Origin of the sequence: Synechococcus sp. Nb3U1, assembly GCF_021533835.1 — a bacterium.
GTDB lineage: Bacteria > Cyanobacteriota > Cyanobacteriia > Thermostichales > Thermostichaceae > Thermostichus.
The window spans coordinates 571,248-627,824 of record NZ_JAKFYQ010000002.1; the positions used below are offsets into that span (position 1 = coordinate 571,248).

57 protein-coding genes and 1 tRNA gene (1 of these 58 cut by a window edge) are annotated in these 56,577 nt (G+C 55.7%); 30 read left to right on the forward strand and 28 right to left on the reverse strand.

The genetic code is table 11. The features are described from left to right. From L1047_RS13235 to L1047_RS13245, 3 genes are all read right to left on the reverse strand, one after another. Positions 1–816, reverse strand: partial view of a competence/damage-inducible protein A gene (locus L1047_RS13235; RefSeq protein WP_235279435.1) — the 5' portion only. The gene continues 462 nt to the left of window position 1, outside the view; 816 of the gene's 1,278 nt are visible here — the first part of the coding sequence; it begins with the start codon at positions 814–816; its stop codon lies beyond the left edge, outside the window. A 480-nt stretch (positions 817–1,296) separates the two neighbouring features. Then, entirely contained in the window at positions 1,297–1,944 is a 648-nt protein-coding gene (locus tag L1047_RS13240) for a TetR/AcrR family transcriptional regulator (RefSeq protein ID WP_235279436.1), read from the reverse strand. A gap of 209 nt (positions 1,945–2,153) precedes the next feature. Further along, a complete protein-coding gene (locus tag L1047_RS13245; RefSeq protein ID WP_235279437.1) occupies positions 2,154–2,360 on the reverse strand; it encodes a hypothetical protein in 207 nt (68 codons plus the stop codon). Between the two features lie 599 nt (positions 2,361–2,959). On the opposite strand from L1047_RS13245, the gene L1047_RS16810 reads away from it, so the two are divergent. From L1047_RS16810 to L1047_RS13275, 7 genes are all read left to right on the forward strand, one after another. After that, complete coding sequence (locus L1047_RS16810; protein WP_443081730.1) at positions 2,960–3,136, forward strand: DUF2834 domain-containing protein; 177 nt, start codon at positions 2,960–2,962, stop codon at positions 3,134–3,136. A 22-nt stretch (positions 3,137–3,158) separates the two neighbouring features. Further along, positions 3,159–3,359 carry a hypothetical protein gene (locus L1047_RS13250; RefSeq protein ID WP_235279438.1) on the forward strand — a complete coding sequence of 67 codons (201 nt, stop codon included), beginning with the start codon at positions 3,159–3,161 and terminating at the stop codon, positions 3,357–3,359. Positions 3,360–3,609: 250 nt separating this feature from the next. After that, positions 3,610–3,942 carry a hypothetical protein gene (locus tag L1047_RS13255; RefSeq protein ID WP_235279439.1) on the forward strand — a complete coding sequence of 111 codons (333 nt, stop codon included), beginning with the start codon at positions 3,610–3,612 and terminating at the stop codon, positions 3,940–3,942. Then, positions 3,902–4,309: a ChaB family protein gene (locus L1047_RS13260; RefSeq protein ID WP_235279440.1), complete on the forward strand. Its 408-nt coding sequence runs from the start codon at positions 3,902–3,904 to the stop codon at positions 4,307–4,309. The genes L1047_RS13255 and L1047_RS13260 overlap by 41 nt, the downstream gene beginning before the upstream one ends. A 76-nt stretch (positions 4,310–4,385) precedes the next feature. Next, a complete protein-coding gene (locus tag L1047_RS13265; RefSeq protein ID WP_235279441.1) occupies positions 4,386–5,309 on the forward strand; it encodes a DnaJ C-terminal domain-containing protein in 924 nt (307 codons plus the stop codon). Next, positions 5,306–5,587, forward strand: a complete 282-nt coding sequence (locus L1047_RS13270) for a chaperone modulator CbpM (RefSeq protein ID WP_235279442.1) — start codon at positions 5,306–5,308, stop codon at positions 5,585–5,587. Before L1047_RS13265 ends, L1047_RS13270 begins: the two co-directional genes overlap by 4 nt. 59 nt (positions 5,588–5,646) lie before the next feature. Beyond that, on the forward strand, positions 5,647–6,402 hold the full coding sequence (locus L1047_RS13275) for a photosystem reaction center subunit H (protein WP_235279443.1): 756 nt from the start codon (positions 5,647–5,649) through the stop codon (positions 6,400–6,402). Positions 6,403–6,502: 100 nt separating this feature from the next. On the opposite strand, the gene L1047_RS13280 is transcribed toward L1047_RS13275, so the two are convergent. After that, complete coding sequence (locus L1047_RS13280; protein ID WP_235279444.1) at positions 6,503–7,162, reverse strand: SDR family oxidoreductase; 660 nt, start codon at positions 7,160–7,162, stop codon at positions 6,503–6,505. A 154-nt stretch (positions 7,163–7,316) separates the two neighbouring features. Here L1047_RS13280 and pruA point away from each other — a divergent pair, with 154 nt between their 5' ends. Further along, the gene (gene pruA / locus L1047_RS13285) at positions 7,317–10,277 is read left to right on the forward strand and encodes an L-glutamate gamma-semialdehyde dehydrogenase (protein ID WP_235279445.1); all 2,961 of its coding nucleotides are present in this window, start codon (positions 7,317–7,319) and stop codon (positions 10,275–10,277) included. A gap of 98 nt (positions 10,278–10,375) precedes the next feature. Here the strand turns inward: pruA and psbA are convergent, their stop codons facing one another. The 4 genes from psbA to L1047_RS13305 form a co-directional block, all read right to left on the reverse strand. Further along, a complete protein-coding gene (psbA, locus tag L1047_RS13290; RefSeq protein ID WP_235279446.1) occupies positions 10,376–11,440 on the reverse strand; it encodes a photosystem II q(b) protein in 1,065 nt (354 codons plus the stop codon). Positions 11,441–11,546: 106 nt separating this feature from the next. After that, positions 11,547–14,117 carry a UPF0182 family membrane protein gene (locus tag L1047_RS13295; protein WP_235279447.1) on the reverse strand — a complete coding sequence of 857 codons (2,571 nt, stop codon included), beginning with the start codon at positions 14,115–14,117 and terminating at the stop codon, positions 11,547–11,549. A gap of 79 nt (positions 14,118–14,196) precedes the next feature. Next, positions 14,197–15,570 carry a TIGR03279 family radical SAM protein gene (locus tag L1047_RS13300; RefSeq protein WP_235279448.1) on the reverse strand — a complete coding sequence of 458 codons (1,374 nt, stop codon included), beginning with the start codon at positions 15,568–15,570 and terminating at the stop codon, positions 14,197–14,199. Between the two features lie 59 nt (positions 15,571–15,629). Beyond that, positions 15,630–15,917 (reverse strand): DUF2103 domain-containing protein, encoded by a 288-nt coding sequence (locus tag L1047_RS13305; RefSeq protein WP_235279449.1) that lies wholly within the window; start codon positions 15,915–15,917, stop codon positions 15,630–15,632. Between the two features lie 53 nt (positions 15,918–15,970). Here L1047_RS13305 and mutL point away from each other — a divergent pair, with 53 nt between their 5' ends. Further along, positions 15,971–17,719 (forward strand): DNA mismatch repair endonuclease MutL, encoded by a 1,749-nt coding sequence (gene mutL / locus L1047_RS13310; RefSeq protein WP_235279450.1) that lies wholly within the window; start codon positions 15,971–15,973, stop codon positions 17,717–17,719. Between the two features lie 36 nt (positions 17,720–17,755). After that, entirely contained in the window at positions 17,756–18,601 is an 846-nt protein-coding gene (locus L1047_RS13315; RefSeq protein ID WP_235279451.1) for a vitamin K epoxide reductase family protein, read from the forward strand. A gap of 3 nt (positions 18,602–18,604) precedes the next feature. On the opposite strand, the gene L1047_RS13320 is transcribed toward L1047_RS13315, so the two are convergent. The 4 genes from L1047_RS13320 to L1047_RS13335 form a co-directional block, all read right to left on the reverse strand. After that, positions 18,605–19,684: a diguanylate cyclase gene (locus L1047_RS13320; protein ID WP_235279452.1), complete on the reverse strand. Its 1,080-nt coding sequence runs from the start codon at positions 19,682–19,684 to the stop codon at positions 18,605–18,607. 14 nt (positions 19,685–19,698) lie between these two features. Continuing rightward, positions 19,699–20,604, reverse strand: coding sequence for a photosystem I biogenesis protein BtpA (btpA, locus tag L1047_RS13325; RefSeq protein WP_235279689.1), 906 nt, complete (start codon positions 20,602–20,604; stop codon positions 19,699–19,701). Positions 20,605–20,707: 103 nt separating this feature from the next. Continuing rightward, positions 20,708–21,799, reverse strand: coding sequence for a quinone-dependent dihydroorotate dehydrogenase (locus L1047_RS13330; protein WP_235279690.1), 1,092 nt, complete (start codon positions 21,797–21,799; stop codon positions 20,708–20,710). 196 nt (positions 21,800–21,995) lie between these two features. Further along, positions 21,996–23,237 carry an ABC transporter substrate-binding protein gene (locus L1047_RS13335; protein ID WP_235279453.1) on the reverse strand — a complete coding sequence of 414 codons (1,242 nt, stop codon included), beginning with the start codon at positions 23,235–23,237 and terminating at the stop codon, positions 21,996–21,998. A 260-nt stretch (positions 23,238–23,497) separates the two neighbouring features. On the opposite strand from L1047_RS13335, the gene L1047_RS16670 reads away from it, so the two are divergent. Together L1047_RS16670 and L1047_RS13345 are read left to right on the forward strand one after the other, a co-directional pair. Beyond that, entirely contained in the window at positions 23,498–24,322 is an 825-nt protein-coding gene (locus L1047_RS16670; RefSeq protein WP_235279454.1) for an ABC transporter ATP-binding protein, read from the forward strand. Beyond that, the gene (locus L1047_RS13345) at positions 24,319–25,023 is read left to right on the forward strand and encodes an ABC transporter ATP-binding protein (protein WP_235279455.1); all 705 of its coding nucleotides are present in this window, start codon (positions 24,319–24,321) and stop codon (positions 25,021–25,023) included. Before L1047_RS16670 ends, L1047_RS13345 begins: the two co-directional genes overlap by 4 nt. 63 nt (positions 25,024–25,086) lie before the next feature. On the opposite strand, the gene recN is transcribed toward L1047_RS13345, so the two are convergent. Next, positions 25,087–26,799, reverse strand: coding sequence for a DNA repair protein RecN (gene recN / locus L1047_RS13350; protein WP_235279456.1), 1,713 nt, complete (start codon positions 26,797–26,799; stop codon positions 25,087–25,089). Positions 26,800–26,929: 130 nt separating this feature from the next. Between recN and L1047_RS13355 the strand changes: the two genes are divergently transcribed. Together L1047_RS13355 and L1047_RS13360 are read left to right on the forward strand one after the other, a co-directional pair. Then, the gene (locus tag L1047_RS13355) at positions 26,930–27,517 is read left to right on the forward strand and encodes a DUF924 family protein (RefSeq protein ID WP_235279457.1); all 588 of its coding nucleotides are present in this window, start codon (positions 26,930–26,932) and stop codon (positions 27,515–27,517) included. A 239-nt stretch (positions 27,518–27,756) separates the two neighbouring features. Beyond that, a complete protein-coding gene (locus L1047_RS13360; protein ID WP_235279458.1) occupies positions 27,757–28,926 on the forward strand; it encodes a hypothetical protein in 1,170 nt (389 codons plus the stop codon). A 36-nt stretch (positions 28,927–28,962) separates the two neighbouring features. Here the strand turns inward: L1047_RS13360 and L1047_RS13365 are convergent, their stop codons facing one another. Further along, on the reverse strand, positions 28,963–29,670 hold the full coding sequence (locus tag L1047_RS13365) for an HAD family hydrolase (protein ID WP_235279459.1): 708 nt from the start codon (positions 29,668–29,670) through the stop codon (positions 28,963–28,965). Positions 29,671–29,879: 209 nt separating this feature from the next. On the opposite strand from L1047_RS13365, the gene L1047_RS13370 reads away from it, so the two are divergent. Further along, positions 29,880–30,488 carry a hypothetical protein gene (locus L1047_RS13370; protein ID WP_235279460.1) on the forward strand — a complete coding sequence of 203 codons (609 nt, stop codon included), beginning with the start codon at positions 29,880–29,882 and terminating at the stop codon, positions 30,486–30,488. Positions 30,489–30,511: 23 nt separating this feature from the next. Here the strand turns inward: L1047_RS13370 and L1047_RS13375 are convergent, their stop codons facing one another. From L1047_RS13375 to L1047_RS13385, 3 genes are all read right to left on the reverse strand, one after another. After that, entirely contained in the window at positions 30,512–30,751 is a 240-nt protein-coding gene (locus L1047_RS13375; protein WP_235279461.1) for a hypothetical protein, read from the reverse strand. Between the two features lie 190 nt (positions 30,752–30,941). Further along, complete coding sequence (gene glgX, locus L1047_RS13380; protein WP_235279462.1) at positions 30,942–33,059, reverse strand: glycogen debranching protein GlgX; 2,118 nt, start codon at positions 33,057–33,059, stop codon at positions 30,942–30,944. A 154-nt stretch (positions 33,060–33,213) separates the two neighbouring features. Further along, positions 33,214–33,498 carry a DUF4870 domain-containing protein gene (locus tag L1047_RS13385; protein WP_328286082.1) on the reverse strand — a complete coding sequence of 95 codons (285 nt, stop codon included), beginning with the start codon at positions 33,496–33,498 and terminating at the stop codon, positions 33,214–33,216. Between the two features lie 251 nt (positions 33,499–33,749). On the opposite strand from L1047_RS13385, the gene trpD reads away from it, so the two are divergent. The 12 genes from trpD (at position 33,750) to L1047_RS13445 (ending at position 44,268) form a co-directional block, all read left to right on the forward strand. After that, positions 33,750–34,781, forward strand: a complete 1,032-nt coding sequence (gene trpD / locus L1047_RS13390; protein ID WP_235279464.1) for an anthranilate phosphoribosyltransferase — start codon at positions 33,750–33,752, stop codon at positions 34,779–34,781. Between the two features lie 7 nt (positions 34,782–34,788). Next, positions 34,789–35,541, forward strand: a complete 753-nt coding sequence (locus L1047_RS13395) for a M48 family metallopeptidase (RefSeq protein ID WP_235279465.1) — start codon at positions 34,789–34,791, stop codon at positions 35,539–35,541. A 24-nt stretch (positions 35,542–35,565) separates the two neighbouring features. Then, positions 35,566–36,246, forward strand: coding sequence for a precorrin-8X methylmutase (locus L1047_RS13400; RefSeq protein ID WP_328286071.1), 681 nt, complete (start codon positions 35,566–35,568; stop codon positions 36,244–36,246). Positions 36,247–36,362: 116 nt separating this feature from the next. Continuing rightward, positions 36,363–36,445 (forward strand) — tRNA-Leu (locus L1047_RS13405). A gap of 156 nt (positions 36,446–36,601) precedes the next feature. Next, a complete protein-coding gene (locus L1047_RS13410; protein WP_235279466.1) occupies positions 36,602–37,213 on the forward strand; it encodes a pentapeptide repeat-containing protein in 612 nt (203 codons plus the stop codon). A gap of 148 nt (positions 37,214–37,361) precedes the next feature. Next, on the forward strand, positions 37,362–38,837 hold the full coding sequence (locus L1047_RS13415; RefSeq protein ID WP_328286072.1) for a cobaltochelatase subunit CobN: 1,476 nt from the start codon (positions 37,362–37,364) through the stop codon (positions 38,835–38,837). Positions 38,838–38,914: 77 nt separating this feature from the next. Further along, a complete protein-coding gene (locus L1047_RS13420; protein ID WP_235279467.1) occupies positions 38,915–39,226 on the forward strand; it encodes a DUF2605 domain-containing protein in 312 nt (103 codons plus the stop codon). Then, on the forward strand, positions 39,226–39,489 hold the full coding sequence (locus tag L1047_RS13425; RefSeq protein ID WP_235279468.1) for a DUF2973 domain-containing protein: 264 nt from the start codon (positions 39,226–39,228) through the stop codon (positions 39,487–39,489). Before L1047_RS13420 ends, L1047_RS13425 begins: the two co-directional genes overlap by 1 nt. Next, positions 39,486–39,980, forward strand: coding sequence for a GerW family sporulation protein (locus L1047_RS13430; RefSeq protein WP_235279469.1), 495 nt, complete (start codon positions 39,486–39,488; stop codon positions 39,978–39,980). Before L1047_RS13425 ends, L1047_RS13430 begins: the two co-directional genes overlap by 4 nt. Before the next feature lie 248 nt (positions 39,981–40,228). Beyond that, positions 40,229–41,407, forward strand: coding sequence for a 1-deoxy-D-xylulose-5-phosphate reductoisomerase (locus L1047_RS13435; RefSeq protein ID WP_235279470.1), 1,179 nt, complete (start codon positions 40,229–40,231; stop codon positions 41,405–41,407). A gap of 116 nt (positions 41,408–41,523) precedes the next feature. After that, positions 41,524–42,426, forward strand: a complete 903-nt coding sequence (locus L1047_RS13440) for an ABC transporter ATP-binding protein (RefSeq protein WP_235279471.1) — start codon at positions 41,524–41,526, stop codon at positions 42,424–42,426. Between the two features lie 75 nt (positions 42,427–42,501). Further along, the gene (locus L1047_RS13445; protein WP_235279472.1) at positions 42,502–44,268 is read left to right on the forward strand and encodes an ABC transporter ATP-binding protein; all 1,767 of its coding nucleotides are present in this window, start codon (positions 42,502–42,504) and stop codon (positions 44,266–44,268) included. Positions 44,269–44,395: 127 nt separating this feature from the next. On the opposite strand, the gene lgt is transcribed toward L1047_RS13445, so the two are convergent. From lgt to L1047_RS13460, 3 genes are all read right to left on the reverse strand, one after another. Beyond that, complete coding sequence (lgt, locus tag L1047_RS13450) at positions 44,396–45,535, reverse strand: prolipoprotein diacylglyceryl transferase (protein WP_235279473.1); 1,140 nt, start codon at positions 45,533–45,535, stop codon at positions 44,396–44,398. A 135-nt stretch (positions 45,536–45,670) separates the two neighbouring features. After that, positions 45,671–46,828: a tetratricopeptide repeat protein gene (locus tag L1047_RS13455; RefSeq protein ID WP_235279474.1), complete on the reverse strand. Its 1,158-nt coding sequence runs from the start codon at positions 46,826–46,828 to the stop codon at positions 45,671–45,673. 13 nt (positions 46,829–46,841) lie between these two features. Next, positions 46,842–47,534 carry a response regulator transcription factor gene (locus L1047_RS13460; RefSeq protein WP_235279475.1) on the reverse strand — a complete coding sequence of 231 codons (693 nt, stop codon included), beginning with the start codon at positions 47,532–47,534 and terminating at the stop codon, positions 46,842–46,844. A gap of 197 nt (positions 47,535–47,731) precedes the next feature. Here L1047_RS13460 and L1047_RS13465 point away from each other — a divergent pair, with 197 nt between their 5' ends. Further along, positions 47,732–48,526 carry a Uma2 family endonuclease gene (locus tag L1047_RS13465; protein ID WP_235279476.1) on the forward strand — a complete coding sequence of 265 codons (795 nt, stop codon included), beginning with the start codon at positions 47,732–47,734 and terminating at the stop codon, positions 48,524–48,526. Positions 48,527–48,614: 88 nt separating this feature from the next. On the opposite strand, the gene L1047_RS13470 is transcribed toward L1047_RS13465, so the two are convergent. From L1047_RS13470 to L1047_RS13505, 8 genes are all read right to left on the reverse strand, one after another. Beyond that, a complete protein-coding gene (locus L1047_RS13470) occupies positions 48,615–49,802 on the reverse strand; it encodes a GNAT family N-acetyltransferase (protein WP_235279477.1) in 1,188 nt (395 codons plus the stop codon). Then, positions 49,787–49,975: a hypothetical protein gene (locus tag L1047_RS13475; RefSeq protein WP_235279478.1), complete on the reverse strand. Its 189-nt coding sequence runs from the start codon at positions 49,973–49,975 to the stop codon at positions 49,787–49,789. Before L1047_RS13475 ends, L1047_RS13470 begins: the two co-directional genes overlap by 16 nt. Positions 49,976–50,033: 58 nt before the next feature. Next, complete coding sequence (locus tag L1047_RS13480; protein WP_235279479.1) at positions 50,034–51,095, reverse strand: ATP-grasp domain-containing protein; 1,062 nt, start codon at positions 51,093–51,095, stop codon at positions 50,034–50,036. Positions 51,096–51,124: 29 nt separating this feature from the next. Next, positions 51,125–51,856: an alpha/beta hydrolase-fold protein gene (locus L1047_RS13485; protein ID WP_235279480.1), complete on the reverse strand. Its 732-nt coding sequence runs from the start codon at positions 51,854–51,856 to the stop codon at positions 51,125–51,127. Between the two features lie 121 nt (positions 51,857–51,977). Continuing rightward, positions 51,978–52,625, reverse strand: coding sequence for an LON peptidase substrate-binding domain-containing protein (locus tag L1047_RS13490; RefSeq protein WP_235279481.1), 648 nt, complete (start codon positions 52,623–52,625; stop codon positions 51,978–51,980). Between the two features lie 120 nt (positions 52,626–52,745). Then, positions 52,746–53,243: a crossover junction endodeoxyribonuclease RuvC gene (gene ruvC / locus L1047_RS13495; RefSeq protein WP_268836631.1), complete on the reverse strand. Its 498-nt coding sequence runs from the start codon at positions 53,241–53,243 to the stop codon at positions 52,746–52,748. Positions 53,244–53,256: 13 nt separating this feature from the next. Beyond that, positions 53,257–53,793, reverse strand: a complete 537-nt coding sequence (gene pgsA, locus L1047_RS13500; protein WP_235279693.1) for a CDP-diacylglycerol--glycerol-3-phosphate 3-phosphatidyltransferase — start codon at positions 53,791–53,793, stop codon at positions 53,257–53,259. Positions 53,794–53,852: 59 nt separating this feature from the next. Continuing rightward, positions 53,853–55,007: a nucleoside hydrolase gene (locus L1047_RS13505; protein WP_235279482.1), complete on the reverse strand. Its 1,155-nt coding sequence runs from the start codon at positions 55,005–55,007 to the stop codon at positions 53,853–53,855. 178 nt (positions 55,008–55,185) lie between these two features. Between L1047_RS13505 and L1047_RS13510 the strand changes: the two genes are divergently transcribed. Together L1047_RS13510 and kaiB are read left to right on the forward strand one after the other, a co-directional pair. Further along, positions 55,186–56,193: a circadian clock protein KaiA gene (locus L1047_RS13510; protein WP_328286073.1), complete on the forward strand. Its 1,008-nt coding sequence runs from the start codon at positions 55,186–55,188 to the stop codon at positions 56,191–56,193. A 3-nt stretch (positions 56,194–56,196) separates the two neighbouring features. Continuing rightward, positions 56,197–56,505 (forward strand): circadian clock protein KaiB, encoded by a 309-nt coding sequence (gene kaiB, locus L1047_RS13515; protein WP_235279484.1) that lies wholly within the window; start codon positions 56,197–56,199, stop codon positions 56,503–56,505. Positions 56,506–56,577 lie beyond the last annotated feature (72 nt).

Here is a 56,577-nt window from a genome sequence, read left to right on the forward strand (position 1 = left end):
CACCACCGAAGCCAAGGTTGCCTCATCGCTGCCGAAGTAGTCTTCTCCGGCAATTTCCAAGATCTGCTGGATCACCGGGGCGATCAACGCTTGGGCCTGTTCGCGGGTGGGGGCCCGTCCGGTCACCCGCAGGCGCACTTCCCCTTGGCTGGCATAGGGAGCTACCGTGGGGTTTTTGCCCGCCAACAGGGATCCCACCCGTTCGGCCAAGGTGGATTCGGGAATGCCCCAATGGCGTAACACCTGGCTGTGAAAGACCTCTTGTCCCCAACCGACGGAGCGTAAATAGGGCACGGCAGTCTCCTGCCACATTCTGTGCATTTCTCGGGGTACCCCAGGAAAGGTGAGGATTCTCAGGTTAGGCCTAGGTTGCCAGATCAACCCACAGGCGCTGCCGACCGGATTGGGCAATACCGCCGCTCCCTTGGGTAACAAGGCTTGCTTGCGATTGCTAGACGAAGGGACAATCCCCCGCTGCCCGTACTTTTGTAGGATTTCTTCCCACACTTGGGGGTGCTCCACCATCTCCACCCCAAAGAAGGAAGCCAGCGCCTCATGGGTGAGATCATCCGGGGTCGGTCCCAAACCCCCTGTAGTCAAAATCAGGCTGGAACGGCCACAGGCCACCTCTAAAGCGTGGTGAATGCGGGCCTCGTTATCCCCGACCACCGTTTGGTAATGGTGCGGGATCCCCAGTTGCGCCAGTTCGGTGGCTAGATATTGGGCATTGGTATTAGTGATCTCCCCCAAAAGCAACTCCGTTCCGATACAGAGGATCTCAGCCTCTTGGGGAATAACGGCTTGCGGCGGGATCATACTTGGCCTCGTGCTCAGGTTAGTCGCAAGTTTGGCACTCCACAAGCCTACTAGCTTGCTTCCATTTGCGGTAGAAGTGGGCTTTATGGCGATTTCACTGTACAGCCTTTTCCAGCGTTATCTGATACAGCAGATTCAGGTCAATCCTTTGCTCCATAATGTTTTTTGCCTAGCTCAAGAGCCTACGTAAAGTCAGAAAAGGCTGTAAGGATCCGACCGATCCTCAGTTCAAACTTTTCATCGTCAGTCCCAGTTTGTTCGAATCCTATCGCAATCCCATTCAATCGGCTGATGTGCTAATCTGCTTGTTGAAATTGCTTGTTGAAATTGCTGACCTTCCCAACTCAGGAACAATCCATCTGTGGATCTGGACTCCTACCGCATCCAAAGCTGCGCTAATTCCGCCACAAATTTCAGCAAGCTGAGGCTGAGCCAAAAGGAGCTCTCACCCCTGAATTGGAGGTGCCAATCCGATCATTGCTAGTCGGCACCGGCAAACGCATGATTTCCCGCCTGCATCACCACCAAATTCACCAGGCTATCCACCAAGCGCTCTGCTTCCATAGGAATTACCTCTTTGCCGTGCAACATTTCCTGCACAATCATGTAATGCACCAACGAGCCGAAAAAAATTCGTGCGACGGCCTCTGGATCTTTCAGCTTTAGGTCGGGATAAGAGCTTAGGTACTCCGAGATTACGTTCAAGCCATGGATCTCTATGTGGGTTAGAAAGGTTTTGCCCAAGTTTGGAAAACGGCCCGACTCTGCTATTAAAAGTCGCATGAAGGGAAGAATAAACTCGTCTTCAGAAACTTTATGGATTATACTTAGGGCAATTTGCTTTAATCCAGCTTTGAGATCGTAGGCACTATTATCTCGAAATTGGTTATCCGAAACATTATCCTGAAGAAGCTCTAAAAAAACAGACATTCTTTGCTCAGTGAACTGATCAATCAAGGCAACAAAAAGATGTTCCTTGTCTTGAAAATGACTGTAAACAGTTGCTTTGGAAACCCCTGCCGAACTCGCCACTTTATCCATGCTAGTACCCGCATAGCCATGTTCCAGGAACTCTTGGAGAGCTCCCTGGAGAATGGCCTCTTCTTTGGTCAGAGTGGTAGTAGGCATTGTTAGCATCTCAATAAGTTGTGGGGAAGGCGCTAAAGACCCCGACAAGGTTGAGATCCCAACCGTGATTGCAAACTCATGGAAAGGACGGATCTCATCGGTTGCCAACGAACAGGGGAAGCATAGAGTAGAGCAAGGAAGGGTAGTCCTAGTCTAGTGGAACAAGATCCAAAGGGATCCAGATAGCCCAGGCTGCTCTCTGTGGAGACCTAGAAGCGGAAGATATTGAATAGCCGGAAGAAGCGAGGCGGCAAAGGCTGAGGATTGAGGGCAACGTTATTGAGGGAGCTCGAGAAGGCACTAGGCAGCCCCCCGACGATGATAATACCCCCTGAGATCGTTTCAAGTTGGTCATCGCTGAGGGCATCAGCTTCATTCAGGCTATCTGAGTGAGGGCTGGGATCCTGTGCAGACATTTTTAGACTCCTAAACGGGATGAACCGATCCTATAGGGCTATTACTGTCTGTTCTCTGATACGGATCACCCCTTGATATGGATCACCCCGCTTCTGTGATCATCCCCAGACTGAACTGTTGATTAAAGATCCCTCTTCCCCTCTGAGATTCCCTGGCTGAGTCAGAAGCCCTATACTGCCAGCCCCTTTCGGCAAAATCCTGGCGTTGCATTTTCCCCTCGCCCTGATTATTGCTTTCCTGCCCCCTGCCTGTGCAAACCCTTCTAGACTTACCAACCTGGAACGGATGAAAGACCAAGCCGGGCTCACTCGGGATAACGGTTACGATCCCACCCTCTACCAACGGGATCCAGTTCTGGTGGTGGATTTGGTGCGAGATAGTGCTGTCTAGGAGCCAGCCTCAACTTCCACCCCATCTCGACTTGAGGCCATTTTTCGCTGGGCAGAAAGCCGGGAAGAACTGTTTTTGAGGCAGATCTTGCTGAGCATTAGCTTTTATCAAGAGCAACACAATTCACAAGAACTGGTAAATAGGGGGTCTGAAGGACAGAGGCGGCCTTGATGCATCTCCAAACTGGAGAAGAGATCTCTGAAAAGGGATCCCGGAGCCGGTCCAAACGGAGGGAGGGATGGGTATCCGGCGGGTTCTGGAGCTGCTGTTTCAAAATCGGATCTCCAGCTTCTTTGGCATGGATGTACTGGTATCCTCACTGGCGTTGTGGATTTCTATCTCTAGCGAGAGATCCCGACTGGGCATGAAACGGTGTATGTGCTGAGCAACCTGGCGGGGGATCCCTGATGTCCGTTGAATTCATCGTCAAACAAGCACTCCAGCGGGGGATCCTCCCCGACGATCGGCTCAGCCACCTGCTGCACCTAGCGGAGAATGAGTCCCTGAGCACCTACGAATTAAATCTCATCGATCAGCTTTTAGAGGCTCTGCGATTGGGACAAATCCGGATTCAGCACGACACACCTCAAGATCCCGTTTCTCTTTAGAAAGACTTAGAAAGACCCAGTGAGATCGGCAATGATTGGAGGGATTACTTGACGGTCTTTTCCCACCTCCGCCAACCGATTCAGAAGCCGTTCCCCTGCTGTTTCTGAAATGTGCAGCAGATTGTTGGGGCGGAAATTACTCTAAAAAATTGGGACTTAGGTTGGGGATTTCCCCATTCGGCTAGACTTTCACTAAGCTAGTATTAAGTCTACAAGTAATTTTAAAACAATTTCTTCCGAGGAGTTGTGTATGACTACCTTTGCCGATCCAACCCAAAAATGTATGTCCGCTGCCTTCAAGGAAGAACGTAAGTTGCAAGATTGTATTCAACGACTCTTGAAGCGTGGAGTTCCCAACGATCGCATCTCTATTATTGGACGAAACTTCCAAACCGAAGCCAAAATCACCGGGTTCATCACCCGTAAGGAGGTGATTATGGATGGTCTGACCAGTGGTGCTATCTATGGATCCCTATTTGGATCTTTACTGGGGGCTTTGATGGGGGTAGGAGTTTTGTTTGTGCCCTTTTTTGGGACCAGGGTTGGGATCGGCCCTGATCTCACTGGGGATGCCACAGGATAAAGCAGCGATTTATCAAACCCGTGTGCAGGCAGGTGAGTTTTTGCTGGTGGTGCAAGTGCCCGAAGAAAAATCAGGTGAAACCTACCTGCTGCTCCAGAGTTCTGGTGGCGAAGAGCTTTCGATCAATGATTTAAATCTTCCCAGTGAGCCTGAGGGATCCCTTACACCAGAAACCATTTCACCAGACATCCGTTCTGATTTATCTGAAGAAGCGCAGCAAACCTTGCAGCAAACCTTTGTAGAGGCCTACAATCAAAGTCGTCAGGATAATTATGATCATAGCAATGCTTTGCTAAGGGCTTGGGACAAGGTTAAACAGTTTTTCGAGCGGGATGACAAGGGGATCTTTTCCAAACGTAAATCCTAAGATCTCTGAAATCTTTGTCCCTGTCTAGCTAGCTGGTTTCAACTGGATTCCGGTTCGCAGGCTTAGGAGGCTACCGATGGCCGCCAGTGACTTCAAGGATTACTACCAAATCCTGGGGGTAAGCAAGGATGCGTCTCCCGATGAGATCAAGCGTGCCTATCGCAAGCTGGCTCGCAAATATCACCCGGATGTCAACCCTGGCGATCAGCAAGCGGAGGAGCGCTTCAAAGCCATCAACGAAGCCCATGAGGTGCTCTCGGATCCGGAAAAACGGCGCCGCTACGACCAGTTTGGGCAGTATTGGCAGCAGGGGGGATCCCAAGCCAGTACTGCCACTGGGTTTGAGGGCTTTGGGCAGTACGGCAGCTTTGATGACTTTATTAACGAGCTGCTGGGGCGCATGGGATCCCGCCAGGGGTACACCACAGGGTTTGCTGGGTTCAGGCCAGTGGATCTGCCGGGGCAGGATGTAAAAGCTAGCCTCACCCTTACATGGCCGGAGGCTTTTGAGGGTTGCCAAAAGCGGCTGACCCTCAACGGCGAAACCATCACCCTTCGCATCCCCCCTGGTGCCAAGCAGGGCAGTCGCCTACGGGTCAAAGGTAAGGGGCAGGTCAGTCCCTTTGGCAGCCAGCAACGGGGGGATCTTTTTCTCAACCTGGAGCTTCCACCCCATCCCTTCTTTCGGTTTGAGGGGGATGACCTACTTTGTGAGATCCCGATCACTCCGGATGAGGCTGTCCTGGGAGCTACTGTGGAGATTCCCACTCCTACGGGCAAAGTCCAGCTCAAGATCCCCGCTGGGGTGGATAGTGGCCAGATCCTACGGCTGCGGGGGCAAGGCTGGCGGGATCCCGAGGGGCAGCGGAGCGATCTACGGGTGCGCCTCAAGGTGGTTACCCCCAAAACCCTGAGCTCAGAAGAGCGGGAACTCTACGAAAAACTTCGACATCAGCGGCAGTGGGATCCCCGTCGCTCACTGAAGGAGGTGCATCTATGAGCCTAGCCATTGTCCAGTTGGAGGAGCGATTTTATACCTTAGAGCAAACCACCGAGGCCACCCAACTGCCCTTGCATCTATTGGAATGGCTGATTGGACAGGGACTAATCGAGATGGAAAACCAGTATCTGGCACCTCAGCAGGTGCGGCGGCTAATACAGATGAAGAGGTTGCATCGGGACTTAGGCCTTAACTGGACCGGTGCAGCCATGGTGCTGGATATGGCTCAGGAAATTGCTCAGCTCAAGGCTCAGTTACGGGTTTATCGGGGTTTCTGATAGCAACAATTATCAACAATGACCCAATAAACAAAACAAACGCCAGAAGGATAAGCAGCATGGAACACATTATTCGTCGCAGTCAAGTTATTGGCCTAGTGGCTCTCGATGGCACCACCGCCACCGGCCTTGGTCGTGTGGAAGAAATTTGGGTCGATCCCCAGGGACGAGTGAGCTACTTCACCAGCAGCCAGGGTTACACCCCTCTAGAGCAAATTTCGGTGATTGGCCCGGATGCGCTGTTGACCTATGCCAATGTTTTTACGACCCCCAAGCTCCCGCTCAGCTCTTTGTACAAGCGGGTGGTGCGTCTGGGGGACCAGCCAGTGGGCTGGATTGAAGATTTCTTGTTCGACTGGGAAACGGGGGATATTGCCGCCTACATCTTGGGGGGCAGCATTGCTGAGCCTTGGGGAGGGAGAGCGGTACTCTTTCCTGATGATGTCGAAGTGATTGATCTGGAAGCTGTGGTCGTGCGGCAGGATGCTCCCCAACGGCTCAAGTCCGAAGCAGAAGGACTCAGGGGCTTTTTGAGCGAAAAATCTCAGCAGGTGAAGCAACTGGTGCAGCGTATGGGGGATCGCCTCAAAAGTTTGGTTGCCCCTCAGGATCCCCCTGAGATCGTGCGGGTTAAAATTCAGCAGGTGCGAGAGGAGCTGGCCAAGGTAGGCCGATTTGACCACCCTCTGCTGGACGAAGCAACCGAGTATTTGCAGCAGGGTTGGGAACGCTGGCAACAGCGGTTAAGCCGAGCTGGTCAACGGATGCAGGCCGCCCTCAGCGCCGCATGGCAAAAACTCACTGAAAAAGACTGAGCTTGCTGCTCAGGGATCCCTTTTTCGCCCCCAACCCATCCCTTTCGTCGTAAGTCACCCTTCCGAAGCCTTGGCCCAAACCCGTCACCTTTTCTCATTCTCAGTCTGCCAAGGCAAACAGACTGCTCCAGTCTTGGTTGGGTACTTCAGGTTTGGCCACAATCTCGACGATCCGATTTCGAGCTGCGGGTTGGAACAAGCTTTCTACAGCCACTTGTGCCACTTTCGTACGGGGAATGCTGCCCTCAAACAGGGTATCGGCTTTGGATAGAACGATGCCATCGTTGTTGTCCTGATTTTTCAGGCCCCCTGGCCGCACAATGGTGTAAGTGAGACCACTTTTTTGTAGGTATTGTTCCGCCTGCTTTTTCCACACCAAGATCAGCCAAAACAAATTGAGCGGATGAAAAAACTGCGACACGCATAAAGAAGAGACCAAAACAAAGTGTTGGATCCCTTGGCTTTTGGCCATATTCACCAAATTCTTAGTGCCTTCGTAATCGACCCGGTAGGGCTGGAAGGGATCCCAGCTGGGTCTGGCCCCAGTGGCACACAAGACCACTGTACATCCCTCCATACCTGCCTTGAGGGTGGCTGGATCCAGCACATCCCCTACCACAATCTCAGCCTCTGGAGGCAAAACTTGAGCCGCCAATTCCCGACTGCGCACCAGCGCTCGTACCCGGATCCCACGGCCGACCAGCTCCTGAACAATGCGGCGCCCAGTTTCTCCAGTCGCACCTGCAACAAAGGCTTGCATACAGTCTCTCTTTTATCCCTAAAGCTTTCAATCGATAAAGTTCGGCGAAGATACTTTAGCATTGACCCTCATAAAAACATTATCTTCTCAAAAGTTGCCCGGATCCCAATCCAGCCTGTGACAGCATAAGGGGATCCCTGCACGCGTCGATTTTATGGTTGCTCAAGCTACCCTCCCTGCTTACGAGACCCAAACCCAAACTATTGCCCAATCGTTGTTAGCGTCAGTTACAGGAGAAGGCAAGTCCCTGCTGTCCCAGTGGCGGGATCAACTGCGCTGGGAGGATAGGCTGCTGGCTTGGGCGATGGAAAATCCCCACCTGCGGGCGCAAATGTTTCGCCTCATCGATGTGCTGCCCAGTCTGAAAAGCAAAGCAGAAGTGGCTCGACATTTGCAGGAATACCTCTCGGATGCGGCGGTGGAGTTGCCGGGTCTGTTGAAGAACCTGCTCAATTTTGCGGATCCCGACTCGATTCCCGGACAGTTGGCGGCCACCACCCTGACCACTGCTGTAGAAGCCCTGGCCCACCGCTACATCGCCGGAGAAACCCTGAAGCAGGTAAGCAAAACCCTCGAAACTCTGCATCGCCAGGGCATGGCCTTCACGGTGGATTTGCTGGGAGAAGCCGTCATCACCGAAGCCGAAGCCCAATCCTACTGGGAGCGCTACCTGCAGGTGATGGAGCATTTGGCAGCAGCCGTGAAGACTTGGCCACAACCTTCTCCTCTACCCCAGGTGTCGGTAAAGCTGACGGCCTTCTATTCCCAATTCGACCCCCTGGATCCGGTGGGGGCCAAAGCCAAAGTAGGAGAGCGGATCCGCCCCCTCCTGCGACGGGCCGCCGAACTGGGGGTAGAGATCCATTTTGATATGGAGCAGTACCGCTACAAGTCCCTCACCCTGAGCATTTTGCAGGAGCTGCTCCTGGAGCCGGAGTTCAAAAGTCGTACCGATATTGGCCTGACCTTGCAAGCCTACCTGCGGGATAGCTACGCTGATTTGCAGAATCTGATCACCTGGGCCAAAGAACGTGGATCCCCGGTAACGGTGCGCTTGGTGAAAGGGGCCTATTGGGATCAAGAAACCATCCTGGCGGCTCAAAAACACTGGCCGCAACCGGTTTATAACGACAAATCTGCCACCGATGCCAATTTTGAGCGCCTAACTCAACTGCTGTTGGAGCATTACACCCATCTCTACGCTGCCATTGGCAGCCATAACATCCGCTCCCAAGCCAAGGCCATCGCCATTGCCCAAGCTCTAGGAGTGCCCAAGGAGGCGTTTGAACTGCAGGTGCTCTACGGCATGGCGGACAAACTGGCTAAAGCCTTGGTGCAAACGGGGCATCGGGTACGGGTGTACTGCCCCTACGGGGAGTTGCTGCCAGGGATGGCCTATTTGATCCGGCGTTTGTTGGAAAATACCGCCAACAGTTCTTTCTTGCGGCAAAGCGTTCAGGGTTGTGACGCGGCACAACTACTGGCCCCCCCGGTCTTCAATGAGGGATCCGTTTTTCATCAGGCCCCTGCCCCCCTCTCCTTTGTGGCGGCCCCCGATACGGACTTCAGCCAACCCCAGCAACGGGATCCCTTTTTTCAAGCCCTAGAAAAAATTCGCACCCAACTAGGCCAGCCAGTACAGCCCTGGATTGCCGGCAAGCCCGTGGCCACAGCAGAGAGCATTCCTTCCCTGAACCCCGCCCACCCCACCCAAGTGGTGGCCCAGATTGGCTTAGCCAGCCCTGAGCAGGTGGAAGCAGCCATTGCAGCCGCCCAGGCTAGTTTTCCCCTTTGGAAGCGTACCCCCATCTCGGTTAGAGCCGGGATCCTGCGGCGGGTAGCAGAGCTGATAGAGGGGCAGCGGGCGGAATTGGCCGCTTGGATGGTGCTGGAGGTGGGCAAACCCATTGCGCAGGCGGATGGGGAAATTTCCGAGGCCATCGACTTTTGCCGCTACTACGCCCAGCAGATGGAAACCCTAGAGCAGGGGCAAGCGCGGGATGTTCCGGGGGAAACCAACCGCTACCACTACCAACCCCGCGGCTTGGCGGTGGTAATCGCTCCCTGGAACTTCCCCCTCTCCATTCCCTGTGGCATGACGGTGGCAGCCTTGGTGGCGGGCAACTGTGTGCTGCTCAAACCGGCGGAACAATCCTCCCTGATCGCCTCCCAATTGGCTGGCTATATCCGCACCGCCCTAGACGAGGCCGGGATCCCAGCGGGGGTCTTTCAGTTTCTGCCGGGGGTAGGGGAACACATCGGCCCGCTGTTGGTCAAAGATCCGAGGGTACATCTGATCGCCTTCACCGGATCCCAGGCGGTAGGCTGCCAGATCCTCGCCCAAGCCGCCCAACTGCAACCGGGCCAGCACCACATCAAACGGGTGATCGCCGAGATGGGGGGCAAAAACGCCATCATCGTGGATGAAAGTGCCGACTTGGATCAGGCCATCAAAGGGGTGATCAACTCCGCCTTTGGCTACAGCGGCCAAAAATGCTCCGCTTGTTCGCGGGTCGTTGTTTTGGAGCCGATTCACGATTTGGTTTTGGGACGATTGATCGAGGCCACCCAGTCTTTGAATGTTGGGGATCCCGCCCATCCCAGCACCCAAGTAGGCCCGGTGATCGATGCAGAAGCGCAAACCCGGTTGCACCAGGCCATTGCCTCTGCCCAAGCCTATGCCCGTTTAGAACTGAGCCTGCCGGTACCGGAACAGGGTTACTATGTCGGCCCCACTCTGTTTAGCCAAGTGGATCCGCAGTCGGAACTGGCCCAACGGGAGTGGTTCGGCCCGGTACTTGCCATTTTGCGTGCCCCTAACTTTGCTGGCGCCCTGGAAATAGCCAACGGCACCCCCTACGCCCTCACGGGTGGTCTCTACAGCCGCACTCCCTCCCATATCCAACAGGCCCGCCAAGAGTTTGCCGTCGGCAACCTCTACATCAACCGCGATATCACGGGGGCCTTGGTGGAGCAGCAACCCTTCGGAGGCTTCAAGCTGTCCGGGGTGGGATCCAAAGCTGGTGGCCCCGACTACCTGCTGCAATTCTTAGAACCCCGCACCATCACCGAAAATATCCAGCGCCAGGGCTTTGCCCCAATTGAGGGATCCTAGAGATACTGGCCGTAAAAAAATCCCCTGGCTATGGCCAGGGGATCCAAATCGTTAGTTAGTCAGTCACTAGAACAAGCTAGCAACCCCCTCTCAATTCATCAGCCACGGATAGCCGGAGCCGACTCCACAGCCGCCAAATCCAAGGGGAAGTTGTGAGCATTGCGCTCATGCATCACTTCCATCCCCAAGTTGGCACGGTTCAGCACATCAGCCCAAGTCCCCACGACGCGGCCATTGCTGTCCACGATGGATTGGTTGAAGTTGAACCCATTCAGGTTGAAGGCCATGATGCTGATGCCCAACGCCGTGAACCAAATCCCAATCACAGGCCAAGCAGCCAGGAAAAAGTGCAGGCTGCGGCTGTTGTTGAACGACGCATATTGGAAAATCAACCGACCAAAGTAACCGTGAGCCGCCACGATATTGTAGGTCTCTTCCTCTTGGCCAAACTTGTACCCAGCATTCTGAGACTCATCTTCAGACGTCTCACGAATCAAGCTGGAGGTCACCAAAGACCCGTGCATCGCCGAGAACAAAGCCCCACCAAACACACCGGCCACACCCAACTGGTGGAACGGGTGCATCAGGATATTGTGCTCAGCTTGGAACACCAACATGAAATTGAACGTCCCAGAAATCCCCAAAGGCATGCCATCAGAGAAAGAACCTTGGCCAATCGGGTAAATCAAAAACACAGCGGTTGCCGCTGCCACAGGAGCCGAGTAAGCCACCGCAATCCAGGGACGCATCCCCAAGCGATAGCTCAATTCCCACTCCCGACCCATGTAGCAGAACACACCCAGCAAAAAGTGCAGCACAATCAGCTGGTAAGGGCCGCCATTGTAGAGCCACTCATCCAAAGAAGCAGCTTCCCAAATCGGGTAAAAGTGCAGGCCAATAGCCGCAGAAGAAGGCACCACAGCACCAGAAATGATGTTGTTGCCGTAGAGCAAAGAGCCAGAAACTGGCTCCCGGATGCCGTCGATGTCCACTGGGGGAGCACCGATGAAAGCGATGATGAAGCAGGTGGTGGCAGTCAGCAAAGTGGGGATCATCAATACGCCGAACCAGCCAATGTAGAGACGGTTGTCGGTAGAGGTAACCCACTCACAAAACTGCTCCCACACGTTGCTCGCAGAGCGACGTTGGATAACAGTAGTCATGATTTGGTACGGACTTCCCGTAGGAAGCGCGAAGATTTACACCCTAAGATTAAGTTATCCGTTAAGTTTCGTCAACCTACCCCCCTCTCCCTGAGAAGGGATCCCTCTAGCGATGGGTCCATCCGCGGCTGGGCGAGAAGAGGGTTCTCAGGGCTTGGTTTAGATTTGATTCCATCACCACTCGGTCTTCATAAGCCGCGATCACCCGGGTCAGTTGAGGGAGGCGCCCCTGTTCTGCTTCGATGTAGAGAGGCTGCACGTACAGCAAAGAATTCTCAATCGGGATCACCAGAAGCGTGCCCAGGTTCACCCGGGATCCATGCTGGTTCCAGAGAGCGATTTGCTCAGAAATACCGGGATCCTGGTTGACACGAGCTTCCACCTGCTCAGGCCCATACACGAGTCGTTGCTTAGAAAACTCATAAACCAACAGCTTGCCGTAGTTTTCGCCATCACAGCGGGCCGCCATCCAGCCGACCATGTTTTGCTTGTTGATCGGGGTAAAGGGAGAGAGCAAGACGAATTCCGGCGGATTACTCAAGCCAGAAAGCGCCTGCTCATCCGGCAAGGTCAGGATCAGGTACTGGGGCTGCATCGGGGTGCGGCGGCGGTTACGGAATTGATTGGGGATCTGCCACTGATCTTCGCGGTTGTAAAAGATGCGGGGATCCGTCATGTGGTAGGTGGCAAACTGCTGCACCTGTACCCGGAAAAGGTCTTGTGGATAACGAATGTGTTGCCGTAGAACCTCGGGCAAGTCGCTTAGGGGGTGAAACAGGCTGGGATAAATGCGGTCATAGGCTTGAATTAAGGGATCCTCCGGCTCAGCGATGTAAAGATCAAGGCTGCCGTTGTAGGCATCCATCACCCCCTTCACAGAATTGCGAATATAGTTGAAAGAAAAGGAAGAAGAGGTCGCATGTTCTGAGTAGGGGTAACGGCTGCTGGTGGTGTAGGCATCGAGAAACCAGTAGAGCCTTCCATCCACAATCACCAAATAGGGATCCTGGTCATAGTGCAAAAAAGGCATTAGCTGGCGGATGCGCTCCCGAATTTGGCGCCGGTAGAGAAAGCGACTGTTTTTTGAGAGTTCTTGGCTGATTAGAATACGCAAATCACCGAAATGCCAAGCGTAAAGAAAGCGTTGCCAGAGGTGGGGAATCGGCACTCCGCCTGTGCCTCGGTAATTGCCGTACACATAGCGATCTGCTGCTGGGTAATCCAATTCACGCGCCTCGGTGCCCACAAACACATCAGTGGTAGTCAGCTCACCATAGTAGAGGGCCGGTTGATCCACCCGCAGCACAGAAGCCACCTCTGGGTAGCGCGGAGAAATGCGCGGCGGAATATCCGATAGGAAAAAGTCCGGCAACCCTTCCGGTGTGACCACATTCACCGGGCTGAGGGTGAGACCATAGCCGTGGGTGTAGAAAAAGCGCTCGTTAATCCAGGTTTGGGCGGCGGGGGGCACTTGGGCGAAGTCCAGCTCGCGGGCGGCGTGCATCACCTGGCGCAGTTCCCCCCCAATGCGGTAGCGATCCACATTCACATAAGGAAATTGGTAGTAGGGGCGAATCTCTTGTAACTGCCGGTAGGTGGCCAACAGAGGATCTGCATCCCAGAGGCGCACATTGGTCAGGGTGGGTTGATTTTGTTCGAGCACCTCTGCTGTCAGGGATCCCTCTTCTAGAAAAGGCTGCACGGTGATGTTGCTGAGGCCAAAACCGGCGCGGGTGAAGCGGATGTTGTGCTCGATGTAGGGGCGTTCTAGCTCCAGCTCGTTGGGGGAAACCAACAGCGTCTGTAGGATTTGTGGGTACAAGCCAGTGGTTAGCACTCCAAACCCCAAGTAGGCCCCCCAGAGAAGAGCTGGAGCCAGCAGAGAACTGGCCCAGGGGTCGCACAACTGTTTCGGTAAAGGTAAGCTCAGGCGCGTGCCCTGCCGAGCCAGGACAAAAAAGCCGATGGCCGTCAGGAGGGCCACCCCGCTCATTAGGGTAGTGGCTGGTAGCGTCGCATGGACATCCGTAAAGCTGGCCCCAAACACAACACCCCGACTGGAATAGAGCAGCTCATAGCGATCCAACCAATGTCCCCAAGCCCGCAGCAAAAACAGGGATCCCCCCAAAATCAGTAGATGCCGCTGGGCAAATAGGGAGAGGGCCATGGTGAGCCGCTGTTCGGAAAGTCCCAGTTCTACCAGATAGATGATTACCGTGGTGATTAGGGTGAGGAGCACCAGGTTAAAACACCACTGTTGCAGAGTCTCCCAGAAGGGCAGGCTGAAGAGGTAAAAGCCGAGATCTCGGCTAAAAATCGGATCGGCCTCCCCAACGGGCCCTTGGTTGAGCCAAAGCAGCAGCGTAAACCAGTGATTGGCAAGAGACCAAGCAAAAAAGCCACTCAAGCCCAAGGCAATGACCCAAGCCCAGGTCAGGGTTGCCCCCCGCCAGCAGGAACGGATGTTGGATCCCGCCACCACCAAGGCGAAGACGAAAGCTCCTAAACCCAGCCCCCAACGGGCTACAACCCGCGTCCACAGCACCGGCAGGGCATTCAATTCGGCGAACCAAGCCAGATCCACATAAAAAGCTGCCAACCCTGTGATGGCTAGGAGCCCTAACCCTATCCAGAGCAGCAGGATCAACCCTCGCCGCAAGGTCTGCATTTGCCCCATGACAGTTGGCTCAAAGCTGCTCCTGATGATCTTAGCGGCACAGTCGTTTGGATAGGGCTAAAGGGCTATATATAGCCCTTTAGAGGACTTTCTCCTGGATTTGAGGCTGGCCCACCACCTGTTGTACCGCTTGTACCAGTCCTGCCGGCCCACCTTCTACCTGAACGACAGGGATCCCGACTTGAGTTTGTAGCGCTTGCCAGGTGAGATCATCCAAAAAACGCTCCCCATCCTTGAGGGTGACCTGAGGCAGCAGCAGCACATCATAGTCCGCCAAATCGGGGACAGAGCGCAGGGCACGCAGCACATCTTGCCCCGTCAGTAGCCCGGTAACCGTCAGGGTTTGCCCCCAAAACTGGCTGGCAATGGGCAGCAGGGTGAGCCGCAAATTGGGGATCCTATTCATGCGCTGCACGATCGGCTGAAAGGCTTGCCCTACAGCATTGCCCACCAACCACAGGCCCTTTAGGGGGGATGCCAACCCAGCCGGTAAACTCACCTGCTCAAACTGGCTCAAAAACAAGCGCAGGGATCCCACCCCATTGCCCAGTTGCGGGTAATCTTCGTAGTGCTCTGCGGGGGGAAATTCCCAGCCTGCCAGCAGGTACCACTCATCTGCTAACCAAGCAAACGTGGATCCCAATTCCTGCCGAAACTGAGCCTGCAATCCCTCGACTTGCCGAATCACTTCTTGAGCCTTGGCCGCATCCACAGGCACTATCTCGTCATCGGGGGGGCGAAAGCGGGTTAAACCCACGGGGACTACGGCTGCCGAGAGCACAGTGGGGATCCCATCCTGAGGGAGGTGAAAAGCCGCCAAATCTAGGAGGGTTCGGTTTAGGTGCTCGGCATCGTTCCAGCCAGGGCAGACGACCACTTGCGCGTGCAGTTGCAGGCGATGCTCTCGAAACCAGGTCAACTGTTCTAGAATCTGCCCTGCTCGCGGGTTTTTCAGCAATCGGCTGCGCAACTCCGGCTCTGTGGCATGTACCGATACATACAACGGGGAAAGGCGCATACGGGCGATGCGATCCCATTCGGCGGCGGGCAGATTGGTCAGGGTGAGATAACTGCCGTAGAGAAAGCTGAGGCGGTAGTCATCATCCTTGAGGTGCAGGGTGGCCCGCATCTCGGGGGGCTGTTGGTCGATAAAGCAAAAGGAGCAGGCGTTGGTGCATTGGATCAACCCATCGAACAGGGCGGTCTCGAATTCCAGACCCAGATCCTCGTCAATCTCTTTTTCTAGCTCCACTCGGTGCAGGATCCCGCTCGTATCCAAAATCTCCAACTCCAGGTCTTCTTCAGCAATCAAAAAGCGATAGTCGATCAAATCTCGGGGGCGTTCTCCGTTGATGCTGACCAGAGCATCTCCAGGTTGGATCCCCATCGTTTCGGCCAGGGATCCGGGCAGAACAGCGCTGATGCGGGCGGGTTTGAGGTTGGCACGAGACATAAAGGGGGAAGGCTATCGACCTCTCAGAGCAAGGATCCAGGGCAGCACCAGAGAAGGCTTTACCCAAGGCAGCGGAGGAGCACTGTCTCTAGCTCAGGCTGGCTCAGTTCCGTGACCACAAACACCTCCTGCACACTGGTTCCTTTGCGGGCAACCAGCTTGTATCCACCTCGGATCGGCACCGAAACGCGCAACTGCAACTGCGGGATCCGCCCCCGACTGTGGGACAAAGCGCCTGGGGTAACGGTTTTAATGCCCGCTTGCTGGATCAAACCCTCCAACACGGGGATCAGACCAGAAATATGGGTGGAATGATTCCAAACCAGGCGACCGGAAGGCTCAGACATAATGGCAACGGGAGGAGTGGGATCTCTATGCTATTCCCCTGAAAAGCCTGTTCATGCTCAAAATCCAGCCTCTCACCCCCGAACGGATCGCCCAAATGGCGGCAGGAGAGGTGATTGATTCTCTGGCGGCCGCTCTGCGGGAATTGCTGGAAAATGCTCTCGATGCCCAGGCGAGTCGCATTCAGGTGGAGCTTTGGCTGCAGCGCTGGCAAATTCGGGTGGGGGATAACGGCGAAGGGATCCCAGCCTCAGAACTGGAGCAGGTGGCGCGACGACACACCAGCAGCAAACTGAGCCACCCCAGCCTGGGATTCCGGGGGGAAGCCCTGCACAGCTTGGCCCAGTTGGGATCCCTGACCATCCAAACCCGTCACGGCGTCGATCCGCATGGGTGGCGGGCCACCTACAACCGCGACGGGGAATTGCTCCACCAGCAACCGGCAGCCACAGCCCTGGGTACTGTGGTTACCGTCACCAATCTCTTTGGAGAGTGGCCTTTGCGCCGTCAGGAATTGCCCCAAACTCGCCCGATCCTGACGCTGCTGCAGAATGTTGCTTTGGCTCATCCTGCGGTCAGTTGGCAGGTTCACCAAGATAGGCGCTTGCTCCTCAGCCTTTGGCCAGGGAAAACCTTACAAGACATCCTTTTGCAACTGTTGCCGCAACTGGATCCCTCCGATTTGCGCTATTTGTCTATCCAGCAGCAAGAGGCCGACTGGGAAATTCTCTTGGGTTTGCCGGATCGACTGCATCGTCCCCGACCTGATTGGATTCGGCTAGCGGTGAATGGGCGCTTTGTGCAGTTCCCCGAGTTGCAGCGGGTGATTCAGTCGGTTTTTCACCATACCCTGCCCCGCCACCGACATCCCCTGGCTGTGGTGCATCTGCGCCTGCCCCCTGAGCAGGTGGATTGGAATCGTCATCCCGCCAAGAGTGAGCTGTATGTGCATGAACTGGCCACCCGACAGGAGCAACTGCGCCACTATCTGCACTCTCTCCTCAGCCCGGGATCTGGCCAAGCTAGCCGCCGCTCCGTACACCTGATTCGCGCCAGTGAGGCCAAACAGACTTACCGGATCTCACCCAACCCAGCCCAGAACCCATCTACCCAACCTGCTTTGACGGGATCCCTGCCCCCCCTCAAAGCCCTGGCTCAATTGCACCACATCTATATCCTGACGGAGCATCCCCAGGGGCTGTGGTTGGTGGAGCAACACCTGGCCCATGAGCGGGTTCGCTACGAGCAATTGCAACAGCACTGGCAGCTGGTCGAACCGAATTTTCCCCTGACTCTGGAGGGACTCTCGCCACAAGCGCTGCAACAGCTAGAACATTTGGGGTTAGAGCCAGAGCCCTTTGGCCCCCATATCCATGTGTTGCGACGGATTCCCCTGGCTTTACTTCAAGAAGATCCTCAGGGCATTCAGGGATCCCTCCTCGAACTCAGTCGCTGTGAAGATTTACCCTCAGCCCAGGTGGCGGTAGCCTGTCGAGGTGCTCTCCGCAATGGGATCCCTCTGACCCTGGAGCAGATGCAACGGTTGCTGGACGCTTGGCAGCGCACCCTCAACCCCCATACCTGTCCTCATGGCCGCCCGGTTTATCTGGCCCTGGCAGAAACCGATCTGGCCCGTTACTTCCGTCGTCGCTGGAGCATCTGCGACCGGCCTGGGGCGGGTCAGGGGGCGGGATCCCTGTTGGAACTGGATTCCCTTGGGGATAGATTTGCCACACAAGTCCGCCAGACAACGGATGCTTCTGCGCTCAGGCCGAAGGACGGGATTAAGCCATCCCCACTATAATCGGGGGTGTTAACTGCCGTAGCTGTCCAGAATCCAATGGCCTACTATCTCAAAACCCAAGAAGAGCCCTGGCTACACCGTCATTCCCGCACAATTTTGGCGGTTTTGGCCGGGTTGGGATCCCTGTTAACGGCTTATCTCACCTTCAGCAAACTGACGGAGCAACCTGCGGCCTTCTGTACCGGCGATGGCGGCTGTGATCTGGTGCTCTCCAGCCGTTGGGCGGAGTTTCTCGGGATCCCGACGGCGGCGGTTGGTCTGTTGGGTTTCTTGGGGGTTTTGGGGTTGGCCCTGATTCCGGATGGGATCCCAGTGGTGAAGCAATGGCGTTGGCCAGCTTTGTTTGGCTTGGTTTCCGCCATGACCGCCTTTGAAATGTATATGCTCTACCTGATGGTGGCGGTGCTGCGGCAGTTTTGTATGTACTGCACGGCGGCGATTGTTTTGGTGGCGGGGCTGTGGTTGGTGACGGTGTTGGGCCACCGCTGGTTAGATTGGGGCAAGATGAGCTTCGGCTACATCCTGGTGAGCGTATTGACCTTGATCACCACCATTGGCGTGTATGCCAACCAAGTGCCCCCGCCCAGCCCATTTGCGCTAGGGTTGGCGGCCCACCTGCGGGAGACAGGCGGCACCATGTACGGTGCTTACTGGTGCCCCCACTGCCAGGATCAAAAGGATTTGTTTGGGGCGGCTTTTGCGGAGGTGCCCTATGTGGAGTGCTCCCCCAATGGCCCCGGTACCCCGCAGGCGCAGGAGTGTACCGAAGCGGGGGTGAGTAGCTATCCTACCTGGGTGATCAATGGTCGCACCTACACGGGCGTGCGCTCCTTGGAGTCGCTGGCGGTGGCCTCAGGCTATCAGTTCCATCCCGGAGAATAAGCCTTAGGGGTTTGCGTCCAAGGGTGGGGTGAGGATGTGCACCCGGTTCCGCCCCGCTTGCTTGGCTTGATAGAGGGCCTCATCCGCCTGTTGCAGAGCGACTTCTGGCTCTAGATGGTGATCTTCAGTGATCACGACCCCGCCAATGGTAATGGTGATGGGTAAGCTGCGTTTTGGGGAAACGGCGATCGGGTGGTTGCTGATCACCCGTCGCAAAAAGTCGGCATAGCGGTAGCTGCGGGAGGGATTGAGCCCGGGGGTAATACAGACAAACTCTTCGCCCCCATAGCGGTAGATCAGGCTGGAGGGTCGCAGTTGGTTTTGCAGCCGACCGGCAATCGCTTGCAGCACACAGTCACCGATGTAGTGGCCGTAGGTATCGTTCACCTGCTTGAAGTGATCCACATCCATCATCAGCAGGCAAAGATAGCGGTAACGGGCTTCCCCAAACCGGGGCCCCACCTGTTTGAGCAAATGGGGCAGCGCCTGATCGAGGGCACGTCGATTCAACACCCCCGTCAAGGGATCCGTCAGAGAGAGGGACTCCAGCAGATTGTTGCGGGCTTGCAGTTGCCGATTGGCTTGGGCCAGCGCCTGGGTGAGCCGTTGCAGCCGTAGACCTGCCCGTACCCGCGCTTTTAGCTCATCTGGGTTAACCGGTTTGGCAATAAATTCATCCGCCCCCGCATCCAACCCCCGCACCCGATCCTTAATCTCAGAACGCGCCGTCAGCAAAATGAAGTAAACAAACTGGCCGTTGGCGGATCCCTTCAGGCGGCGACAGAAATCCACCCCCGACAGATCCGGCATCACCCAATCACAGATGATCACATTCGGCAGTTGTCCTTCTTCCAGGCTTTGTATGTACTCCAGGGCCAATTTTCCACTTTCTCGGGTTTCGACCTGGTAATCAGAACTTCGCAATACTTCACTAATGTAGTTACGGCTGGCCGCATCGTCATCCACCACCAAAATGCGGGGAGCCTGCGTGAAGACATAGCCTGAAGATCCCCCCCCATCCAAGGGCTCGCTCCCCTCGGGAGCTTGGGCGGGCAGATGTGGATGTGGGTCGTTGGATAGCATGTGCCGGAAAACCCTTACCCGGAACTGGGAGTAGCCATGTAGGAGTGATTGGAAACCCGCTCACGGATCCCGAGGTGTAACGCTTCTACAAACTCCCTGACCCGAATCGGGTCAATGAGGGGAAAGGGATCCGCTCGCGTGAGCGGGACGGAGTCCTTATACCCTGCTGGAATACTCACGGAACGAGAAGATCGTTTGAGGGAGCTAGCCACAATCACCCCATCCGCCTGCCGAATCAAGCTGCCAATATTCTCTGCAGTGGCTCCGGAGCCGATCAACAAAGGTACATGGGGGGCAACGGTGCGGGCCAGCTCCAGTTCCTCAAAAATGGGTGGGTTACCCGTAGCCCAGCCGGAGAGGATGATGGCATCGGCTAAGCCGCGCTCGACGGTGTCGCTAATGGCGGCGGTGAGGCCCACGGGACCTAGGGGCTGGGCATGTTTCACCAGCACATCAGCAAAAATTTTGATGTCGGCCCCCAGCTCACGACGGTAGCGCATCAGGCGGTGGGCATCCCCCTCGATGATGCCTTGGTCGGTGGCCATCACCCCCGAGAGCACATTCACCCGAATAAACTGCGCCCCTACACAAGCGGCAATGGCCAGAGCACTGTGACCATCGTTGCGCAAGACGTTGATCCCGAGGGGCAGAGAGACCAGCGTTTTCAGCCGTTGGACAACGACCGTCATGGCGCTCACCACCGCCGCGTCCACCTGATCCTTGGCAAAGGGGGCATCGTAAAAGTTCTCGACGATGATCCCGTCTACCCCCCCCGCCGCCAGAGCCGTGGCGGCCTGTTCCGCTTGGGCGATCACCCACTCCAAGTCGCCTCCCCAACGGGGGGATGTCGGTAGCGGCAACAGATGAACCACCCCGATGACTGGATGGGCAGTTTTGAAAAGATGTTGCAGCAAGTTCACCGGCAGGCTCTCACAGGAATTCCCCACGATCTTACGCCCGGATCTTCCCCAAGTCGGCATTCTTTAAGGGGAAGTGTAATCTACGGCTGGTTAAGGAATGGGTTTATGGGTCTGCAGCAGCACGTATGGGGGCCTTTCGGTGGGCGGAGATTCCCTGCAGCAGTCGTTTGACCATGCCCGGCCCTTCGTAAACCCAGCCCGTGTACACCTGCAGCAAACTGGCTCCGGCTTCCAGTTTCTCCAGAGCATCCGCCAGGGTAAAAATGCCCCCCACACCGATGATGGGTAGTTTCCCTTGCGTGGCTTGGTGAATATAGCGAATCACCTCGGTGGAACGGGCGCGCAGGGGTGCACCGCTGATCCCGCCCGCTTCTTCGGTAATCGGGATCCCTCTGCCGGGTAGGAAACGGGTTTGCAGATGGTTCCGCCGTAGGGTGGTGTTGGTGGCAACAATCCCGGCCAGTTGGTGGGTTTGGGCCAATTCCAGGATCCCGTCAATTTCTGGCCAATCCAAATCAGGGGCAATCTTGACCAAGAGGGGTTTCTGCCCTTGGTTCTCCTGCTGCACAGCCACCAGGATCGGCTCCAGTTGTTCGGTGGCTTGTAAAGAACGCAACCCTGGTGTATTGGGGGAGCTGACGTTGACCACAAAATAGTCCCCCAGTTCCTTGAGTAGGCGGAAACTGGTCAAATAGTCCGTGGCCGCTTCTTGCAGTGGGGTGACTTTCGATTTGCCCAGGTTCACCCCGATCGGGATCCGATGCTGCGGCAACTGCCGCAACCGTTTGGCTAGGGCGGCAGCTCCCTGGTTGTTAAAGCCCATGTGATTGAGCCCCGCTTGATCTTGCGGCAGTTGAAACAGGCGTGGTTTGGGGTTGCCTGGTTGTGCCTGAGCAGTTACAGTGCCCACTTCCACAAAGCCAAACCCCAAACTGGGCCAGGCTGCTAGCCCAAGACCATCTTTGTCAAAACCGGCTGCCAACCCAATGGGATTGGGAAAGGTGAGGCCCCATAGCTTGACCTGTAGGACGGGATCCTCATAACAAAACAAGCGCTCTAACCCAGCCAGAACGCCGGTGGCGTGGGTTGTCCCCATCCAGTGCAGAGCTTGCAACAGCTGAACCTTCAGGGTTTCGGGATCCGCCCTGAAGCCAGAGAAGAGAAGGGGCCGCAGCACATCTCGATACAGATTCACCACCCTTTCACCGTTCGGGATCCCTCAAGAGCCCCGCCATCAAACTCTATCTAGGATCCCATCCTCAACCCAATTCCTCCAAAGCAAATAAGAGCCTGCAAAGAATTCTCCTCACAGGCCCATCCGTGTAACCGGTGTCAATAGGTGTTCTGAGAACGTTACTGATCAGCAGGATCAGCCTCGAATCCACAGAGAATTAGCTCTCCGGCTCAAACACCTCCAAATCCACCACAGTGCCCCCTTGGAAGGTCCAGCGGGCGAAGGTACCGGCCACATCACCATTCTCGTCGAAGTTGATTGACCCAGAAGCACCCGTGTAGAAAATGTCTTCCCCTTTGCTGATGAGATCGACAGCTTTTTCCCATTCACCAGCGAGAATCTCGGTGCCGGGGGGGTTAGCCACCTCCCGCAGAGCATCTCGAATGGCAACTCCATCGGTGCTACCGGCTTTTTGGATGGCTAGAGCCAGCACGAAGGCAGCATCATAGGAGGTGTCGATGTAGGGAGTAGGGGGCAGTTCTCCGTAGGCTGCTTTATAGGATTCGGCAAAGAACTGGTAGGTTTTGCTATCGGTAAGGGCTTGCGGAGAAACGCCGATGGATCCTTCCAACAGATCTGCCCCCACTTGGGTAGCCACATCGGGAGAGCGCATTCCATCGGTGAAGACGAACCGGTCAAACAGCCCTTCTTCCAGGGCTTGCCGCAAAATGACCACACCATTTTCCGGGTAACCAATCAGTACCAGCGCCTCGGGATCCCCATTGGTGAGTTGCGAGAGCTCGCCCCGATAAGAGGCTTGGCCGGGTTCGTAGGAGACGGCATTGGTGATGATTCCGCCACGCGCTTCAAAGGCTTCAGTAAAACTGTCGGAAAGCCCCTGGCCATAGTCGTTGTTGATGAAGATGATCGCCAGCCGTTCCAGATTCTCCTGTCGGGTTACCTGGGCCAGTGCTACCCCTTGATAGGCATCAGAAGGAACGGTACGGAACAGGAAGTCGTCGTCGTCGAGGGTGCTGATGGCGGGAGCCGTGGACGCTGGAGAAATTTGCGGGATCCGATTGGGGGCCGAAACAGTGGTAGCCACCGGGATCGTATTGCCACTTCCCAAAGCACCAATGATCCCAGCCACACGCTCAACGGTCGCTAGGCGCTGAGCCCCATCAATGGCCGGTTGAGCGGCGGTTTGATCGTCTGCTACCACCAGTTCTGCGGGAGCCCCCAGGATCCCTCCGGCGGCGTTGATCTGCTCGATGGCCAGTTTCACACCATTCAGGCAATTTTCACCGAAAACCTGCAGGTCACCGGTTAGGGGCATCAAGGCCCCAATCTTGACCGCCTGTTGAGCGGCGCTGGGAAACAGAGTGGTGGTGAGGGCAGCAGCAGTAAGGGCGGCGGCAGCGGCGAAAGCACGCCGAGTCAGTTTACTCACACGGGACATAACAAACAACCTCCTGTGAGGAAAGAAAACAATAGGAGTCCTCAGAAAAAAGCCGAGCGTTAATTGTATAGGCCAGACGCTTGCTCACCTCAAAGCGTTCCCCACTCCCTCAATAAAAATGGATGTGCTAGATCCCAACAACCTTTGTAAAGTTAACTGCAGAATTCAGGGGCAGTTGCTCCTGCAGGGATCCGGGAAGGATAATAAGCGAACTCGGCAGTTGTATTCATTATGCAGTGTGTTCTTCCTAGGGCAGTAGCGTGATTGTTATCGATGATATCTCTAAACGGTTTGGCGGCATTAATGCAGTGGATCGCTGTTCTTTCCGAATTGAGACCGGTCAGGTGACGGGCTTGATTGGCCCCAATGGCGCTGGCAAAACCACGCTTTTTAACATCATTGCCGGGTTTATCCGCCCGAGTGCTGGGCGGATCTGGCTAGATGGGGTGGATGTCACCGGGTTGTCCCCCCATCGCCTGTTTCACCGTGGTTTGGTGCGCACCTTTCAGATCCCACGCGAGTTTGGTCGCATGACGGTCTTGGAAAATCTCATGGTGGTGCCCCCAGAGCAGGCGGGTGAGAACCTGCTCACCACCTGGTTTGGCTGGCAGCGGGTGAGGCGGCAAGAACGGGATCTGCAAGCCCGAGCTGAAGAGGTGTTGGAACGGCTAAAGCTGATTCATTTGCGGGATCAACTGGCGGTTACCCTTTCTGGTGGGCAAAAAAAGCTGCTGGAGCTGGGGCGGACGCTGATGACAGATGCGCGGGTGATTTTGCTGGATGAGCCGGGTGCTGGGGTGAATCGTACCCTACTCGGAGATTTGATGAGTTTTATTGAATATCTGAATCGGGAGCGCGGCTGCACCTTCTGCATCATTGAGCACGATCTGGATCTGGTAACTCGCCTTTGTAACCATGTGGTAGTCATGGCGGCAGGTCAGGTGCTTACCCAGGGATCCATGCAAGAGATTAAACAAAACCCGGAGGTGCGAGAGGCTTACTTGGGATCTATGACCGTTGCCGACCGACCCAGCCAGCCCCAACCCTCTACCTCCGCCATGTCTCCAGAAGGATCCCCGTCATGACCTTGCTGGAACTGCAGAATCTCTACAGTGGCTATCGCGGCGTGGACATCCTGAAAGGGATCCACCTGGAGGTGAAACAGGGGCAAATCGTGGTGATCATCGGCCCTAACGGCGCGGGCAAATCGACGGTGTTGAAATCCTTGTTTGGTTTGGCCACCATCCGAGCGGGTAAGGTGCTGTTTCAGGGATCCGACATTACCCGGCTAGCGGCAGAACAGTTGGTGCGGCGGGGGATTTGTTTTGTGCCTCAAACAAACAATGTCTTTCCGTCCCTGTCGGTGCAAGAAAACCTGGAGATGGGAGCCTTCACTCGGCAGGATAACTACGCCAGTCAGTTGGAGCGAGTCTACGAACTGTTCCCCCCCCTGAAAGAGAAACGGCGACAAGCAGCGGGATCCCTGTCGGGAGGGCAGCGACAAATGGTGGCAATGGGGCGGGCCTTGATGGTAGAGCCACAGTTGTTGCTCTTGGATGAGCCGACCGCGGGCCTATCCCCACTGTTCATCGAGCAAACCTTCGCCATCCTGCGGGATATCAACCGCCTTGGCATCAGCATCCTCATGGTGGAGCAAAACGCCAAGCAGGCCCTAAGCATGGCGGACTGGGGCTATGTGCTGTCGATGGGGGAAAACCGCTTTGAGGATACCGGCCCCAATCTGTTGACCAATCCTGAAGTGCTAGAGCTGTTTTTGGGCGGATGAATTAGGTTCTTGGCAGTGGTTAGGTAGACGAGTTTTGACAAGGAGATCCCTCAAAGAGATCCCTCAAGCAGGACTCGCTACCTGTTGTTTGCGCATTTGAGCAGCTTGGTTGAGGAGGGCTTCCACAAATGTCATCGCCTCTTGGGCCGAGTGACCAGCAGTGAGTTGCGCCAATTCTTGGCGGCGTTCTTCTTCTCCCAAGGGATCCACCCGCACCGAGGTTCGTTTTTTCTGCACAACTTTGTGGACACGCAGGTGGTGATCCGCCAGGGCCGCGATCAAAGGTTGGTGGGTAACACAGAGGATTTGGTGATCTTGGGCGATACTGTGCAGTTTGGTGGCGATGGCTTGAGCCACTTTGCCGGAAACCCCGGTATCGATCTCATCAAAAACCATCGTGGCAACCGGGTCGATACGGCTAAATACAGCTTTCAGAGCCAACAAAAAGCGGCTCATCTCCCCTCCAGAGGCGATGCTGGCCAGGGGTTGTAGCGGCTCACCGGGGTTGGGGCTAATCCAAAAACTTACCTGATCCCAGCCTTCCGCCGTCGGGGATCCGGTTTGGATTTGCACCTGAAATTGCACAGCGCTCATCCCCAGTGGTTGGAGTTCCTGTACCAGAGACTTTTCCAATTGGCGGGCTGCCTGTTGCCGCAGTTGAGATAGCCCCTGGCAATGGTGCTCTAGTTTTTGAGAAGCCTTATTGAGCTGAGCTTGCAGCTCCTCCAGGTTGGTGCCATCCCCTTGAATTTGGGCCAATTTCGCCTGGATCTGTTCCGCATGGGCGATGACGTGGGCCAGGGTGGGGCCATATTTGCGGCAGATCTGCTTGAGTTGAGCCAACCGCCGCTCGATCTTATTGAGGCGACTGGGATCCGCCTCCAGTGTTTCCCCGTAGCGAATGAGTTCTCGTCCGGCCTCTTCCACCTGGATTAGAGCGCTGCTGACCATTTCTGCTAGAGGGATGAGGTCGGGATCCACTTGGGCCATATTCTGGAGCAACCGTTCTGCTTGCCCCAAAAGGTCGGCAATCGCTGAAGAGCCGCTATCGTTTTGGTAGAGCAGTTGGTGGGCTTCGTAACTTTGCTTTTGCAGTTCCACACTGTGGGCGAGGCGATCTCGTTCCCGTTCCAGTTTGCCGATTTCGTCTGGATCGTCCAAGCGTAGGGCGGCTAGCTCCTGGGCCTGGAACTCCAGCATGTCCAACCGTTGCAGGCGCAGTTGCTGGTCTTGCTGGCGGGACTCGATTTGGGTTTTTAGGTGGTGCCAGGTCTGGTAGAGGGCACTCACCTTGGCCCGTGCTTGCAACAGCTCTCCACCGCCAAAATCGTCCAGCCAACGGCGCTGGGTCTGGGGAGATTGAATTTGCACCGTTTGCCCCTGGGCAGTGATTTCTACCAATTTGGCCCGCAAGCTGAGCATCTGGGTTTTGTTGACCAATACCCCATTCACCCGTGAGCGGCTGGTGAGTTTGCCGTTACCTTCCCGTAACACCAGTTCCCGACTACAGACCAGGCCTTCTTCTAAGGGGTCAATTTGTTCGTGTTCCAACCAGGCTTGTAACTCGCCATTGAGACGAAAAATCGCCTCGACTAGCCCCCGCTCACTGCCGCTGCGCAAAGACCGAATCGTTCCCCCTAGAGCTACATCCAAAGCATCGAGGATGATCGATTTTCCCGCGCCGGTTTCTCCGGTGAGCACGTTTAACCCTGGCTGAAAAGGAATCTCCAGTCGCTCGATTAGGGCAAAGTTCTCAATCCGCAACAGGCGCAACATAGAAGGATCCCGTGTGCTCAGCGTGCCGTTGGCAGTTTAAGGATAGGGCTTGCAGGGGCCGTTCTGTCTCACGTTAGCGTACCCACAACCACCCAGTAGACTGGTGCAGTGGCCGTTGGGAGATCTAAACGTGACTGTAGCCGCTACCACCCCGGAAGAGATCTTAAAGTTCTGGTTCGGGGATCCCACAGGCTCAGAATATGGTCAGTCACGCCCTGAGTGGTTCAAAAAAGACCCGGAATTTGACCGGACGATCGAGGAACAGTTTTTGCCAGTGTATGAGCAGGCGGCAGCCGGGCAATTGGAATCCTGGCAAGGCTCCCCATCAACTTGTCTGGCCCTGATTCTGGTGTTGGATCAGTTCCCCCGCAATATGTTTCGGGATACCCCCCGTGCTTTTGCAACGGATCCCTTGGCTTTGCAGGCGGCACGACAGGCGGTGACCCAGGGCTTTGACCGTCAACTGTTGCCGGTGCAGCGGTGGTTTGTCTATTTGCCTTTTGAGCACAGCGAAGATTTGGCGGATCAACAGCGATCAATGGAGCTATTCGGGCAGTTGCAGTCGGATCCTGCTAGCCAGAGCGCTATCGACTACGCCCGTCGCCATCTGGAGATCATCAAGCGCTTTGGCCGTTTCCCCCATCGCAACACCATTCTCGGTCGCCCTTCCACACCCGCAGAACTAGAGTTTCTCCAACAGCCGGGGTCTTCTTTCTAGCCCTTGGCCTGCACTTAAGAATTTGTAAAAAATCAAACATAAGGTAGGACTCTCTGGCGGCTGCCCTGACGAATCGGCACAGAAGGCGAAATTTCACGATTTTCTACCGTAACTCCGCGATCTAGCGGAGAGGTTCTCAGCAGAATTTCCTACGTGATCTTCCAGAAGATCGACTATCATGAACCCAGTTGGATACAAACTTGTTCCGTGGTTACACGACCTCGCTGTATTGAAAGGCTATGACAAGCGCCCTACGAGAAATGCCAATTGGCATCAACGCCTATGTCCGTTACCGAGGCTGTGACTTTCATCTGCTCTGCCGCTATCACAACGAAATTCTGCGGGTGAAGCAGCTCTATCAGAATTTGGCCGCTTGTTTTGCCTCGAACCCAGAAGAGCTAGTGTGGGTGCCAATCCGGGATCTGGAGCATGTGAGCCTCCAGGAACTGCAAAAGATTCTGAACCTTGCTCCCCCGGTGCCGGTCAAGCTCTACACAGTGCCAGAGGTGGAAACCCCCACCCCCCAGACCCAGGCCCCCACTCAAGCGCCGACGGGCCAACGCACCCACACTCCCACCCGTGGTAGTACCCGTAGTAATACCCATGCCTCTCCCAATCGCGTAACTCAATCTCAGGCCCGCGCAGCAGCGCCCCAAACCTCCAATCCGCTCAAAACTTCAAATCCTACGCCGGCTGTACGGCAGGTGTTGATTAGCCAAACGGATCCGTTCCAGGCCAAACTCTGGCAGCTGGCACTCGGATCCCAGGGGGTACAGGTGATCTTGGCGGATGCGGCGGGAGATGTTGAGAATCTTTTGGATCAGGTGAAGCAATATCGCCCCCATTTGCTGATTCAAGACATGGGTGCAACCCAATTTAACCCCTACGAGTTTTGTCGGGATTGTCATGGTCGCTACCCGAAGTTGCCCATTATTCTGACCCATGCAGTGAACCGAACCATCGCCGATGGAGAAAAACGCTGGGCTACTTCGCAAGGGGCTGCAGATATTATCCCGGCCCTGAAGCCTTCGGTTCAAGAGTTGATCCCATCTTTGGTGTATGTGCTAGGTCGCTTGGGTTTGCCTAGACCCGATGTGGAAATCCTGAAACGCTCCCTCAGGCCAACGGGATCCCAGCGCACCGGTTCTGCTGTCCCCGCTCCCTACGGATCCCGCTCTATAGCACAGGCTGCCAAGATCCCAACACCTCCGCCCCGTCCAACTCACTCCCCGGTTCCAGCCCCTTCGGATCTCTCGCCCCACCGCCCCCATCGTCCCTCCTTGATGGCCTTCATAGGAATGCCAAGGTCTGAGCCGAAACCGGCGGAGCAAAGGAACAAGCAGCAGGATCATGAACAGCAGAGCTCTTGGCTGCAAAAATGCTGGCAGGTTCTTAACGCGCCTGTCTAGACTTCGAACATCAGGAGCTAACAGCTCAGTCTCAAATCAGTCTCCTGGAGTGAGGATCGCCAACAACTGCGGTAGATACTCAATGAGATGGGTATGGGGCTCCTTGGCCAACGCTTCAGCAGAATGGGATCCACGGGTTACCCCGATCACATAACGACATCCGGCACGGGATCCCTGTTGCAAATCCGAAGGGGTATCGCCCACTTTGGCCACCTGACTCACCTGATCCACCCCGGTACGGCGCATCGCCTCAAAGATCATGTCTGGGTGGGGGCGACCGTTGGCCACTTCATCGCTAGTGACACTGGCATCAACTAAGCCCTGTTCCAGCCAGCCCAACCGTTGCAGCAAAACATCTGCTGTAGCCCGGTCAAACCCTGTATCCAGAGCAACGCGGATCCCTTGTTGCTTTAGGGCAGCAAAGGTTTCTGCAGCTCCGGTGGCTTCTTGAACATCGGGATCCGTCTGGTAAAAGCGAATCATGGCTTGCAGGTAGAGGCTGTGAACTTTGTCCACGAGTTCCGGGGTTACCTGTGTAGCATCCGGCCAATGATCCTGCAGTAACTGATGCACGGCGACAGGTTTGGGATAGCCCATGACAGGGTTGGTTTCCGTTAGCCCAATCGGGATCCCCACCTGTGCAAAGGCGGCGATCAAGGCTTTGCTGACATCGTCGTTGTCTTTGACCGTGGTGCCAGCCATATCGAACACCACCAAGCAAATGGTCATAGCAGCCTCGCTCATCCCCCCTCACTTTACAGGGGATTCTGACTCAACCTTCAGCCTTGGCCAGCCATTCTCGGTAAGCCCAGATACGACAGGACTGAGGGATCTCCGGTTTGATTGAGCGCAAGTTTTTATCTTTGTCAATTCCCAAACCCTAGAGAGGAGATAGTATCATACCTTGGTTTAACGAAAAGTCGTCCCAAATTAGCCGATGGGGTCGTCGTCAATTGTTGCGGTATGGAGCGGCAAGCTCTGGGGGGAGGTCTCCTTGCTTCTGGCACAGCATAAGCGCAGCGGAAATCCTCGCCTATCCGGTGCAGGGATCCCTGGAGAAAATCAGCTTTGGCACCAACTGGTATGCCCAGGCTGAGCACGGGGGCTTTTATCAGGCGCTGGCCACCGGCCTTTACCGGGAACATGGCCTGGATGTGACGATCCAGATGGGTGGCCCCGGCATCAATGTGACACATACCATCGAAACCACGCGTCGCCTCGTAGAAACTGAACCGGATCGGTTGCAGCGTTTTGTGGCTGCCTCAATCAAAGGTTGGTACAGCTTCCTGGAGGATCCCCGCCCGGCCTTCCGGCTGATTCAGCAAGATAACCCCAATATGTCCAATGCCCAGTTGGTCTACAGCCACGAGAAACTGCAGGAATACGGCATCATCAAGTCTGGCGATGCGCTGGAGAAGGGGATTGGCGCCGTGACCCACGAACGCTGGCCAACCTTCTTCGACACCATGACCGTAGCCGGTGTGTATCCGCCCACCTTGCCCTATCAAAATGCCTATACCCTCGATTTCATCAACAAGGGAGTAGCTGCCTATCAAGCCTAGAGCGATTAGAGATCCCAGTTATTTCAGCAGTGCGGAACAGAGGGGTTCTTCGAGCCTGGCGAGGAACGTCGTTTGGAGCAGCGACGCAATAACCAACTGGCAGCGGCCCGATCTCCTTCATCCCAGGCCAGGCGTTCCACCGCCACCATCACCATTGAGGCAATCACAGCCTCACTCAAATGGCGAGAGCGCAAATCCTGTACGGCTGAGGTGGCGGCCTCGAGGTCGCGGCTACGAATCGCGCGGAGCAGATCGTCAAACATAGGCGAGGGCCAGCTAGCCTTATTACCATCCCTTCTGTCACACTTACACCCCGAAGAAACAAAGCTTCCGTTTTGCTTCCACTTCCCGTCAGACAGCGCAAGGGTTCGTCTTGCTTCCTTAAATTGCCATAGGAAACGTTACACTTTTTGCTGCTGGATGTGGAGATCCTTTTTGTTCCCAACGGGATCCCTACAAGCGGCGCAACACCAACATTGACCGATCCTGGACTTGAATGGGTTTATCCCCCTCATAACGGGGCCCCACCTCGACAAAGCGGGCTTTACAGGTATCGATCACCAGCACCCATTGCCGACTTTGCAACCCCACTGGCAGGAGAAACTCCAGCGGCTCGTAATGGGCATTAAACAGCAGCAGAAAACTGTCATCCAAAATCCGTTCTCCCCGTGGGCCAGGAGTGACGATCCCTTCTCCGTTCAGGAAAATGCCAATCGCCTTGGCAAAACCCACCTGCCACTGTTCTTCGGTCATTTCGCCACCATCGGGGTTAAACCAGGTGATATCTGCCACCCCCCGGATCGATCGCCCCTGGAACCACTTGCGGCGACGAAACACCGGGTGTTGACGACGGGAAAAAATCAGTTGTCGGGTGAAATTGAGGAGGGAGCTATTCTCGTCCGGCAAATCCCAGTTGATCCAGGAAATCTCGTTGTCTTGGCAGTAGGCGTTGTTGTTGCCCTTCTGAGAGCGGCCCATTTCATCCCCTGCCAACAGCATCGGCACCCCTTGGGATAGGAAGAGCGTTACCAAAAAATTACGGTGCTGCCGTTTGCGTAGGGTTAACACCTCGGGATCCGTGGTATCTCCCTCAATGCCGCAATTCCAGGAGCGGTTGTGGCTTTCGCCGTCGCGGTTGTCTTCGCCGTTGGCCTCGTTGTGCTTTTCGTTGTAGCTAACTAAATCCCGCAGGGTAAAGCCATCGTGGGCGGTGATGAAGTTGATGCTGGCGTTAGGGGTGCGCCCGTTGGTTTGGTACAAGTCGGAGCTGCCGGTAAAGCGATAGGCAAACTCTGCCAGGGTTTGATCTTCCCCACGCCAAAAATCCCGCACGGTATCCCGGTACTTGCCGTTCCATTCCGACCAGCGCAAGGGGAAATTCCCCACTTGGTAGCCCCCTTCTCCTACATCCCAGGGTTCGGCAATCAGCTTCACATCGGAAAGGGTGGGATCCTGATGAACAATATCAAAAAAGGCGGCCAAGCTATCTACTGCAAACAGTTCTCGTGCCAGAGCAGAAGCCAGATCAAAACGGAAGCCATCCACATGCATCTCCGTCACCCAGTAGCGCAGGCTATCCATGATCAGCTTCAATACCTGCGGATGCCGCACATTCAAGGAGTTGCCACAGCCGGTGAAGTCCATGTAGTAGCGGGGATCCCCGTCCACAAGGCGATAGTAGACCGCATTGTCGATGCCCCGAAACGACAGGGTTGGCCCTAGGTGATTGCCTTCGCCCGTGTGGTTGTAAACCACATCCAAAATCACTTCAATGCCCGCTTTGTGTAGCGCCCGCACCATTTCCTTGAACTCTCGTACCTGTTGGCCACAGGAGCCGCTGGCGCTGTAGCCGCTGAAGGGGGCGAAGTAGTTGACCGAGTCGTAGCCCCAGTAATTCACCAGCCCTTTGTCCACCAAGTGACCGGGGTGGGAGAGAAAGTGGTGAACCGGCAGGAGTTCTACAGCCGTAATGCCCAGCTGTTGCAGATGGGAAATGGCGGCGGGATGGGCCAATCCAGCATAAGTACCGCGCAGTTTAGGGGGAATCTCCGGGTGCAGTTGGGTAAAACCTTTAACATGCAGCTCGTAGATGATCGTCTCGTGGGCTGGGATCCGCAAAGGCTCATCCCCTTGCCAGTCAAAGGAGCCATCGATGACCACCGCTTTGGGCACCAGAGGGGCACTGTTGCTATCCGAAAAGCTCAGATCTGCTTCTGGAGCCTGCCAGTCATAGCCAAAAATTTCTGGGCCAAAGCCGATCAACCCATCAATAGCTTTGGCATAAGGGTCAATCAGCAACTGGTTGGGATTGAAGCGCTGGCCATTTTGCGGATCGTAGGGGCCATGCACCCGAAAGCCATAGCGTTGCCCAGGGGCAATGCCGGGTATGTAGCCATGCCAGACAAAAATATCCCGTTCGGTCAGCGATAGGCGGGTTTCGTTGCCTTCCCCATCGAACAGACACAACTCCACTGCGGTGGCATTTTCGGAATAGAGGGCAAAGTTGGTACCTCGGCCATCCCAGCGGGCTCCGAGTGGGTATACCTCGCCAGGCCAGAGGGGAACATACATGGGCAGAGATCCTCTCGGCTGAACTGCAAACCTTGAACTGTCGGCGGGAAAAATTCGAGACGAGCTCGAACAGGATCCTAGTAGCTCTCAGCTCCGTCATTGTTGCACACTTCCTGATTGCACACTTTCTGAGAGGGAATTTCCTCCACCCCTGCTAGAGATTAACCAGCTGCAAGCAAAAGGGATAGCGGTAGAGCTTGCCCTTGTAAGCGTTCACACTGGCCAAAATCATCGTCACCAAACCAAAGATGAACAGGCCCAAAAACGCCAGCGGTAAGAGGATAAAACCAACCACCACAAAGGTGAGAATCAGACCCAGCACTCCAACCACGATGAAGTAAATGAACATCGAGATCTGAAAGTTGAGGGATTCTTGGGCGTGATCTCTGATAAAGCTGGACTCTTTCCCCTTCACCAGTAAAATTAGCGGGATGAAGATCTAACCAAAGCCTACCAAGTACCCTGCTAGAGGAGCCAATTGCGCAATTAAGGCCAGGGTTTTCTCTTCATCTGTTGGCTCCGTCACAGGCTGAAGGGTGAACATGGCAGGGGGTCTCCGGCAGTGACCAGCAAGATTTTAGCCGGGAGCCGGGTACGGTTATCTTTCAAGTGGTGAAGACTCAAACGCCACCCTGAGAGGGCTGATACAGTACCTATGAACCCTTTACTCTCCAATTAGGAACCTCCCCGATGACGGAATCTGCCGACCTCTGGCCACAGCTTTTGGCGCAACTGCTGGATCGACAGTCCCTAAGCGAAGCTCAAGCCGAGCAACTTATGAATGGCTGGCTGGACAATCAGGTGCCGGATGTGGTGTCGGGGGCGATCCTGGCGGCTCTTCAGGCTAAGGGAGTCCGTGCCAGCGAATTGGCAGGCATGGCGCGGGTGCTGCAACGGGCTTCGATCGGATCCCCGCTGGAGTTGCCTTTGCTGGTAGATACCTGTGGTACCGGCGGCGATGGGGCGGGCACGTTTAATATCTCCACGGCGGTGGCTTTTGTGGTCAGCGCGGCAGGGATCCCGGTGGTGAAGCATGGCAATCGTTCGGCCTCAAGCAAAGTGGGATCGGCAGATGTCCTGGAGGCTCTGGGAGTGAATTTGGGGGCTGAGCCGGAGCGGGTTCGGGCTGCTGCTACCGAAGTGGGCATCACGTTTTTGTTTGCTCCCAACTGGCATCCGGCCATGCGAGCGGTGGTGCCCTATCGGCGGGCTTTGAAGATCCGCACCATTTTCAATTTGCTAGGCCCGTTGGTGAACCCTTTTTATCCCAATCGGCAGGTGATCGGGGTTTATGCCCAAGAGCTGGTGCCGATTATGGCAGAAGCCCTACAGCTGTTGGGACGAGAAGGGGCGATCGTGTTGCACAGTCGTGAGCGACTGGATGAGGCAGGACTGGATCAACCAACAGATTTGGGGGTGCTTGCCGGGGGAACAGTACGAGCAGAGGTTCTCGATCCGCGAGACTATGGACTGACCTCAGCCCCCACCCAAGCCCTGAAAGGTGGGGAATTGCCGGAAAATACCGCCATCCTCACCCGAGTTCTCCAGGGATCTGGAGAACCGGCCCAGCGGGATGTGGTGGCCTTGAATGCCGCTTTGGCTTTGCAGGTGGCAGGAGCCGCCCCCAATTGGGGAGCCGGGATTGCTCAGGCCCAGGACATTCTTGCCAGTGGAGCTGCCTGGGAGCGGTTGCAGCAGTTGGTGGATTTTCTTAAATCTTGACGCTGATATGAGAGCCGAACAACTGAACTTATTTGCAGAGCTAGCGGAGCCAAGTCCGGTGGAGCCCTGGCCGAGCATCCGAGAAAGTTTGCGGGCCCGCCGGGTGATCTTGACCTATTCTCCCCGCAAGGGGTTGGAACTGGTGATCCCGACCGGGTTTGACCGCAGACGGATCCCGGATATCCTGCGCACCCATACCGCCTGGATCCAACACAAGCTGCAAAGGCCTGTTCAAACCGCTCCTCTTTTGCCGGAGAGAATTACCCTACCCGCCCACCCTACCCCAAACTCTCGTACCGAATGGACTGTCCTCTACCAACCGAGCGGCAGCCCGCCCACCTGGAAAGAACGGGATGGGATCCTGTTACTCAACCGTGGACAGGATAACCCCGAGCTGTGTTGTGTTCTTTTGCAGAAGTGGTTACGCAGTCAGGCCAAAGCCTGTTTGGATCCCTGGATCCATCAGCTCAGCCGGGAATTGGGCTTACCGTTTGCCCATCTCACCATTCGGAGCCAACAGACCCGCTGGGGCAGTTGTTCCCGCAAAGGTAATATCAACCTGAATGACAAGCTCTTGTTTCTACCCACAGACGTAGTGCGTTATGTGCTGATTCATGAGTTGTGCCACACCGTTCACCTCAATCACTCCGCCGCTTTCTGGAAACGGGTAGAGTGCCATGAACCTCATTATCTCTATCTCAAATCTCAACTCAAAACCCTGCTGGATCGGATCCCTGCTTGGGTAGAGAACTCCCGATAGCCGAGAGTTTTTCTGGGCCCGATCTTGACTCAACATGACAGTGCCACCGGATCCACCCCTCAACGACAACTGGGAATGGTTATGGATGAAGCCTCGGTTGATCCAATTACAGCAGCCAGCTTTCGCCAAATTGACCAGGAAATTGGCCCGCACCCGTGGCAAGGGATCCAGTACGAAGTGGTACGACGAGCCATCCATGCTACCGCCGACTTTGAATTGCGGGATCGCTTTGTGTTCAGCTCGAACGCCATTGAACAAGCTCTAGTAGCCCTGCGGGAAAAACGGCCTGTCATCGTCGATGTGAACATGGTGGCTGCCGGGATCCACTCTCGACTGGTGGCCGCTGGGATCCCGTTACATTGTGCTCTGGACTGGGTGGAAGAACCCCGTTTGTCTGGGCAAACCCGCACCGCCAATGGCATGTTGAACTTGGCGCAACTTTACCCAGAAGCCCTATTTGTAATCGGCAATGCCCCCACAGCACTGCTGGCGTTGGTGGACGAGATTCAGGCTGAGCGGGTACAACCGTGTGTGGTGATCGGCGTGCCGGTGGGGTTTGTAGCGGTGGAAGCGGCCAAGCAGGCGTTGGCACAAACGAATGTTCCCCAAATTCGGGTGGAAGGGCGTAAAGGCGGATCCCCAGTGGCGGCGGCGATCGTCAACGCCTTGCTGACAGCTGCCCAACGGGATCCCACCTCAAACTGACTCAGATTGGGGGTAAGTCTTCAGAACGATAGAACGATCACCTCATGATCACTTTCATCCCGCTCAGCCAAACTGTTTGATAGAGTAGTACGGCTGTGCGGCGGTCGCTGCGGCAGGGGATCGTGGCGGAATGGTAGACGCTACGGACTTAAAATCCGTTGTTCGCAAGAACGTGAGGGTTCGAGTCCCTCCGATCCCATCATCAGAAGTTCACCATCTCCTTGGCCTAAGCCACTTGTGGACGGTCTAAACAATGGGGTACACCTTATTTCTTTGCGGGTGGTGCGGGTCAGATTACAGTAAGGATACAAATCGAACACTGTATAGACTTAACCTTTTGCGTTGGTAAGCATCGATGGCTCATATCCACTCAGCCTCCGAACTGCTCGCATCCTATGCCCAGGGCAATCGAGACTTCAGCGGTGTCACTCTGCGCCTAGCGGAACTGATCGGGGCCAACTTGCAAGGGATCCAACTGGTACGGGCCGATTTGGTGGGGGCGGAACTGATCGGGGCCAATCTCAACGAAGCGAATCTGACACGAGCAGAGCTGATCGGGGCCAATCTGATCGGGGCCAATTTGCGACAGGCGGATTTGACGGGTGCGGACTTTAGTGGGGCAGATCTGAGTGGGGCTATGCTGAACGAGGCGCTGTTGTCGGGGGCTAGGTTGGGCGGGGCCAAGCTGCGCATGATCAAACTGAATGGCGCCAATCTGGCTGGGGTCATCTTAGTGGGTGCAGATTTGATTGGGGCAGACATGATCGGGGCTAACCTAGTGGGGGCTAAGTTTGGAGGTGCCGATCTACGCGGTACTGACCTAAGCAAAGCCAACCTGCGGGGGGCAGATTTTTCAGGAGCCAAAATTACCGGAGCCAAATTGGCTCGAGCCAGTTTTGACTCTACTACGATCTTCGATGCTTCTTTTGATCCGCTGCAGGCAGGGATGTTGCTGGTCAAAGAGTAGGCACTGAGTACTATAGATCTGGGTTGAGAAAGTTGGTTGTCTCTGGATCCCAAATTCTGCCCAAGGTTCTGTCACGGATTAGATGCGTCTGCACTAGCTGTAGTGGATAAGGAACTCTGTCCCGCTGCGCAACGCTGGAAAAAGCTGTATGTCCGATAATTTTCGCTGGATCGGAGATGGAGTTACGGCTCTGGAAGCGCAAGCCCGCCTTTGGATTGCCCAACGGCTGCAAGGGATCCCTTATGATCCGCCACCGGGGCCTGCGGCCCAACGAGTGCTGCACTGGATGGAAACGGATCTCCTCCCCCGCCTGCAACAAACCCCCCAAGAGCTGCACAACCTCTTGCACGGGCTGAATGGCGGCTATGTGCCCAGCGGGGCTTCCGGCGCACCCACACGGGGACGGATGGAGGTTTTACCCACCGGGCGCAACTTCTACTCGGTGGATATTCGCGGTATCCCCACCCCAACCGCCTGGCAAGTCGGATCCCTGGCGGCAGAACGGGTGGTGGAGCGCTATGTGCAGGAACAGGGAGACTATCCCCGCAGCTTGGGTCTCTCTGTTTGGGGAACCGCCACCATGCGTACCGGCGGAGAGGATTGGGCGGAAGCCCTAGCTCTGTTGGGGGTGAAGCCCCGTTGGGATGGGGGGCGGGTGGTGGACTTCGAGATCACGCCAGTTTCCGTGTTGGGGCGGCCGCGCGTGGATGTCACCCTGCGCATTTCCGGCTTCTTTCGGGATGCTTTTCCCAATTTGATCGCCCTGTTTGACCGGGCTGTGCAAGCCGTAGCCGATCTGGATGAGCCGGGAACTGAGAACCCATTACGGGCTCAAGTGAGGGCTGACTCTCAATACTGGCAACAGCAAGGGATCCCGCCCCAACAAGCTGAGGAACGCTCGCGGCTGCGGATCTTCGGCTCCAAACCGGGGGCCTATGGGGCCGGGTTGCAGGGGCTGATCGAGGGGCAAAATTGGGAAACCGAGGCAGATCTGGCGCGGGCCTACTTGAACTGGAGCAGCTATGCCTACCGAGCCGAAGCAGAGGGACAGGCCGCTCCAGAAGCCCTACAGCGGCAACTGGCCCATTTGCAAATTGTGCTGCACAATCAAGACAACCGCGAACACGACCTGCTGGATTCCGACGATTACTACCAGTTTCAGGGGGGGATGGTGGCGGCGGTACGTACCCTTCAGGGGCGGGAGCCCCAGGTGTATTTCGGGGATCATGCCCGCCCGCAAAACCCCAAAATTCGCGCTCTATCAGAAGAAATTGACCGGGTTTACCGCTCGCGGGTGATCAACCCCAAGTGGATCGCCGGAATCCTGCGCCACGGCTACAAAGGGGCCTTCGAAATGGCTGCCACGTTGGACTATCTGTTCGCCTACGATGCCACCACCCATACTGTGCCGGACTTTATGTATGCGGGTCTGGCCCAAGCCTATCTCTTGGATCCCCAAGTGCAGGCTTTTTTGCGGGCCCACAACCCCTGGGCGTTGCGAGACATGAGCGAGCGGCTGCTGGAGGCCCATCAACGGGGCTATTGGCAGGAGGGGGCCACAGATTGGTTGCCTCAGCTGGAAACCCTGATGCTGCAGGCGGAAGCCTGGCTGGAATCACGGTGAAGGGGATCCCTGGGCAACAAAAGTTAAGTTCTGCTAAGATTTTCTTATCTTAACCAGCTATTGAGGGATCCCACGCCATGAGCAAAGCGGAGCTATTGCAAGAGATCCTGGGGCCGTTGCTGGAGGACTACCGCTACTGGTTTGAGCGGTCTCGTCGATTTTTACAAGAAGAAACGCTGGACTTTATCAGCCCACAAGAACAACAGTCCATCTTGGAGCGAGTTCTAGCTGCCCAATCGGAGTTACAGGTGGCAGACGCTCTCTATCAGTTATCGGATAATGAAGTTGGCATCGATCCTGGTCTGATGGCAAAATGGCATCGCTTACTGATGGAATGTGCCGAGCTTGGTCGTCGATTTCGCCAGATTCACCCCTCCTCCGACTCCTGATGCTCCAGATTCTCTACCTCATCGCTTTTGCGGCCATTGCCTTTTTGGCCCTGCGTAACTTGGTCTCCAACCTCATTACCCTGGGGATAGAAGAGCGCAAGGCATCTCCCCGTCGTTCTCGTAAGCGGGTACCCCACCCAGAACTGGTGGATGAGGATGGCAACCTCACAGAAGAGCCCCTGTTGGTGATCCGCTCGACTAACCTGGATGAGGCCCGTAACCGCTTGGAAGACCTCTATTCAGGCTCTCCGGACGAAGATTGATCTGGATCCTCAAGTCCTTTGCCAACGGGCTGCTGGCAGCCACGGTAGGTTGGGGTTGTTATGCAGGTGAGTGGGCCGAGATGGGATCCGAGTTCAACGTCGAAACGGTACTGGAAGCGGTGCTGAGCAAGCTGAGGGTTTTGGCGGAAACGGGGCAGACCTTCGGCCAGCCGATCACCATTGGTGAGACGATTATTGTGCCCTATATGTCTTTGCACTTTGGCTTGGGCGGTGGTGGCGGCAACTTTGGCAAGACCCCTTCAGGCTTTCGGGGTAATGGGGGGGATCCGGCCAGCTTGTTCGGAGGTGCCGGCGGTGGGGTGCGCATCGAGCCGGTCGGCTTTTTGGTGATCCGCGGGGAACGAGTGGAGTTGCTGACCACCGAACAGAAACCCAGCCAGTGGAACCAACTGAGCGAAACCTTGCTCCCCTTGTTGCAGCAGTGGTTGCAGAGCCGAGTTGAGATCTCGCACGGATCAGAGGTTGACTGAGCCAATGAATCCCAACGGGATCCTTTTTAGATTTTTTGGATTTGGGTGGGATCCCGGAATGGCTCCCTGCCTTTTCCGGCTTTATAGTGCTTTATAGTTCCGACTTCACACAGGCCCTTGAGCTAGGCAAAAAAACTTATGGAGCAAAGGATTGACCTGAATCTGCTGTATCAGATAACGCTGGAAAAGGCTGTAAGGTGAAAGGGAGCAGCATCTTCACCTTTTCTTTAGGCGCAAAGGGATTTTTCATGCAGGCCATCACCTTGCTCGGCTCCACCGGCTCCATCGGTACCCAAACCCTGGACTTAGTTGCTCAGTATCCAGAGCGCTTTCGGGTGGTCGGCTTAACCAGCCACAACAACATCACCCTGTTGGCGGAGCAGGTGCGGCAGTTCCGCCCCCAGATCGTTGGCATTGGCCGTGAGGACTTGCTGCCGGAGCTAAGGTCGCTGTTGGACGGGATCCAGCCGCTGCCTGAGTTGGTGGCGGGAGCCGACGGACTGTGTCAGGTGGCCGCCCATCCTGATGCAGAGCGGGTGGTAACGGGGATTGTCGGCTGCGCCGGTTTGTTGCCCACCTTGGCGGCCATCCGTTCCGGCAAAGACATTGCCCTAGCCAACAAAGAAACCCTCGTCGCCGGTGGCCCGGTGGTGTTGCCCTTAGTGCAGGAGTACGGTGTCAAGCTGATCCCCGTCGATTCCGAGCATTCCGCCATTTTTCAATGTTTGCAGGGGGTGCCTGAGGGGGCGCTCCGGAGAATTTTGTTGACCGCTTCGGGGGGGGCCTTCCGGGATTGGCCATCCGAGAAGCTGGATCAAGTAACCCTGGCGGATGCTCTCAAACATCCCAACTGGGTGATGGGGCGCAAAATCACCATTGACTCCGCCACCCTAATGAACAAGGGCTTGGAGGTGATCGAGGCCCATTGGCTGTTCGGTCTGGACTACGACCACATCGACATCCTCATCCATCCCCAAAGCATCATCCACTCTCTGATTGAACTGGCGGACACTTCCGTCTTGGCCCAACTGGGTTGGCCAGATATGCACCTGCCCATTCTCTACGGGCTCAGCTGGCCGGAGCGCCTCGCTACGCCCTGGGATCCCCTTGATTTGGTTAAGCTGGGATCCCTCACCTTCAAGGCCCCTGATCACCGCAAGTATCCTTGCATGAAGCTGGCCTATGCTGCCGGGCGGGTGGGTGGGACACTGCCGGCAGTGTTGAATGCTGCCAACGAGGCTGTTGTGGCCCTGTTCTTGGAGGAGCGCATCCACTTCTTGGATATCCCGCGGCTGTTGGATCAGGTTTGCGAGCGGCATCGGCTGATTGCGGATCCCGACCTCGAGGACATTTTGCAGGTGGATGCCTGGGCACGGCGGGAAATTAGGCAACTGGCGCAGCAAGCCCCGGCGCAGGTTTTGGTCTAGGGGTCCTCTAAAGGGCTATTTCACAGCACGGATCCACAGTCTAGATCTGTGCAAGATCTCAGGGGTAACGGCCCAAGTTGGCGTTAGCCTGGGTCAGGTATTTGCCGGATGTGACTATGTTGGTAGCCCACGATCTACACAAAACCTATACCAACGTGGAAGTGGTGCGCGGCGTAGAACTCAACCTGGATACAGGGGAAGTGCTGGGCTTGCTGGGGCCGAATGGGGCGGGCAAAAGTACCACGATGGGCATGCTTTACGGCATGGTGGTGCCTACGCAGGGGTTTGTACGCCTAGATCACCTCGATATTCACACCCAGGGATCCCTGGCCCGCCGCCAAATGGGCGTGGTCACCCAGGATGACAACCTGGATCCCGACCTGGATGTATACGAGAATCTGATCTGTTTTGCCCGCCACTGTCGATTGGTGGGCCGCGAGGCGAAACACCGGGTGGCGGAGGTGATGGAGCAAGTCAGTTTGTTGGGGCGAGAAAAAGCCAACGTGGAGGAGCTTTCCGGCGGCTTGAAGCGGCGGTTGGTGCTGGCGCGAGCCCTGTTGAACAACCCCAAAATTGTCTTTTTGGATGAGCCCACCACCGGTTTGGATCCCGATGCTCGCCAAGACTTTTGGAAGCTGGTAACCCAACTGCGTCAGGCGGGGCGGGGGGTGTTGCTGACCACCCATTACATGGACGAGGCGGAACGGTTGTGTGATCGGCTGTTGTTGATGCAGCAGGGGCAAATTGTGGATCGGGGCACCCCGGCGCAGCTGATTGAACGGGTGGTGGGGCGAGAGGTGTTGGAGGTGGAAGGGATCCCAGGCAAACGGGTAGAAGCGCTAGCCGAGCGGGCGGGGGTATGGTGGCGACCCTTCAGTACCGGTTTTTTGGTGGTGTTGCCCAGTACCGATCCCCAGTCTTTTTTCCATCGGATCGAAGATGAGCAGCCCAGCCGACTGTTGCGCCGCAAAGCCAACCTAGAAGATGTGTTCCTGCGCCTAACCGGAGATCGCCTTTAGATCCTCAGAGCTCCAATCCCTACCGGGGGGATCCGGCTCAGCGCTAAAGTGAGAATAGACCCAGGGAGCAAGTGAGTGGCCAGATCCGGATCCCATTTACAGCAATTGGCCCACTACCTGCGCCCTTACCAACGGCAAGTGGCCTTGGGGATTGGATCCCTGCTGTTGGTAAATGGCTTTGGGGTGTTTCTGCCCTGGTATATCAAACTGGTCATCGACGATCTGAGCCAGAATCTGGCTTCTTTACAAGCTCAGCGCGTTGTGATCTATGCCCTGACGGTGTTGATCGTCTCCAGCCTGATGATGGGGATCCGCATCGCCTCGCGGGTCTGGATGTTTGGGGTGGGTCGGCAGGTGGAGTTTCACCTCAAACAAGTGATCTTCGAGCATTTACTCACTCTGCAGCCTTCCTACTTTGCCCAACAAACCATTGGAGATATCCTCACCCGGGTCACCAGCGATGTGGAAAATATCCGTCGTCTGCTGGGATTTGCCCTGCTCAGTTTGGCTAACACGATCTTTGCCTATGCCACCACCTTGCCGGCCATGTTTTGGATCGATCCTGGCCTCAGTGCCTTGGCTCTGTCGGTGTTTCCGGTGATGTTGGTGCTGGTGAAGCTCACTAGTGCCCGCCTGCAACAGCAACAATTGCGGGTACAACAGCAGTTGGCGGAGCTGAGCGACCTGATTCAAGAGGATATGAACGGCATCACCCTGATCAAGGTCTACGGCCAGGAACAGCACGAACAGGGGGAATTTCGCCACCAAAACCAGCGGCTTTTACAGGCCAACTTGCGCCTAGCCCTGACCCGTAACCTCCTGTTTCCCTCTCTGGTGGCTTTGGTCAGCCTCAGTTTGTTGGTGCTGTTGGCGGTGGGGGGGCCCCAGATTGCCTCAGGGGTGCTGACGCTTGGAGATTTTTCCGCCCTGACCCTCTACATCGAGCGGCTGGTGTTCCCGACAGCTCTGCTGGGCTTTACCATTACCGCCTATCAACGGGGTCAGGTTAGCCTAGAGCGCATTGATGCCCTGCTGCGGGTGGAGCCCACCATTCAGGATGCCCCGACGGCTTTGCCCCTGCTCCCGGAAACGGTGCAAGGCCAAATCGAGGGCCGACAGCTCACCTTTCGCTTTGCGGATGCTAGGGATCCAGCTTTGGATCAGTTGCAGTTTCGCATCGAATCCGGCCAGATGGTGGCGATAGTCGGGCCGATTGGAGCGGGTAAATCCACCCTCGCCAATGCGATCCCCCATCTGCTAGAGATTCAACCCGGACAACTGTTTTTGGATCAGATCGATATCACCCAGCTCCAACTGGGATCCCTGCGTCAGGCCATTGCCTATGTGCCCCAGGAGAGCTTTCTGTTCAGCGCCACCGTCCGCGACAATATCCGCTACGGCAAACCGGAGGCAGAAGACTGGGAAGTGGAACTGGCGGCCAAAGCAGCCCACATTCACTCCGAGATCCTTAACTTCCCCAAGGGCTATGACACACTCGTCGGGGAGCGGGGGATCACCCTTTCTGGTGGGCAACGGCAACGGGTCGCTCTGGCCCGAGCTTTGCTGGTGGATGCACCGATTTTGATCCTGGATGACTCCCTCTCCAGTGTGGATAACCAAACGGCCCAATCGATTCTCTACAACCTGCGCCACGCCACCGCCCAGAAGACGGTGATTTTCATCGCCCATCGCCTCACGGCTGTTGTGGATGCCGATCAAATTTTGGTCATGGAAGGGGGACGGATCGTCCAAACGGGATCCCATGCAGAATTGATGGCGGATCCAGAGGGGTTATACGCCTCCCTTTGGGCCAAGCAGAAGCTGGAAGAGGTGCTGGTTTGAAAATGCTCCCGCCAAGATCCTAGGAAAGAAGTTGATTCAAGCTCGGCATCTTCGTAAAACCTACAACAGCAAACAGAGCTCTAAGTGTCAAGTGTCGTGCAAGACCCCAGAACAAAATCACTCCCTCTTAGGCCAGCCCCTCTCCCTCCTTACCTTCCAACCGACAGAACAATTGCCGCATGATCAGCTCCCGCTGCCCAATGGAGAGAGATGGGGCGAGGGTACTGGGGAAGTGGGGCATGGCTAAGGTGACCCGATCCAATAAGTCGGCACGACTCTGTTTTTGTTGAATAGACCAGGCCCGTTCCAAGATATTTTGGGCCGCCTCCGGTTCTAAACCTGCCTCTTCCGATAGCCAGGCCGCCAGTTGTTCCAGATCGGGGTCAAAGCGTAGCCGATACATGTAGACCAGCATGCCAATCCCGAGCACAAGACCCAAGCCACTGGCCACATAAGCCACCTTGATGGAGGTTCCGGGCAGATAGGCCACCGCCGACACCCGCAACATTTCGTAAGGGATCCGAATCAAGCTATAGCCGACCACATAAGTCCAGACCCAGGTGCCATCCTTGAGTTTGGGGGCCCGCCAGAACATCCCCATTAGCAGGGCAAACAACACCAGATTGAGGACGCTTTCGTAGAAGAAGATCGGGTGGAAAAACTCAAACTGGCTGTACTCCGGCTCACGGGCTTGGGGAGGGATGTACACCTGCAACGGCCAGGTGCTACCCGGCGGGAGCGGGGCTCCATAGGCTTCTGAGTTGAAAAAATTGCCCCAGCGCCCGATGGCTTGGCCCAAGATCAACCCGGGGGTGAGGATATCGGCATATTTCCAACCGTTGATGCCGGTGGTGCGGCCATAGAGGTAGAGGGCTAAGCTCCCAGCCAGCACACCGCCATGGATGATGATGCCCCCCTGCCAAATGGCAAAGGCCGAGAGGGGGTTATCACTAAACTCTGACCAATGAGTGAGCACATAGTAGAGCCTGGCCCCCAAAAAACCAGATACCACCAGCCACAGAGCCAGCATTTCCACCCGTTCGCTAGCTTTCCCCGGTTCTTTCTCCAGATGTCGCGCTTCCGCCAACGCCTTGGTCAGGATCAAGCCAATCAACACTGCCGCCGCCATCAACAAGCCGTACCAGCGCAAGCCCAAGCCACCTACCCCAGGGGTATCGACAGGAAAGCGGAAGACAAATTCTCCAGGAGAGCTGAAGGTGAGGCCCAACAGCCCGGGATCCCATGAGTTCATCAATATGCTCTGCACCTCAATCCCCCTCCACTCAGTTCCAAAATTACCCACAACTACACTTTAAGAAAGACAACTTAAGTCAAGATCACCTGGGATCCATACCCTATCGCTAGGGATCCCTTTTACCCCATCCGAAGTGCCAACCCCCCCTCACCTGCCAGACGAGGGCAAATCCAAACCGGCCAACAGGGCTTGAAATCGTTTGTTTTTGCGCAAGCGCTCCAAGTCGGGATCCGTACGGGCGGCAGGCCCATACTTCTGGGGGTTCAGCTGAATCGCCTCGGCAATACAGTCTATCGCCTCACGGGTGCGTCCCATTAAGGCATAACAGTAGCCTTTGTTGTAAATGCCATTGGCATGCTGGGGATTAACTTGCAAAGATTTTTCGATGCTAGTCAGTGCCTCTGTTAAGCGGCCCAACTTGGTGAGGGCATAGCCACGGTTATCCCACGCTTCAAAATTGCTGGGGTCACACTCCACTGCCCGATCATAGGAGGTGATTGCCTCTTCTACCCGTCCCATGTGCCGCAAGACTAAGCCACGATTATTCCAAGCATGGGTAGCTTCTCGGGAGCTAGATCCGGGTTTGCTGGCCAAAATCTGCAAGACATGCTCGTAGATAGCCAGCGATTCTGGGCCTTTCGGCAGTAGGGTGCCTTTATTCATCCAACAGCCAATGTGCTCGGGATCCACCTTTAGCCCTTCCTCGTAGGCTTCCAGAGCCGCTTTCGGATCTTCACAGGCGGTGTAGCAACAGCCCAAGTTAAACCATACCTGTGCGTCGTCGGGGTTGAGGTGGAGGGCGCGGCGAAAGCAGCCCACCCCGCGCAAGGGATTGCCTAAACTGAGGAAGATGTTGCCCTGATTGCTCCAGGCTTTGTAGTAGCTGGGGTTAATTGTCACCGCCTGCCGGTAGGCCTCTAGCGCTGCTTTCCACTGGCCCAAAGCTGCAAGGCTATTCCCTTTGTTGGCCCAAGCTTCGTAGTGGTCGGGGTTGAGGCGGATCACCTGCTCAAAACTGTCAGTTGCTTCCAGGTGATGATCCCAATCCGCCAAAGCAAGACCCCGATTGTTCCAAACCCGCTCCTGATCAGGGCGTAAAGCTAGGGCGCGGTCAAAACTTTCAAGGCTAGCGGGGTAACGGCCCAAATGAGCTAGAGCTAGGGCGCGGTTGACCCATGCCTCAAAATGGTCGGGATCCCAGGCGATTACTTGGTCAAATTGCAGTAGCGCCAGTTCCTGTTGCTGGTTAGCCAGGTAGCGTTGGCCCAACTGCAGACGATACTCCACCTCAAGGGGATCTGGCATAGAGGCGGTACCCTCACTCGCGCATCACGTAACCCACCCCACGCACGGTCTGGATGAGGCGCTTTTCCCCTTGGTCTTCAATCTTGAGACGCAAATAGCGAATATAAACCTCGATGATGTTGGAGTCGCCCATAAAGTCGAACCCCCAGACATGCTCCAAAATCTGTTGGCGGGTGAGTACCTGTCGGGGATGCTCCATCAGATAGCGCAGCAGGTCATATTCTTTAGCCGTTAGCTCCACCCGCCGCTCTCCCCGGGTGACCTCCCGTGTCAAGGGATCCAGAGTTAAATCCATAAAGGCCAAATGGCCAGCATGGGATCCCTTTTGGCGGCGCAGATGGGCCCGCACCCGCGCTAGGAGCTCTTGAATACTGAAGGGCTTCACCACGTAGTCATCGGCCCCGGCATCCAACCCCGCTACCCGATCCGACACATCATCTCTAGCGGTCATCAACACCACCGGCACCCGATTGCCTGTGGAGCGCAGTCGCCGACAAATTTCCAAGCCTGAGATGCCAGGCAGCATCCAGTCCAGCAGCACCAGGTCGGGCTTTTGGTCGCGGGCTGCCATCAACCCAGCTGTACCATCGCTGGCCACACTGACTCGATACCCTTCGTAGGTCAGCTCCGTCTCGACAAAACGGGCCAGTTTTGCCTCATCTTCGATCACCAGGATGTGGGCAGAGGACGGGTCGGTTTCTGACATACGCTCTCCTGAAGGGAAGAGACAGAAGAATTGCCTACTGCCCACAAGCATACCCCAGCCCTACAAGTCAATTGCCAGGGGATCCCTCCCTATACCCTAGCTAGTCTTATGGAACGGGTTCAGGGTTGATGCTCGAGAGTCCGGTGGGTTATCCAGAAAGGGATCCGCGTATCTTGCCACCCTGGGTACCTTAGGCCATGACCCTCTCCCCCGTTTTGCTCACCCAATCCCCACCTCAAATTCGTTGGGAAAAGCTACCAGAAGACTTTCCGTTGCCGGATGAGCCCGTGGAAAGCACCTTACAACCGCTCTTAGCTGCTGCTCTGCGAGAACTGCTGGAACTGGCCCGGTTGATCCCTGCCCATGCCTTGATTGCTTCCAACTTCGGCCTTTGCAGCACCGTTGGGGGCAAGGTGGTGGTGAAAGCTCCTGATTGGGTCTATGTGCCCATGGTGAAACCCATCCCTGAAGGGGAGATCCGCCGCAGCTATACCCCCCACTTGGAAGGGGATCCCCCGGCGATTGTGATGGAATTTGTGTCCGAGACTGAGGGTGGCAAATACTCCATTAACCCCCACTACCCCTATGGCAAGTGGTATTTCTACGAGCGCATTTTACAAATACCTGTCTACGTGATCTTTCATCCGAAAACGGGGGAGCTGGATGTGTACCGCCTAGAGAATGGCCGCTATACCCCTGCATTAGCCGATGAAAACCAGCGCTACTGGATCCCGGAGATCGGCTTGTTTTTGGGAGTGTGGTGGGGACAAAAAGCAGAAACCAAGGCCCACTGGTTGCGTTGGTGGACTCCTGACGGGCATTTACTCCTCTGGGGGAGCGAACAGATAGATCAGGAACGACAACGCGCTGAACAGGAGCGCCTACGGGCAGAAGCAGCAGAAACAGCGCTCGAACAAGCTCGATCAGAACAACAACGCCTAGCTGCAAAATTACGGGAATTGGGGTTGGATCCTGATTCAGTAGCTGACTAAGTGATAGCTGGAGCCATTCCGAGAGGCTATTCATGCCCTCATAGAGGTTACTGATCTTCAGAGTTAGGAATGAAGACCTACTAAACATCTAATGATTAGTCAGAGTGGATAGAGAAGGCAGGATATCCTCTCGAAAGGGAACCTCATTTTGATTGACGTTTTCTAGCTCGGCCAACATGAGAGGATTAATTCGATTCAGGTAGGGTATCAATACCTGCTGTAGTCGTGGGCGGTAGAACCGATGGTAGCTATAAACGGGGGTAGCCGGAAAGCCACGGCGAATTTTATGGGATCCCCCTGCGCCGGGATCAAAGTTGTGGATCCCTTCTTGAATGGCCAGCGCAATCGGCTCGTAGTAGCAAACATTAAAATGTAGAAACTTGACCTCTTCCCGACATCCCCAGTAACGTCCAAACAAGCGATCGCCCTTACGGATACAGAAGGACATCCCCACCACCTCTGCGTCTCGTTCCCCGGCCACCAGCACCACCCGTTCCCGATAGTTGGCGTGTAACGACTCAAAAAATCGACGATTCAGGTACTTGCTCCAGTTCCAAAATTGGGCGCAAGTATTGCTGTAGAAGTCGTACATCAAAGAAAGTAGCCGAGGCGAGATGCGATCCCCTGTATAAATGTTCAGGTTTAGGCCACTTTTTTCCATGGCAGCCCGTTCCCGCTTGATGTTACGTCGTTGGTTGGCATTAAACTGACCCAAAAAGTCTTCATAAGAGCGATAGCCAGGGTTGTGCCATTGGTAATTGTGGGTAATGCGGGGAATGAATCCATCCGCTTCCAGTTGTGCCCGCCAGTCTAGATCCACGTAGAGCAAACTGAACACCGAAATATCATTCTCTCGACAAAAGCGATCGATGGCCATCAACATCAACGGCCAAAGTTCGGCTTCTAAACTTTCGGGATGAACCAGAATGCGATAGCCCGTAGCCGGAGTAAAAGGGGCCATGCCGATCAATTTTGGGTAGTAGCGTTCCCCCAGTTGGCTGGCGACTGAGGCCCACTCTTGGTCGAAAACAAATTCCCCCTGGCTGTGGCTTTTCAGATATAGCGGGGCAGCAGCGATCAACTGGCCTTCGGATTCCACCAACAGATGACAGGGCATCCAGCCGGTTTTGCGACTGGCAGATCCTGAGCTTTCCAAACTATGCAGCCATTCATATTCCAAAAAAGGAGAGGTGCGCCCCGTTTCCAGCGCTTGCCAGGCGGCGGCTGGGATCTCGCGGATATCGTGGCACCAACGCAACTTCAAACGGGTTGACATTTGCCTGCTCGGATCAGTCCGACCCGTCGTGCGATCGCTTCTGCTTGGCTGGGGAAAGGCCCCCAGTGCTCCTGCTGGTGCAAGAGGGGATCCTCAGCAGAAAGGGATAACACCTGACAGGATCCCTGCGGTTGTTTGATCACATACCATTCTGGAACAGGATCCGAAACCATGCTGCTACTCCCTCGCCTAAGATAGGACTTCCCTGACGGGGCCTATCTTCCCTTGATTTTAGTCGGGATCCCTCGGCTCGTAATAGCGGTTAGCCAGCTCTAGGGCTGCCTGAAACTTTTGCTTGCGGCTGAGATCGGATCGACGGGCGATGTGAGCGAAGGTATTGATGTCCGGGGGCAAAAAGTCAAAAGAGCGCTGTTCCTGAACAATGTCCACTACCAAGGCGCAAAGAGCCTGCTGATAATCGTTATAAAAAATTTTTCCCAGAGCCTTGAGGCGACCATCCGGCACCGGATTATTAAAATCGATTGCCTGCAACTCCCCCCGCTCATCGATGAACATCTCCACAGAGTTCATCTCATAGCCTAAGACCCGATTGATAATTTGACAGGTATCAATCACCTTTTTGCCCAGTTCTGGGCTGAGAAACTCGGGATCAAACAGATACTCACTGGCATCCATTTTGCGGAAGATATATTTGATAGGGATAATTTTACGGCCAATACATAAGGCGCGAATTTGCCAAGGATAGGGGGTTTTTACCTTCTCCTGGATCATCATCACCTGGGATCCCGAATGGTTATACAGATACAGCAGTTGATCCATATTATGGGCTAGCTCCACCCCGATTGCCTCTCGACCTTCGGCGGGTTTGATCACAATCGGCCAGCCCAGCTCTTCGGTCATGCCCTGCCAATCGAAAAATTTGTGATATTTAAAATCATCTCCCTGCAGAGCTGGAGCTTCTTTGGGGGGCAGGATGTAGGTTTTCGGGATAGAAATACCCAGATCTTTGACCACCATGTAGGCAGCATCTTTATTGCGCAGATAGTAATAGAAGCTGAAGGGATTATTGATGATGTAAACCCCCTGAAAGGCAAAGCCCATGAATAAGCCAATTGCCTGGGGATACAGGTAGCTAAACCGATCCAGGATCAGGCGATATTTAGTGCGGTAATCGAGATCGACTTCGTGGATGGTGACGTGTTCGGCGCGGATCTTATAGGTTTGGCCATTGACGGCGGAGATGGGCGGGAGCGCGTTCAGCCGTGCTACGGTGTCGTCCCCAAAAGGTTCGCTAAAATGCAGGCTGCCGATCCAGTAGTCTTCCGTCGTCATTGTTTTCCCTCCACACCTCATAGGGGATCCTACGCGAAGGCTCGGATTTGCGCTTGCCATGTGGGCCAGTCGTGATCCCCTTCCCACACCTCCAATTGATGGGGGATCCCGTTGCGGTTGAGCACCTCCGACAGCCGCAGATTATCACCGAGGCAGTGGTCGTGATGTGCGGTCAGTAACTTGAGATCCGTATTGCGCCCCCCCAGTTGATCCCACAGTTGTCGACTCATATTGGACATGTAGGCGAGCGGATTGATGAAATACAGCTCCTGCTCCGCCTGCTGGGGATCCCAGCCGGTAATGGATCCGAGGGCTGCCACATCATAAGGCCCACCCAAGGCCAAACAACGGCGTACCAGGCCCGGATGGCGACAGGCGAGATTCACTGCATGGGTTGCCCCTAGCGAAAACCCCGCTACCACCAAAAAATCATTCTGGGTTTCCTCTCGGGCATAGGGGATCAGCTCCCCCACCCAGTGTTGCTCCAGCAACAGCCATTGATCCCGCCGTTGGGGCAACTCCAGCTCACGGTTGAAAAAGGTTTCCCAGTCTAGGGTTTCCACACAAAAGGCTTGCAGGTAGCCCTGCTCCAGGTGATGGCTGAGGCTGGCGATAATGCCGCGATCCTCTAGGTCGAAGAAGCGGCCATTACTGGTGGGCAAACAGATCAGCGGGTAACCCTGATGCCCGAAGTGGAGCATTTCCATATCCCGGTTCAAGATCCGAGAGGGGAAGCGCAGGTATTGACGGGAATAGGACATGGGAACTAGAGGAGGGATCCTCTGAAGATATACCAGGCTTTGCTCACCAAGAGCAGAGTGAGATCCGCCTTGCTAGGTGAATATCCGAGCCATTCTGATCCGTTCAGGGTCAGCCACCGGCTCAGGAAATCTCCGTGAACAGATCCTTAAGGGCGGTGCGAGCGGCCAAGTGCTTACGGGTGGACTCAAGAATTTCTTCTTCCCGTCGCAGGCGGCCTTCGGTGCTGAGCATTTCCAACAGGGCCTGCTGCTCCTGCGGTGCCCCATGAAAGTGGCCGGCAATCCAGTAGGACAGCTCCGTCGGGGTGGTGGGTAATTGATCCGGCAGTTCCGTATCCCGCTCCATCAGCTTGCCCGAGAGGCGTACCACATCTTCCAGTAGGGTAGACACCTGCCGCACCAAACCTTGCAAATCAGAAGGGGTCGGCTCATCCTCGATCCACTCCACCAACCCCACCCGGAAGGGTTTTTCCCGAACGTAGTCCAGAAGGCGGAAGCGCTGCTGCCCCAGGGTCAAAATATCCATGCGATCATCCGGCAACCGCTGCACCTGCAACACCTCGGCACAACAGCCTACCCGGGCTGGGGATCCCGTCTGGGGATCGAACATGAGCACCCCAAAGCGCCGATCCGTCTCCAAAACGGTGTTGATCATCATGCGGTAGCGAGGCTCAAAAATATGCAGCGGCAGAGGGCGGCCCGGAAACAGCACCACCTCCGGCAGCGGGAACAACGGCAGCTCACGAACATCCAGTGAAGAGGAAGGCATAGCGTCTGTGCTTTTCGTTGTAATGAGTCTAGCCCATCTTCTTTACTGATCTTTACCAATATCGGAGCGGATTTTAGGACTCCATCCCGAGCGAGTTCTGGAATCTCTGTTCTGGAATCTCTAAAGAAAGCGATGGTGCCAAACGGTGAGGGCAATGGCCAGGGCATCGGCGGCATCGTCAGGGCGGGGCAAGCTCGGCAGGTTGAGTTCTCGGGCCACCGCGGTTTGGACGGCGTGTTTATCGGCGCGCCCATATCCGGTCAGGCTTTGTTTCACCTGTGCGGGCGTAAACTCCGCCGGCAACAGCTGATGCTGGGCCAAAGTGAGCAAAATCACCCCACGGGCCTGAGCCACGGCAATCGTATTGCCCATTTTGTAGAAGAAGAGTTTTTCGATCCCCACCTGTTGGGGGCGCAGTTGGTGCAGTAGCTGATCCAAATCGTTGTGCAAAGTTTGTAGGCGTTCCGGCATCGATTGTTGGCTCGAGGTGCTGATCACGCCGTAATCGACCGTTTTTAAGCCTGTGGATCCCGCCAGAATACAGCCAAAGCCCATGGTGCCCAAGCCTGGGTCAAGGCCGAGGATCAACTGATCTGCTCCAGGGGGCTGCTGGCTCAAAGGGTCGGATACTTCAGGCAGAGGTGCTCTCCTTGTCCAGTCTGGAGATGGGATCCGGCTCGGTATGGTCGTTGCGCAGATACATCAACCCTGAGAGCAAGGTCAGAACCACCGCCAGCCAAAAACAGGGGATCCCCATGGGCCACCCCGGGATCAACAGAGCGATGGCCAGGATTTGTGTCACGGTTTTTGCCTTGCCCCAGAGGTTGGCCCCGCGAATGTGGGTTTGGTTCACCCGCCAACCGGCAATAGCCAGTTCTCGACCCACAATTAGAAAGACCCCCCAGGCTGGGATCCGACCCAACTCCAGCAAACTGAGCAGAGGGGCTAACACCAGCAGCTTATCTACCAAGGGATCCAAAAACTTGCCCACATCCGTCACCAACCCATAGCGCCGCGCCAAGTAGCCATCCAGCCAGTCGGTGGCAGCCGCCAATAGGAACGCCCAAAAGGCCAATCGTTCTCCTCGCGGGGATCCCCAACTTAATCCCAGCAAAATGAACGGGATCCCGGCCAAACGCAAGAGGGTAATGGCGGTGGGCAGATTCACCCCTGCCAGTTTGGTTCCCTGGCTTGGAATGCCCTTTTCTACCTTGGCTTCGCCTGAGTTCATAGGACTCCGTCCTGCTGACGCGATTGGACTCCGTCCTGCTGACGCGATTGGACTCCGTCCCGCTGACGCGATTGGACTCCGTCCTGCTGACGCGATTGGACTCCGTCCCGCTGACGCGATTGGACTCCGTCCCGCTGACGCGATTGGACTCCGTCCCGCTGACGCGATTGGACTCCGTCCCGCTGACGCGATTGGACTCCGTCCCGCTGACGCGATTGGTAATGGCCCAATCGCTCCGTGAGCAGATCGTAAAAGCCCTGGGCATCGACCTCAAAAGCCACCTGGACATTGGCAGGCTGGCCACTGGATCCCCAGCGATCCACCACCGTGCGGCCCAAGTTGAGAGGGCTAGCGGTTTCCACTTCCACATAACAGGGCTTTGTCTGGAACAATTGGGGTTCGAGCAGATAGGCGATCACACAGGGATCATGCAAGGGCCCACCGGGCAATCCGTAGCGCTCGATGTCGAACTTGCCATAAAAGGTGAGCATGGCAGCCACCGTCTGCCCCACTTTTGTCCCCAGGGCGCGAATCCGCTCGATTCGCTCTGGGGTGCTGATCACCCGATGCGTCACATTCAATCCCAACATCACCACCTCTCGGATCCCGGCACTGAGCACCACCTGCGCTGCATGCGGATCCGTGAGGATGTTGAACTCGGCTGCCGGGGTGACATTACCCTCAAAAGCGGATCCCCCCATGAACACTAGCGTCTCAATATGATCGACAATCTGCGGCTGTTGCACCAAGGCCACTGCCAAGTTGGTCATGGGGCCGAGCAGCGCCAGGGTGACCGGCTCCGGAGCAGCCATCAAAGTTTGGATGAGATACTGCACTCCATGAGCGGATCCCAGGGGCATTTTCGGCTCCGGCAGATCGGCCCCATCGATCCCAGTTTTGCCATGCACATGTTCGGCAGTTTCCAAAGGGCGCAACAGCGGACGCGGACAGCCAGCATAGACCCCCATCTCAGGATGACCCGCCAATTCACAAATACGCCGGGCATTGTCGCTGGTTTGTTGCACCGAAACATTCCCGGCCACCGTCGTGATGCCGAGCAGTTCCAACTCCGGCGAAGCCATGGCCAACAACAGCGCCACAGCATCATCTTGGCCAGGGTCACAATCGACAATCAACGGGCGTCGCGCCATAGGGATCCCAGCAATAGTTCAACCCTTAGTGTAGGCGGCAATTGCCGAGACCACCCTACGGGATCCTGACCACGGCAGCGCTGTCAGATCTCACAGGTTTCCCAACCCCAATTCCCTGACTCACAGGGATCCCGCCCAGATTTACAATATAAAGAGATACCCCACCTTTTGCTCCTCGTTGAACCCCAGTACACAGCCACTGCGTATCTGTCTGCTGCAAGCCTGGGATCCACTCGATGGGGAACCATTGGTTTGTGAATCAATCTTGCCGCCCCAACGCTTTGCCAGCGAGACTTTCCGCGAGCCAGACCTGTTCCTCAAGCACTTACACCAGCAAAATGGCAGCATCGACTGCTTGGTATTGCTGGTGGATCCGGTTCGACTGGAGCAACTAGAGCGCATCGGCAACCAACTGTGCGAATGGGGGCTGCTCTTGCCCACGGTGTTGGTGCTGGTTTTAGAGTCCTCAGAGCCCGAGCCTAGCCCAGAAGAAACCTGCCCTCAGCGCGGACGCGCCCAAGCTCTGCCGAGAACCCCTCATGCTGCCGCCGTCAATGCCCTCCTCAAACGGGAGCAATTTTTCTACCACAACGCTACCTTGGTGCGCTCCCTGGCGCCGCGAGACCTGCTGATGCATACCAATGGCATTTCTCCCCTGGAGTTATTGATTGAGCGGGCCATCGCCCTATTTTTACAAGTTTCCCCCACCTGTGGTCTACCGCAAGGCCAAGTACGCCCGAAAGAACAAGCCTACCTGACCTACAGCAACCAGCAACAGCAGCATCTGGCGGAAAAATTGCGGGAACGGCTGGGCTATGCCGGAGTGTATTATCATCGTGACCCCACTTTGTTCTATCGACGCCTGCCTGAACCGGAACGGCGGGCCTTGATGCAGCGGCTACGGGGTCTGTACCAAACCATCGTCCTCGAATATTTTCAGTCCCCAGAAACCGCCAATGCCCGCATCGATGAACTGGTGGCGCTGGCCTTTTTTGCCGATATTGGCGCTGCCCAACTGTTGGAGCTGCACATGGGCTTGATGGAAGATTTTGCCAAACAACTGAAATTGGAGGGCCGCAATGAGGAGATCCTGCTGGACTATCGCATTACCCTGATCGATGTGATGGCCCACCTGAGCGAAATGTACCGCCGCTCCATTCCCAAACCCGCGCCGAGGGATCCCTGAATCATGTCTGCCGAAACTCGCAAAGCCTACGTTCTCAAGCTCTACGTGGCGGGCAACACCCCCAACTCCCTGCGTGCCCTCAATACCCTGCAAGATATTTTGGAAAAAGAGTTTCGTGGCGTGTATAGCCTCAAGGTGATCGACGTCTTGAAAAATCCGCAGCTGGCAGAGGAGGATAAGATCTTGGCAACGCCGACTTTGGCCAAAATCCTGCCGCCACCGGTGCGCAAGATCATTGGCGATCTGTCGAACCGCGAGAAAGTGCTGATTGGCCTAGACCTGCTCTACGAAGAATTGGACGCAGAGGCTTGAACCACGCTACGGGAGTGAGGAGAGTGGAATGAATCAGCCATTTGGATCTGCTGAGCCAGAAAAGCCACAGGA

Bases quoted from the DNA above. Each gene is read 5' to 3' on its own strand.
- L1047_RS13240 (WP_235279436.1), bottom strand. From the start codon at position 1,944: ATGCCTACTACCACTCTGACCAAAGAAGAGGCCATTCTCCAGGGAGCT.
- L1047_RS13245 (WP_235279437.1), bottom strand. From the start codon at position 2,360: ATGTCTGCACAGGATCCCAGCCCTCACTCAGATAGCCTGAATGAAGCT.
- L1047_RS13250 (WP_235279438.1), top strand. From the start codon at position 3,159: ATGTCCGTTGAATTCATCGTCAAACAAGCACTCCAGCGGGGGATCCTC.
- L1047_RS13255 (WP_235279439.1), top strand. From the start codon at position 3,610: ATGACTACCTTTGCCGATCCAACCCAAAAATGTATGTCCGCTGCCTTC.
- L1047_RS13265 (WP_235279441.1), top strand. From the start codon at position 4,386: ATGGCCGCCAGTGACTTCAAGGATTACTACCAAATCCTGGGGGTAAGC.
- L1047_RS13270 (WP_235279442.1), top strand. From the start codon at position 5,306: ATGAGCCTAGCCATTGTCCAGTTGGAGGAGCGATTTTATACCTTAGAG.
- L1047_RS13275 (WP_235279443.1), top strand. From the start codon at position 5,647: ATGGAACACATTATTCGTCGCAGTCAAGTTATTGGCCTAGTGGCTCTC.
- L1047_RS13280 (WP_235279444.1), bottom strand. From the start codon at position 7,162: ATGCAAGCCTTTGTTGCAGGTGCGACTGGAGAAACTGGGCGCCGCATT.
- pruA (WP_235279445.1), top strand. From the start codon at position 7,317: ATGGTTGCTCAAGCTACCCTCCCTGCTTACGAGACCCAAACCCAAACT.
- psbA (WP_235279446.1), bottom strand. From the start codon at position 11,440: ATGACTACTGTTATCCAACGTCGCTCTGCGAGCAACGTGTGGGAGCAG.
- L1047_RS13295 (WP_235279447.1), bottom strand. From the start codon at position 14,117: ATGGGGCAAATGCAGACCTTGCGGCGAGGGTTGATCCTGCTGCTCTGG.
- L1047_RS13300 (WP_235279448.1), bottom strand. From the start codon at position 15,570: ATGTCTCGTGCCAACCTCAAACCCGCCCGCATCAGCGCTGTTCTGCCC.
- L1047_RS13305 (WP_235279449.1), bottom strand. From the start codon at position 15,917: ATGTCTGAGCCTTCCGGTCGCCTGGTTTGGAATCATTCCACCCATATT.
- mutL (WP_235279450.1), top strand. From the start codon at position 15,971: ATGCTCAAAATCCAGCCTCTCACCCCCGAACGGATCGCCCAAATGGCG.
- L1047_RS13315 (WP_235279451.1), top strand. From the start codon at position 17,756: ATGGCCTACTATCTCAAAACCCAAGAAGAGCCCTGGCTACACCGTCAT.
- L1047_RS13320 (WP_235279452.1), bottom strand. From the start codon at position 19,684: ATGCTATCCAACGACCCACATCCACATCTGCCCGCCCAAGCTCCCGAG.
- L1047_RS13335 (WP_235279453.1), bottom strand. From the start codon at position 23,237: ATGTCCCGTGTGAGTAAACTGACTCGGCGTGCTTTCGCCGCTGCCGCC.
- L1047_RS13345 (WP_235279455.1), top strand. From the start codon at position 24,319: ATGACCTTGCTGGAACTGCAGAATCTCTACAGTGGCTATCGCGGCGTG.
- recN (WP_235279456.1), bottom strand. From the start codon at position 26,799: ATGTTGCGCCTGTTGCGGATTGAGAACTTTGCCCTAATCGAGCGACTG.
- L1047_RS13360 (WP_235279458.1), top strand. From the start codon at position 27,757: ATGACAAGCGCCCTACGAGAAATGCCAATTGGCATCAACGCCTATGTC.
- L1047_RS13365 (WP_235279459.1), bottom strand. From the start codon at position 29,670: ATGAGCGAGGCTGCTATGACCATTTGCTTGGTGGTGTTCGATATGGCT.
- L1047_RS13375 (WP_235279461.1), bottom strand. From the start codon at position 30,751: ATGTTTGACGATCTGCTCCGCGCGATTCGTAGCCGCGACCTCGAGGCC.
- glgX (WP_235279462.1), bottom strand. From the start codon at position 33,059: ATGTATGTTCCCCTCTGGCCTGGCGAGGTATACCCACTCGGAGCCCGC.
- trpD (WP_235279464.1), top strand. From the start codon at position 33,750: ATGACGGAATCTGCCGACCTCTGGCCACAGCTTTTGGCGCAACTGCTG.
- L1047_RS13395 (WP_235279465.1), top strand. From the start codon at position 34,789: ATGAGAGCCGAACAACTGAACTTATTTGCAGAGCTAGCGGAGCCAAGT.
- L1047_RS13410 (WP_235279466.1), top strand. From the start codon at position 36,602: ATGGCTCATATCCACTCAGCCTCCGAACTGCTCGCATCCTATGCCCAG.
- L1047_RS13415 (WP_328286072.1), top strand. From the start codon at position 37,362: ATGTCCGATAATTTTCGCTGGATCGGAGATGGAGTTACGGCTCTGGAA.
- L1047_RS13420 (WP_235279467.1), top strand. From the start codon at position 38,915: ATGAGCAAAGCGGAGCTATTGCAAGAGATCCTGGGGCCGTTGCTGGAG.
- L1047_RS13425 (WP_235279468.1), top strand. From the start codon at position 39,226: ATGCTCCAGATTCTCTACCTCATCGCTTTTGCGGCCATTGCCTTTTTG.
- L1047_RS13435 (WP_235279470.1), top strand. From the start codon at position 40,229: ATGCAGGCCATCACCTTGCTCGGCTCCACCGGCTCCATCGGTACCCAA.
- L1047_RS13440 (WP_235279471.1), top strand. From the start codon at position 41,524: ATGTTGGTAGCCCACGATCTACACAAAACCTATACCAACGTGGAAGTG.
- L1047_RS13455 (WP_235279474.1), bottom strand. From the start codon at position 46,828: ATGCCAGATCCCCTTGAGGTGGAGTATCGTCTGCAGTTGGGCCAACGC.
- L1047_RS13460 (WP_235279475.1), bottom strand. From the start codon at position 47,534: ATGTCAGAAACCGACCCGTCCTCTGCCCACATCCTGGTGATCGAAGAT.
- L1047_RS13465 (WP_235279476.1), top strand. From the start codon at position 47,732: ATGACCCTCTCCCCCGTTTTGCTCACCCAATCCCCACCTCAAATTCGT.
- L1047_RS13470 (WP_235279477.1), bottom strand. From the start codon at position 49,802: ATGTCAACCCGTTTGAAGTTGCGTTGGTGCCACGATATCCGCGAGATC.
- L1047_RS13475 (WP_235279478.1), bottom strand. From the start codon at position 49,975: ATGGTTTCGGATCCTGTTCCAGAATGGTATGTGATCAAACAACCGCAG.
- L1047_RS13480 (WP_235279479.1), bottom strand. From the start codon at position 51,095: ATGACGACGGAAGACTACTGGATCGGCAGCCTGCATTTTAGCGAACCT.
- L1047_RS13485 (WP_235279480.1), bottom strand. From the start codon at position 51,856: ATGTCCTATTCCCGTCAATACCTGCGCTTCCCCTCTCGGATCTTGAAC.
- L1047_RS13490 (WP_235279481.1), bottom strand. From the start codon at position 52,625: ATGCCTTCCTCTTCACTGGATGTTCGTGAGCTGCCGTTGTTCCCGCTG.
- L1047_RS13505 (WP_235279482.1), bottom strand. From the start codon at position 55,007: ATGGCGCGACGCCCGTTGATTGTCGATTGTGACCCTGGCCAAGATGAT.
- kaiB (WP_235279484.1), top strand. From the start codon at position 56,197: ATGTCTGCCGAAACTCGCAAAGCCTACGTTCTCAAGCTCTACGTGGCG.